Source organism: Cohnella nanjingensis (assembly GCF_014212125.1).
GTDB lineage: Bacteria > Bacillota > Bacilli > Paenibacillales > Paenibacillaceae > Cohnella > Cohnella nanjingensis.
In genome coordinates this window covers 55,938-111,310 of the sequence record NZ_JACJVP010000042.1, presented here as the reverse complement: position 1 = coordinate 111,310, position 55,373 = coordinate 55,938, and the positions used below count along the sequence as shown (strand labels likewise).

At 62.5% G+C, this 55,373-nt stretch carries 58 protein-coding genes and 1 pseudogene (1 of these 59 only partly in view); 15 read left to right on the top strand and 44 right to left on the bottom strand.

What is annotated here, in order from left to right:
• Nucleotides 1–99 precede the first annotated feature (99 nt).
• Nucleotides 100–2,322, top strand: coding sequence for an MMPL family transporter (locus H7C19_RS24975; protein ID WP_185671790.1), 2,223 nt, complete (start codon nt 100–102; stop codon nt 2,320–2,322).
• Between the two features lie 116 nt (nt 2,323–2,438).
• Here H7C19_RS24975 and H7C19_RS24970 read toward each other — a convergent pair whose 3' ends face one another.
• The 6 genes from H7C19_RS24970 to yhbY are packed head-to-tail and all read right to left on the bottom strand — an operon-like array spanning nt 2,439 to nt 6,005.
• On the bottom strand, nt 2,439–3,233 hold the full coding sequence (locus tag H7C19_RS24970) for a class I SAM-dependent DNA methyltransferase (RefSeq protein WP_185671789.1): 795 nt from the start codon (nt 3,231–3,233) through the stop codon (nt 2,439–2,441).
• A gap of 10 nt (nt 3,234–3,243) precedes the next feature.
• On the bottom strand, nt 3,244–4,182 hold the full coding sequence (locus H7C19_RS24965; protein ID WP_185671788.1) for a CvfB family protein: 939 nt from the start codon (nt 4,180–4,182) through the stop codon (nt 3,244–3,246).
• Entirely contained in the window at nt 4,179–4,520 is a 342-nt protein-coding gene (gene rsfS / locus H7C19_RS24960) for a ribosome silencing factor (RefSeq protein ID WP_185671787.1), read from the bottom strand. The genes H7C19_RS24965 and rsfS overlap by 4 nt, the downstream gene beginning before the upstream one ends.
• A gap of 12 nt (nt 4,521–4,532) precedes the next feature.
• The gene (gene yqeK, locus H7C19_RS24955) at nt 4,533–5,120 is read right to left on the bottom strand and encodes a bis(5'-nucleosyl)-tetraphosphatase (symmetrical) YqeK (protein ID WP_185671786.1); all 588 of its coding nucleotides are present in this window, start codon (nt 5,118–5,120) and stop codon (nt 4,533–4,535) included.
• On the bottom strand, nt 5,110–5,697 hold the full coding sequence (gene nadD, locus H7C19_RS24950; RefSeq protein WP_185671838.1) for a nicotinate-nucleotide adenylyltransferase: 588 nt from the start codon (nt 5,695–5,697) through the stop codon (nt 5,110–5,112). The genes yqeK and nadD overlap by 11 nt, the downstream gene beginning before the upstream one ends.
• A 17-nt stretch (nt 5,698–5,714) precedes the next feature.
• Nucleotides 5,715–6,005 carry a ribosome assembly RNA-binding protein YhbY gene (gene yhbY, locus H7C19_RS24945; RefSeq protein ID WP_185671785.1) on the bottom strand — a complete coding sequence of 97 codons (291 nt, stop codon included), beginning with the start codon at nt 6,003–6,005 and terminating at the stop codon, nt 5,715–5,717.
• On the opposite strand from yhbY, the gene H7C19_RS24940 reads away from it, so the two are divergent.
• Nucleotides 6,004–6,372: a hypothetical protein gene (locus H7C19_RS24940; RefSeq protein ID WP_221469463.1), complete on the top strand. Its 369-nt coding sequence runs from the start codon at nt 6,004–6,006 to the stop codon at nt 6,370–6,372. The genes yhbY and H7C19_RS24940 overlap by 2 nt on opposite strands.
• 77 nt (nt 6,373–6,449) lie before the next feature.
• Here the strand turns inward: H7C19_RS24940 and H7C19_RS24935 are convergent, their stop codons facing one another.
• The 13 genes from H7C19_RS24935 to H7C19_RS24875 all read right to left on the bottom strand — a co-directional run bounded on the left by H7C19_RS24935 (nt 6,450) and on the right by H7C19_RS24875 (nt 18,558).
• On the bottom strand, nt 6,450–7,307 hold the full coding sequence (locus H7C19_RS24935) for a shikimate dehydrogenase (protein WP_185671837.1): 858 nt from the start codon (nt 7,305–7,307) through the stop codon (nt 6,450–6,452).
• 17 nt (nt 7,308–7,324) lie between these two features.
• Nucleotides 7,325–8,431, bottom strand: a complete 1,107-nt coding sequence (yqeH, locus tag H7C19_RS24930; RefSeq protein ID WP_185671836.1) for a ribosome biogenesis GTPase YqeH — start codon at nt 8,429–8,431, stop codon at nt 7,325–7,327.
• A gap of 17 nt (nt 8,432–8,448) precedes the next feature.
• Nucleotides 8,449–8,973, bottom strand: a complete 525-nt coding sequence (locus H7C19_RS24925) for a YqeG family HAD IIIA-type phosphatase (protein ID WP_185671783.1) — start codon at nt 8,971–8,973, stop codon at nt 8,449–8,451.
• A 105-nt stretch (nt 8,974–9,078) separates the two neighbouring features.
• Nucleotides 9,079–11,328, bottom strand: a complete 2,250-nt coding sequence (locus H7C19_RS24920) for a transglutaminase TgpA family protein (RefSeq protein WP_185671782.1) — start codon at nt 11,326–11,328, stop codon at nt 9,079–9,081.
• Nucleotides 11,325–12,566 (bottom strand): DUF58 domain-containing protein, encoded by a 1,242-nt coding sequence (locus tag H7C19_RS24915; protein WP_185671781.1) that lies wholly within the window; start codon nt 12,564–12,566, stop codon nt 11,325–11,327. The genes H7C19_RS24920 and H7C19_RS24915 overlap by 4 nt, the downstream gene beginning before the upstream one ends.
• 2 nt (nt 12,567–12,568) lie before the next feature.
• Entirely contained in the window at nt 12,569–13,522 is a 954-nt protein-coding gene (locus H7C19_RS24910) for an AAA family ATPase (protein ID WP_185671780.1), read from the bottom strand.
• 229 nt (nt 13,523–13,751) lie between these two features.
• A complete protein-coding gene (gene spoVAE, locus H7C19_RS24905; RefSeq protein WP_185671779.1) occupies nt 13,752–14,102 on the bottom strand; it encodes a stage V sporulation protein AE in 351 nt (116 codons plus the stop codon).
• 25 nt (nt 14,103–14,127) lie between these two features.
• Nucleotides 14,128–15,132, bottom strand: coding sequence for a stage V sporulation protein AD (gene spoVAD / locus H7C19_RS24900; RefSeq protein ID WP_185671835.1), 1,005 nt, complete (start codon nt 15,130–15,132; stop codon nt 14,128–14,130).
• 2 nt (nt 15,133–15,134) lie between these two features.
• Nucleotides 15,135–15,632 (bottom strand): stage V sporulation protein AC, encoded by a 498-nt coding sequence (gene spoVAC, locus H7C19_RS24895; RefSeq protein ID WP_185671778.1) that lies wholly within the window; start codon nt 15,630–15,632, stop codon nt 15,135–15,137.
• A 90-nt stretch (nt 15,633–15,722) separates the two neighbouring features.
• Nucleotides 15,723–16,778: a HAMP domain-containing sensor histidine kinase gene (locus H7C19_RS24890; protein WP_185671777.1), complete on the bottom strand. Its 1,056-nt coding sequence runs from the start codon at nt 16,776–16,778 to the stop codon at nt 15,723–15,725.
• On the bottom strand, nt 16,771–17,463 hold the full coding sequence (locus tag H7C19_RS24885) for a response regulator transcription factor (RefSeq protein ID WP_185671776.1): 693 nt from the start codon (nt 17,461–17,463) through the stop codon (nt 16,771–16,773). The genes H7C19_RS24890 and H7C19_RS24885 overlap by 8 nt, the downstream gene beginning before the upstream one ends.
• 35 nt (nt 17,464–17,498) lie before the next feature.
• The gene (locus H7C19_RS24880; protein ID WP_185671775.1) at nt 17,499–18,071 is read right to left on the bottom strand and encodes a class I SAM-dependent methyltransferase; all 573 of its coding nucleotides are present in this window, start codon (nt 18,069–18,071) and stop codon (nt 17,499–17,501) included.
• 16 nt (nt 18,072–18,087) lie between these two features.
• Complete coding sequence (locus H7C19_RS24875) at nt 18,088–18,558, bottom strand: DedA family protein (protein WP_185671774.1); 471 nt, start codon at nt 18,556–18,558, stop codon at nt 18,088–18,090.
• A 246-nt stretch (nt 18,559–18,804) separates the two neighbouring features.
• On the opposite strand from H7C19_RS24875, the gene sigK reads away from it, so the two are divergent.
• Together sigK and H7C19_RS24865 are read left to right on the top strand one after the other, a co-directional pair.
• Nucleotides 18,805–19,506, top strand: a complete 702-nt coding sequence (sigK, locus tag H7C19_RS24870; RefSeq protein ID WP_185671773.1) for an RNA polymerase sporulation sigma factor SigK — start codon at nt 18,805–18,807, stop codon at nt 19,504–19,506.
• A gap of 576 nt (nt 19,507–20,082) precedes the next feature.
• Nucleotides 20,083–20,213: pseudogene (locus tag H7C19_RS24865) on the top strand (RNA polymerase subunit sigma-70); the annotation flags it as partial.
• A 78-nt stretch (nt 20,214–20,291) separates the two neighbouring features.
• Here H7C19_RS24865 and H7C19_RS34990 read toward each other — a convergent pair.
• Nucleotides 20,292–20,663, bottom strand: coding sequence for a hypothetical protein (locus H7C19_RS34990; RefSeq protein ID WP_246469772.1), 372 nt, complete (start codon nt 20,661–20,663; stop codon nt 20,292–20,294).
• Between the two features lie 42 nt (nt 20,664–20,705).
• On the opposite strand from H7C19_RS34990, the gene H7C19_RS24860 reads away from it, so the two are divergent.
• The 3 genes from H7C19_RS24860 (at nt 20,706) to H7C19_RS24855 (ending at nt 22,954) form a co-directional block, all read left to right on the top strand.
• Nucleotides 20,706–22,079 carry a hypothetical protein gene (locus tag H7C19_RS24860; RefSeq protein ID WP_446681763.1) on the top strand — a complete coding sequence of 458 codons (1,374 nt, stop codon included), beginning with the start codon at nt 20,706–20,708 and terminating at the stop codon, nt 22,077–22,079.
• Nucleotides 22,076–22,207, top strand: coding sequence for a hypothetical protein (locus H7C19_RS35335; RefSeq protein WP_281384952.1), 132 nt, complete (start codon nt 22,076–22,078; stop codon nt 22,205–22,207). Before H7C19_RS24860 ends, H7C19_RS35335 begins: the two co-directional genes overlap by 4 nt.
• Nucleotides 22,208–22,276: 69 nt before the next feature.
• On the top strand, nt 22,277–22,954 hold the full coding sequence (locus H7C19_RS24855) for a 3'-5' exonuclease (RefSeq protein ID WP_313732001.1): 678 nt from the start codon (nt 22,277–22,279) through the stop codon (nt 22,952–22,954).
• 77 nt (nt 22,955–23,031) lie between these two features.
• Here the strand turns inward: H7C19_RS24855 and H7C19_RS24850 are convergent, their stop codons facing one another.
• From H7C19_RS24850 to H7C19_RS24825, 6 genes are all read right to left on the bottom strand, one after another.
• The gene (locus H7C19_RS24850) at nt 23,032–23,988 is read right to left on the bottom strand and encodes an urease accessory protein UreD (protein WP_185671770.1); all 957 of its coding nucleotides are present in this window, start codon (nt 23,986–23,988) and stop codon (nt 23,032–23,034) included.
• Entirely contained in the window at nt 23,972–24,712 is a 741-nt protein-coding gene (gene ureG, locus H7C19_RS24845) for an urease accessory protein UreG (RefSeq protein ID WP_185671769.1), read from the bottom strand. The genes H7C19_RS24850 and ureG overlap by 17 nt, the downstream gene beginning before the upstream one ends.
• A 105-nt stretch (nt 24,713–24,817) precedes the next feature.
• On the bottom strand, nt 24,818–25,537 hold the full coding sequence (locus H7C19_RS24840) for an urease accessory protein UreF (protein ID WP_313732000.1): 720 nt from the start codon (nt 25,535–25,537) through the stop codon (nt 24,818–24,820).
• A 14-nt stretch (nt 25,538–25,551) separates the two neighbouring features.
• Nucleotides 25,552–27,267, bottom strand: a complete 1,716-nt coding sequence (gene ureC, locus H7C19_RS24835) for an urease subunit alpha (protein ID WP_281384960.1) — start codon at nt 27,265–27,267, stop codon at nt 25,552–25,554.
• Entirely contained in the window at nt 27,264–27,638 is a 375-nt protein-coding gene (locus H7C19_RS24830; RefSeq protein WP_185671768.1) for an urease subunit beta, read from the bottom strand. The genes ureC and H7C19_RS24830 overlap by 4 nt, the downstream gene beginning before the upstream one ends.
• 20 nt (nt 27,639–27,658) lie before the next feature.
• Nucleotides 27,659–27,961, bottom strand: a complete 303-nt coding sequence (locus H7C19_RS24825) for an urease subunit gamma (protein WP_185671767.1) — start codon at nt 27,959–27,961, stop codon at nt 27,659–27,661.
• Nucleotides 27,962–28,236: 275 nt separating this feature from the next.
• Here H7C19_RS24825 and H7C19_RS24820 point away from each other — a divergent pair, with 275 nt between their 5' ends.
• Both H7C19_RS24820 and ilvD read left to right on the top strand, forming a co-directional pair.
• Entirely contained in the window at nt 28,237–29,436 is a 1,200-nt protein-coding gene (locus H7C19_RS24820) for a polysaccharide deacetylase family protein (protein WP_185671766.1), read from the top strand.
• Between the two features lie 271 nt (nt 29,437–29,707).
• Nucleotides 29,708–31,390 carry a dihydroxy-acid dehydratase gene (ilvD, locus tag H7C19_RS24815; RefSeq protein WP_185671765.1) on the top strand — a complete coding sequence of 561 codons (1,683 nt, stop codon included), beginning with the start codon at nt 29,708–29,710 and terminating at the stop codon, nt 31,388–31,390.
• A 411-nt stretch (nt 31,391–31,801) separates the two neighbouring features.
• On the opposite strand, the gene H7C19_RS24810 is transcribed toward ilvD, so the two are convergent.
• The gene (locus H7C19_RS24810; protein ID WP_185671764.1) at nt 31,802–33,274 is read right to left on the bottom strand and encodes a polysaccharide deacetylase family protein; all 1,473 of its coding nucleotides are present in this window, start codon (nt 33,272–33,274) and stop codon (nt 31,802–31,804) included.
• A 165-nt stretch (nt 33,275–33,439) separates the two neighbouring features.
• Here H7C19_RS24810 and H7C19_RS24805 point away from each other — a divergent pair, with 165 nt between their 5' ends.
• Nucleotides 33,440–34,606: an AI-2E family transporter gene (locus H7C19_RS24805; protein WP_185671763.1), complete on the top strand. Its 1,167-nt coding sequence runs from the start codon at nt 33,440–33,442 to the stop codon at nt 34,604–34,606.
• On the opposite strand, the gene H7C19_RS24800 is transcribed toward H7C19_RS24805, so the two are convergent.
• The 10 genes from H7C19_RS24800 to alaS form a co-directional block, all read right to left on the bottom strand.
• Complete coding sequence (locus H7C19_RS24800) at nt 34,589–36,442, bottom strand: peptidoglycan D,D-transpeptidase FtsI family protein (RefSeq protein ID WP_185671762.1); 1,854 nt, start codon at nt 36,440–36,442, stop codon at nt 34,589–34,591. The two genes, H7C19_RS24805 and H7C19_RS24800, sit on opposite strands and share 18 nt — an antisense overlap.
• A gap of 257 nt (nt 36,443–36,699) precedes the next feature.
• On the bottom strand, nt 36,700–38,829 hold the full coding sequence (locus tag H7C19_RS24795) for a methyl-accepting chemotaxis protein (protein ID WP_246469754.1): 2,130 nt from the start codon (nt 38,827–38,829) through the stop codon (nt 36,700–36,702).
• A gap of 207 nt (nt 38,830–39,036) precedes the next feature.
• Nucleotides 39,037–40,302: a peptidase U32 family protein gene (locus H7C19_RS24790; RefSeq protein ID WP_185671761.1), complete on the bottom strand. Its 1,266-nt coding sequence runs from the start codon at nt 40,300–40,302 to the stop codon at nt 39,037–39,039.
• A 22-nt stretch (nt 40,303–40,324) separates the two neighbouring features.
• The gene (locus tag H7C19_RS24785) at nt 40,325–41,251 is read right to left on the bottom strand and encodes a peptidase U32 family protein (RefSeq protein ID WP_185671760.1); all 927 of its coding nucleotides are present in this window, start codon (nt 41,249–41,251) and stop codon (nt 40,325–40,327) included.
• A gap of 123 nt (nt 41,252–41,374) precedes the next feature.
• Nucleotides 41,375–42,748 carry an endolytic transglycosylase MltG gene (gene mltG / locus H7C19_RS24780; protein WP_313731999.1) on the bottom strand — a complete coding sequence of 458 codons (1,374 nt, stop codon included), beginning with the start codon at nt 42,746–42,748 and terminating at the stop codon, nt 41,375–41,377.
• Between the two features lie 182 nt (nt 42,749–42,930).
• A complete protein-coding gene (locus H7C19_RS24775; protein ID WP_246469752.1) occupies nt 42,931–43,251 on the bottom strand; it encodes a DUF1292 domain-containing protein in 321 nt (106 codons plus the stop codon).
• Nucleotides 43,235–43,552, bottom strand: a complete 318-nt coding sequence (locus tag H7C19_RS24770; protein WP_185671759.1) for a DUF1292 domain-containing protein — start codon at nt 43,550–43,552, stop codon at nt 43,235–43,237. Before H7C19_RS24770 ends, H7C19_RS24775 begins: the two co-directional genes overlap by 17 nt.
• Nucleotides 43,553–43,562: 10 nt before the next feature.
• Entirely contained in the window at nt 43,563–43,979 is a 417-nt protein-coding gene (gene ruvX / locus H7C19_RS24765) for a Holliday junction resolvase RuvX (RefSeq protein ID WP_185671758.1), read from the bottom strand.
• On the bottom strand, nt 43,979–44,254 hold the full coding sequence (locus tag H7C19_RS24760) for an IreB family regulatory phosphoprotein (RefSeq protein WP_185671757.1): 276 nt from the start codon (nt 44,252–44,254) through the stop codon (nt 43,979–43,981). The genes ruvX and H7C19_RS24760 overlap by 1 nt, the downstream gene beginning before the upstream one ends.
• 128 nt (nt 44,255–44,382) lie before the next feature.
• Complete coding sequence (gene alaS / locus H7C19_RS24755; protein WP_281384957.1) at nt 44,383–47,016, bottom strand: alanine--tRNA ligase; 2,634 nt, start codon at nt 47,014–47,016, stop codon at nt 44,383–44,385.
• Nucleotides 47,017–47,023: 7 nt separating this feature from the next.
• Here alaS and H7C19_RS24750 point away from each other — a divergent pair, with 7 nt between their 5' ends.
• The gene (locus H7C19_RS24750; RefSeq protein ID WP_221469462.1) at nt 47,024–47,428 is read left to right on the top strand and encodes a hypothetical protein; all 405 of its coding nucleotides are present in this window, start codon (nt 47,024–47,026) and stop codon (nt 47,426–47,428) included.
• A 351-nt stretch (nt 47,429–47,779) separates the two neighbouring features.
• Here H7C19_RS24750 and H7C19_RS24745 read toward each other — a convergent pair whose 3' ends face one another.
• From H7C19_RS24745 to cymR, 5 genes are all read right to left on the bottom strand, one after another.
• On the bottom strand, nt 47,780–48,850 hold the full coding sequence (locus tag H7C19_RS24745) for an AI-2E family transporter (protein ID WP_185671754.1): 1,071 nt from the start codon (nt 48,848–48,850) through the stop codon (nt 47,780–47,782).
• 165 nt (nt 48,851–49,015) lie between these two features.
• A complete protein-coding gene (locus tag H7C19_RS24740) occupies nt 49,016–49,219 on the bottom strand; it encodes a YrzR-like zinc ribbon domain (RefSeq protein ID WP_185671753.1) in 204 nt (67 codons plus the stop codon).
• Between the two features lie 6 nt (nt 49,220–49,225).
• Entirely contained in the window at nt 49,226–49,759 is a 534-nt protein-coding gene (locus H7C19_RS24735; protein ID WP_185671752.1) for a PRC-barrel domain-containing protein, read from the bottom strand.
• A gap of 32 nt (nt 49,760–49,791) precedes the next feature.
• Nucleotides 49,792–50,955, bottom strand: a complete 1,164-nt coding sequence (locus H7C19_RS24730) for a cysteine desulfurase family protein (protein ID WP_185671751.1) — start codon at nt 50,953–50,955, stop codon at nt 49,792–49,794.
• 12 nt (nt 50,956–50,967) lie between these two features.
• On the bottom strand, nt 50,968–51,387 hold the full coding sequence (gene cymR, locus H7C19_RS24725) for a cysteine metabolism transcriptional regulator CymR (protein WP_185671750.1): 420 nt from the start codon (nt 51,385–51,387) through the stop codon (nt 50,968–50,970).
• 303 nt (nt 51,388–51,690) lie between these two features.
• Between cymR and mnmA the strand changes: the two genes are divergently transcribed.
• Nucleotides 51,691–52,821: a tRNA 2-thiouridine(34) synthase MnmA gene (mnmA, locus tag H7C19_RS24720; protein WP_185671749.1), complete on the top strand. Its 1,131-nt coding sequence runs from the start codon at nt 51,691–51,693 to the stop codon at nt 52,819–52,821.
• Nucleotides 52,822–53,050: 229 nt separating this feature from the next.
• Here the strand turns inward: mnmA and H7C19_RS24715 are convergent, their stop codons facing one another.
• Nucleotides 53,051–53,248 (bottom strand): cold shock domain-containing protein, encoded by a 198-nt coding sequence (locus H7C19_RS24715; RefSeq protein ID WP_027091239.1) that lies wholly within the window; start codon nt 53,246–53,248, stop codon nt 53,051–53,053.
• Nucleotides 53,249–53,353: 105 nt separating this feature from the next.
• Nucleotides 53,354–54,061, bottom strand: a complete 708-nt coding sequence (locus H7C19_RS24710) for a class I SAM-dependent methyltransferase (protein ID WP_185671748.1) — start codon at nt 54,059–54,061, stop codon at nt 53,354–53,356.
• A 253-nt stretch (nt 54,062–54,314) separates the two neighbouring features.
• Here H7C19_RS24710 and H7C19_RS24705 point away from each other — a divergent pair, with 253 nt between their 5' ends.
• From H7C19_RS24705 to pepF, 3 genes are all read left to right on the top strand, one after another.
• On the top strand, nt 54,315–54,548 hold the full coding sequence (locus H7C19_RS24705) for a hypothetical protein (RefSeq protein ID WP_185671747.1): 234 nt from the start codon (nt 54,315–54,317) through the stop codon (nt 54,546–54,548).
• A 35-nt stretch (nt 54,549–54,583) separates the two neighbouring features.
• Nucleotides 54,584–54,763, top strand: coding sequence for a hypothetical protein (locus H7C19_RS24700; RefSeq protein WP_185671746.1), 180 nt, complete (start codon nt 54,584–54,586; stop codon nt 54,761–54,763).
• A 255-nt stretch (nt 54,764–55,018) separates the two neighbouring features.
• A protein-coding gene (gene pepF, locus H7C19_RS24695; protein WP_185671829.1) for an oligoendopeptidase F crosses the window boundary here: on the top strand, nt 55,019–55,373 show its beginning. 1,442 nt of this gene lie beyond the right edge of the window; only the first 355 of its 1,797 coding nucleotides appear in the window; it begins with the start codon at nt 55,019–55,021; its stop codon lies beyond the right edge, outside the window.

The following is a 55,373-nucleotide window of genomic DNA, read 5'->3' as shown; positions in this document are numbered from 1 at the left end:
TTCCGGTATATATAATAATATTCGAGCTGATAACCTCAATTATATCCCAAATGCCGGATGGAATCACCGGGAAGCGCAAGACGCGAGGAGGAATTAGCCATGAACGAACGACCCGGGCTCGGCCGATGGGTGGCTGGCCCCATGGGCAAGTGGGCGACCTTGCTCGTCTGGATCCTGGCCGCGGCGCTGCTCAGCATGCTGCTGCCGTCCGTGAACAAAGAGGAAGCGAACAACGCGCCCGACTTGTCGGACGCGAAGCCGTCCGTCCAAGCCGACGCCGTCGCGGAACGGGAGTTCCCGAGCGGCTCCGACATCCCGGCGCTGCTCGTCTGGCACCGCGCCGGCGGCCTCCAGGACGCGGATCTCGCGAACGTGCAGAAGCTGGCGCGGCAGCTGACGGAAGCGCCGGCGCCGAACATGACGTCCGTGCCCCCGCTGCATCAAATGCCGCTGCAGGCGCTGAAGGCCCAGTTGTCCGAAGACGGCAGCACGCTCGTCACGCCGGTCTTCTTCGGGAAGCAGGCCGATGCCGATCAACTGAAGGAAGGCGTCGAAAAGCTAAAGGAAGAGGCGAACGCCGTCTTCGGCGGAAAGCCGTTCGATGCCGCCGTCGACTCGACGAGCGAACTCAGCGCGCGCGTAACGGGGCCGGTCGGCATCCAGATCGACGCGACGGGCCTGTTCAAGAACGCCGACTTCGCCCTGCTCATGGCGACGGTGCTTCTCGTGCTCGTCCTGCTGCTCCTGATCTACCGGTCTCCGATCCTGGCGTTCATCCCGCTGATCGCGGTCGGCTTCGCCTACGGCGTCATCGGTCCGATCCTCGGCTGGATGGCCCGCGAAGGATGGATCGCCGTCGACGCCCAAGGCATCTCGATCATGACGGTGCTGCTGTTCGGCGCCGGTACCGACTACTGCCTGTTCCTGATCTCCCGCTTCCGCCAGCTGTTGAAGACCGATGCGGACAAAGGCAAGGCGCTGCGCCGCGCGCTGTCCGGCTCGGCCGGCGCGATCGCGATGAGCGGCTTCACCGTCGTGCTGTCGCTGCTCGCCCTGCTCGTGGCTCAGTACGGCTCGTATCATCGGTTCGCCATCCCGTTCAGCATCGCCATCTTCATTATGGGATTGGCCAGCTTGACGCTGGTACCCGCCCTGCTCGCCATCATCGGCCGCGCCTCCTTCTGGCCGTTCGTGCCGCGCACAGCCGAGATGCAAGCGGCGCGCGCCCGGCGCCAAGGCAAGCCCGCACCGGCGCCCGAAGCGGCGCCCCGCTACCGGACCGGCTCTCTCGTCGTGCGCCGTCCTTGGCTGATCGTCGCGGTCTCCGTTATCGCGCTGGGCGGCCTGGCCGCCTTTGCCTCGCAGATCAAATTCACCTACGACATCATGTCCTCGTTCCCGAAGGACATGGCTTCGCGCGAAGGCTACGCGGTCATCGGCGAGCAGTTCTCCCCCGGGGAGCTCGCGCCGGCGAAGGTCATGGCGGATACCCAGGGCCGCGCGGTGCAGCTGAAAGAAGCGCTCTCGTCCCTGCCGTATGTGAGCCGGGTGTCCGAGCCGGAGACCGGGCGGTCCAATCCGCAGATCGTCGGTCTCGACGTCGAGCTGAATCTCAATCCTTACGCCATGGAGGCGATGGACCGCATCCCCGAGCTTCGCGATTCGGTGGAGCAGACGCTGCAAGCCGCAGGCGTCTCGCAGCCGTCCGAACGCGTATGGATCGGCGGGCAGACCGCGGAGCAGTATGATACGAAAGCGACGGGAGAACGCGATACGCGAATGATCATTCCGATCGTCATCGGGCTCATCACTCTTCTCCTGCTGGCGTATCTGCGCTCCGTGACGGCGACGATCTACCTGGTGCTGACCGTCATCCTCTCGTATTTCTCGGCGCTCGGGCTCGGCTGGCTCGTCGTCCATCATCTGTTCGGCGCGGACGCGATCTCGGGCTCCATCCCGCTGTACGCCTTCGTCTTCCTCGTCGCGCTGGGCGAAGATTACAACATCTTCATGATCTCGAACATCTGGCGCAAAAGCGAACGCATGCCGCTGAAGCAAGCGATCCGCGAAGGCGTCGGGGAGACGGGCGCCGTCATCACGTCCGCGGGGCTCATCCTCGCGGGAACGTTCGCGGTGCTCGCCACGCTGCCCATCCAGGTGCTCGTACAATTCGGCGTCATTACCGCGATCGGCGTGCTGCTGGATACGTTCGTCGTGCGTCCGTTCCTCGTGCCCGCGATCACGCTGCTGCTCGGCCGCTGGGCGTTCTGGCCGAGCCGGCGCGGCGCTTCGGCGGCTCAGACCGAAACCGAATCCGCATAGGCGCGCAGCCATCCGATTGGGTCCACACGCACCAGATTCGTCGTTCACGCTTCAAACCGCAAAGCAAAAGCCCCATTGCCGCCGAACGCGCGGTAATGGGGCTTTTGTCATCGATGTTAAGCCGGCTTCCGGGCGACGAAGAACAACCGCTCCGACGACGCGTCGGGTTCGTCCCACTCGAAGTCGGCGCAGCGGTGCAGCAGTTCGAATCCGGCCGCCCGCAGCTGTTCCGCCAGCCAAGCCGGATCGTAGGCGCGCTGAACGTGCGACTCTTCGAATCGGCGGTACAGCGGAGACCCGGCGCCGGCGCTGTCCTCCCGGACGAAGAACGTCAGGTCGTGCTCGACTTCCTGCCGGACGGCATCGTATTCGCACGTCCACAGATAAGCGACGTCCCGCTCGTCCAGCACGAACGGCTGCTCTTCTCCATAGCGCGCGAGCTGCTCCGGCGCGTGGACGTCGAACAGGAACAACCCGCCGTTCGCCAGACCCGCATAGGTCTGCCTGAGCGTCGCTACGATATCCTCGGGCTCGGTCAGATAGTTCAGACTGTCGCAGAAGCTGATCACGCAGTCCGCCGGCTCGGGCAGCTCCCAATCGCGCATGTCCTGCTGCAGCCAGCGAATCGAACCGTCCTCGTCCCGGGCGCGGATCGCGCCGCGCTGGGGCGTAGCTTCCCACTTGCTCCGCGCGACGGACAGCATGTCCGCGGACAGGTCGATGCCGAATACGCGAAAGCCCGATTTGGCCATCGGGATCGCGATGTTGCCGGTTCCGCATCCCAGGTCTACCACCGTCCGAGGGGTACCGTACCGCTCCCAGCAGCGCCGGGCGAAGCTCATCCATTCCGCATACGGCATTTCTTCCATCAACCGATCGTATACAGCCGCGAATTCCCGGTAAGAACGCATCTTCATCTCCCTATGTGGATGTCGTGGATTCGTTGTCCGATGAAGGGCGATCGCCGCCCGCTTCGACCAGTTTGGTCCAGTTGCCGTCCTGTACGATGAGACGGTCCTTCATAAGCTTGCCCAGCGCGCGCTTGAACGCAGACTTACTGAGTCCGAACCGCTTCTGGATGACGTCGGCGGGCGAGGTGTCCGAGTAGGGCATCGCGCCGCCGGGCCGGCTTTTCAGGAAATCGAGAATCCGGTCCGAATCCTCGAGACGGCCCGCTTCCTTGGAAGGCCGCATCGACAAGGTGACGCGCCCGTCGTCCCGCACCTGGGTCACGCGGGCCGTGACCTTCTCGCCTAGACGCAGCGGATGCGTCATCGAAGCGGTCGGGATGTAGCCGAGCGCGCCGTAGCCGAGCACCCCGCCGTCCGCCAGCACGAACACGCCGTCGCGGAACGTATCGGTAACCCAGCAGTCGCGCTGCTCATGGTGCCAGGATGCCGGCGCGCGGAACACCACGCGCTCGTAATCTTCGATCTTGGCCAGGCGCGCGAGCATGCGCCCTTCCTTGTCCTGCTTCATGACGACATGGAGCTCGTCCCCCTCGCGGGGCCAACGTTCCTTGTCGTCCGGAAGCTCCTTGATCGGCAGCAGCAGCTGCCTACCGATGCCCAGCTCCAGGAAGCAGCCGAATCGCGGATGAAAATCGGCCATGACGAGCCGCCCCATCTGTCCCAGCTGCAGCAGCGGCTTGCGCAAGGTAGCGGTAATTCTTCCCTTGTCGTCGTGGAACAGGAAGACGTCCGTGCCGTCCCCGACGTGCGGGCGTCCGGAGACCGCCTCGCCGTACGGGAGCAGCACTTCCGGGCTGTCCGCCTCGTCGGACTCGCCCAGGAACCATCCGTAGGGCGGTACTTCACGCCGCACGAGGAGCGTTGCGGTCGTTCCGGCGAGAAGCGTCATGCGAATTCAACGGCCTTCGCGTCGGACCAGAGCCGCTCCAGGGAATAGTACTCGCGCTCATCCCGGTGGAAGACATGCGCCACCACGTCGCCCATGTCGATCAGTACCCAGCGGGCCGTATCCATGCCTTCCAGCCGTACGCGCGCGCCCAGCTGCTCCGCGCGCTTGCGGATCTCGGTCGCGATCGCGAGCACCTGCGTGTCCGAATTCCCGTGACAGATCAGGAAGTAATCCGCCACCAGGGAGATCCCCTGCAGGTTCAAGGCCACGATCTCGTGCGCTTTCTTCTCTTCGGCCGCATCTACGACCGCATGCAGCAATTTATCCGACACTCCCATGCCTCAGCCTCCTTAAATGTTCGAGCGTTTACCGTTTCGTTCGATCTTGCGTAGCAGATCATTGCGGGCCAATACCGTCAAGGGAAAGATGCATCTACCTTTATCGACCAGGTGCGAGATCGTCGAATCGAATCCAGCGACCAGCGCTTCTTCCAATTTATGCTCCGCGAGTTTGCGGATCTTATTCACGCCCGGGAAGTCCCTGCCCGGCTCCATGTAGTCCGCCAGACAGACGATGACGTCGAGCTGGGTCATCTCTTCGCGGCCGGACGTATGATAGCGGATCGCATCCAATACCGCTTCGTCCGCAATGCCCAGCTCCGTCTGCACCGCCCAGGCGCCCACGTGCGCGTGCCACAGCTCTTTGTCGTGGACGAGCAGATCGCCGGGAAGCCCTTCTTCGCGGATGATTCGCTCCATCCGGTCGGTCGGCCACGCCTTGGCGTAATCGTGCAGCAGCGCCGCGAGCCAGGCGCGTTCCGCGTCGCCGCCGAATCGTTCCGCCAGCGCGACGGCCGTCTCGACGACGCCCATCACGTGCTTGAACCGCTTCTCCGGCATTTGCCGCTTCGTCGCTTCGATCAACGCTTCACGATTCATATAGGCCCTTCCTCTCGATATATTCGCGGACCGCCTCCGGGACCATGAAGCGGATGGAGCGTCCCTCCCGCCGCCGCCCCCGGATGTCGGTCGAAGAGATGCCGATCGGCGGCATGGCGGCGCGCAGCAGTTTGGGCTGCAGGAACGCGGGCAGAACGGCCGCGTCGTCCGGCTCGCCGGGCCGCTCGAGGCAGATGAACGACACCCGCCGCGCAAGCTCCTCGATCCGCCGCCACGTCGGCAGGCTGTTGCGCATGTCCGCCCCGACGATCCAATAGAATTCGCGGTCCGGATGGGCGTTCTGCAGCTCCGTGACGGTATCGATCGTGTACGAGACGCCCTCGCGGTTCAGCTCGGACGTCTCGACGCGGAAGTACGGGATGCCTCGGATCGCCGTCTCCACCATCTCGCGCCGTTCGGCGCCGCTCGCGCCGGGCTGCGGCTTGTGCGCCGGCACGGAGGTCGGGACGAACCAGACTTCCGCCAGGTTCGCCGCTTCCCGGGCCGCGTCCGCCGCCAGCAGATGGCCGAGATGAATGGGGTCGAACGTTCCGCCCATGAGTCCAGTCCGACGCATCGTCATCGTCCTCCCTCCTAGGGAAGCTTGATCTGCTTGTTGTTGCGGGACTCTTTGTACAGCACGATCGTCTTGCCGATGACTTGAACGAGCTCCGCGCCGGAGCGCTCCGCCAGCTCGCTCGCGATCTCGTGGCGGTCGTCGTCGTTGTTGTTGAGGATCGAGACCTTGATCAGTTCGCGAACCTCCAGCGCCTCTTCGATATGGCGGATCAAGTGATCGTTGGTGCCGCCTTTGCCCACCTGGAAGATCGGGGTCAGGTGGTGCGCTTCGGAACGGAGAAATCTTTTTTGTTTGCCGGTCAGCATGGTCAAAACCTGCGCTTTCTTGGTTAACTATTTTGTATTTACAAACCTCGATTTGTGCTCCACGCGAGCATTTAAGCCGGTTTTTCCGCCTTATTTCCGTCATTCGTGCGCCGTGCAGGCATTTAAGGCGGGTTTTCCGCCTTATTTCCGCCGTTCGTGTGCGTCGTGCGAGCATTTAAGCCGGTTTTTCCGCCTTATTTCCGCCATTCGTGTGCCGCGCGAGCATTTAAGCCGGTTTTTCCGCCTTTTTTCCGTCATTCGTGCGCCGTGCAGGCATTTAAGGCGGGTTTTCCGCCTTTTTTCCGCCGTTCGTGTACCGCGCGGACATTTAAGCCGGTTTTTCCGCCTTATTTCCGCCGTCGCTTGAGGCGAGCGTACCTTCCTCCGCCCTTCCCCTCCCCCTACGGAAATACCCCGGCCTCGCCGGACCCTAAACTAGGGATGTCAAGCAGACGTCGCCGCAGCTTCGAAGGAGGCCAGCACCGCTTCGCGCATCGCGTCTGTCGGCGCCGGCCGGCCGGTCCAGTATTCGAAGGCGTACGCGCCTTGGTAGATGAACATGCCCAGACCGCCGTGAATGCGGCAGCCGCGCTCGGCGGCGCCGCGAAGGAATGCGGTCGTGAGCGGATTGTAGATCAGATCGCTGGCGACGGCGCCGGGTCTCAGCCACGTCGGATCGACCGGCACGGCGTCGACGTTCGGCGACATGCCGACCGAAGTCGTATTGATGACCACGTCGGCATCCGCGCACGCTTCGCGCAGCGACGCCCACGGGATCGCGACGACCTGATCCTCCGGCGCGAAGCCTTCGGCGAGCGCCTGCGCCCGCTCGGCGGTGCGGTTGGCCAGCCGGATCGCGGCCGGCTTCTCCCGGGCCAGCGCCCAGACGATGCCGCGAGCGGCCCCGCCGGTGCCGACGACGACGATCTTCTTGCCGCGCAGATCCGGCTCGGATTCTTCCTTCAGGGAGCGAACGTAGCCGATGCCGTCCGTATTGTAGCCTACGAGCCTGCCGGCTTCGTTCACGATCGTGTTGACCGCGCCGACGGCGCGGGCGCCCTCGTCGATCTCGTCGAGGTGCGCCATCACCTCGATCTTGTGCGGGATCGTGACGTTCAAGCCCCTATAACCGAGCGCCCGGATGCCCCGGATCGCGTCGCCGAGGCGCTCCGGCGTCACGTGAAAGGCGCCGTAGGCGCCATTGATGCCGGCTTCGCGGAACGCCCGGTTCAGCATGACGGGCGACTTGGAATGGCGGATCGGATCTCCGATGACGCCGTAGAGCACCGTATGACTGTCCATCCCCCACGTTCCTTTCGTCACAGGATCGATTCCCGCAGCATGACTTTGACGCCCTTGGGCGCATAGACGTCCACGACCGCTCCGGTCTTGCCGTTGGCGGTAATCCAGCCGAGCCCGGAGATGAAGATGTCCTGAGGCTCGCCGGGCGGGATTCGCAGCGTATGCCGCGAGAGGGGCGGCATCTCGTCCAAGCCTTCCTTCGAAGGCGGCGACAGCATGACCCCGCGATGATTCGCGTACAGCTCGTCGGCCCGCTCCTGCTTCGTGCGGTGAACCGGGATGCCCGCGGACACGTAGGCGGTGAAGGACTGCCGCTCGCCCTCGACGAAGTCGAAGCGCGCGAGCGCGCCGAAGAACAGCGTCTGCCGCTCGTAGAATTGGTACGTGAGCGGCTTCAGCGGCTTGTCGGGCAGGAGCGCCTGAAGCGCTTCGCGCGGGATGACTTCGCTGAGACGGGATTTGTAGACGATGCCGGGCGTATCGATGATCGCATGCCCGTCATCGAGCGGAATATGAACGGCGTCGAGCGTCGTTCCCGGGTAGCGGGACACGGTCAGCTCGCGCTCTAGATCGCTGTAGTCGGAGATCAGCCGGTTGACGAGCGTGCTCTTGCCGACATTTGTGGCGCCGACGACATAGACGTCCCGTTCGCCGCGCAGCTCGGCGACCGCTTCGACGACGCGGTCGAAGCCGATGTTGCGGCGCGCGCTGCACAGCACGATGTCCGCGACCTTGAGGCCGTTCGCCTTCGCCTGCCGCTGCACCCAATTGCGCAGCCGGTTCCAGTTCGTCACCCGGGGCAGCAGATCGATCTTGTTCACGACGAGCAGCACCGGATTGTTCCCGACGAACCGCTGCAGGCCGGAGATCATGCTCCCCTCGAAATCGAACAGATCGACGATGTGGACGACCAGGCTATCGGTCGAAGCGATCCCGCCGAGCAAACGCAAAAAATCGTCCTGGTCCACGGCGACCGACGAGGCGTCGTTGTAATGTTTGATTCGGAAGCAGCGTTGGCAGATGACCGGCTCGCGGTCCCGCGCGGCCTCCGGTACGAAACCCGGACGGCCTGCGTCCTCGATCTGCAGCGCGACGCCGCAACCGGCGCATTTCTTGGCGTTCATGAATGTATCAGGCAAATCTAGCGTTCCTCCTTGTCCGGCCACAGGCCCTGCCTGCGGAGACGGGCTAAAGCGATTTTCTCGATGCGGCGGTTGATGCGGGTGCCCCACCCTTCCTCCCCGATCTCGATCGGCGTGACGAGGATCGTATGCAGACCCATCCGCCGGCCGCCGAACACGTCGGTCATCATCTGGTCGCCGACGACGACGGCTTGCTCCGGCCTCAGGCCGAGTCGCTGAAGCGCCAGCCGGAACGACTTGACGAAAGGCTTGCGCGCGGCCGGGATGAACGGAATGCCGAGCGGCTCCGCAAACTTCGCGACCCGGGCGCTGTTGTTGTTCGACAAGACGACGACTTGGAAGCCGTCCTGTTTGACCTTGTCCAGCCAAGCGACCAGCTCGGGCGTCGCGCGGGGCGTCCTCGCGCTGACCAGCGTATTATCCAGGTCGGTAATGATGCCGCGTACGCCGCGTTCGCGAAGCGACTGCAGGTCGATATCGAATACGGTTTTGACGATCTGATCGGGCAACAGGCGTTGGAACATCCTTCAGAAGCTCCCGTCTCTATCATGATTGATCAAAATATACCACACCCCGCCCAACCTTGCAAAAACGGGAAAGCTCGCGCAGGCGCGATGCTTTCCCGTTCGTTAGAGCGATTTGCGGATCTTCGCCGCGAGCTGCGAGAAGTGCTGGAAGTCGGATTCGCGTCCGCTCCCCCCGCCGTAGCGGGCCGCTTCGAACTGCTGCAGCACCCCTTCGAGGTCCGGCCGCAGCGAGGCGAACTTGGCGCCCCAGCGCGAGAACGACTCGCGCAGCGTGTCGTGCGCCTGCCTTTTCAGTCCTCGGCGATTCAGGAAGGACAACAGCCGCTCCATCTCCCGCACGATCCGTTGGTTCGGCGTCGAGCCGCGGTAGCGAACCTGCTGCCAGACGGCGTTCCAGGACTTGCGGCGGAGCAGCGTCCAGGCCGCGACGGAGAGCGCCAGAAGCGCTCCGACGACGGACGAGGCGATCCAGATCCACCGGCTGCCGCCGCCGGACGAAGCCGACGCGGCATCCGTCCCGTCGTCCGCGGAAGGAACGACCGGATCGTAGGTCGGCAGTTCGTCCTCGTGAATCGGCTGCGGCACGCTGAAGCCCGCGGTCGGCTCGAACGGCACCCACCCGATGCCCTCGAAGTAGATCTCGGCCCACGAATGCGCGTCCGAGTTGCGCACCGTGTACGTACCGGCGCCGCTCGGATCGGGGATGTAGCCGCCGCCCATCCGCAGATTCTCCGACTCCTGCGGATTCGAGCCCGACGTGTACCCCTTGACCCAGCGCGCCGGGAATCCGAGCGTGCGGGCCATGACGACGAAGGCGGTCGAATAATAGTCGCAGTAGCCTTCCTTGATCTCGAAGAGGAAGGCGTCCACGACGTCCTCGCTCTTCTGCCGGCTGACGTCCGGCGTATTCGTATACGGATACGTCAGCTGCAGATAGCGTTCGAGCCGCTTGGCGCGATCATAGTCGTTCGCGGCGTCGCCGGTCGCCTCCTTCGCGAGATCGGCGATCCGCTTCGGCAGGGCGTCCGGCAGCTGCAGGTACGGGGTCAGGTCGACCGAGCCGTCGTCGGCTCCGGCCTTCGTCTCGCGGAGCTTCTTGGCGTCCAGCACCAGCACCTCGGAGGTGACGGCGTAGGATTCGGGTTGTACCGGCCGCTGGAACTTCAGCTCCCACTCCTCCGGACTCCAGCTCAGCTTCGCGCTGCCGCCCACGCCTTGCAGTTCGTTAACGGTGCGCGCCGGACCGGCCGCGAACAGCACCGGGATCCGGTCTTTGCGCAGCATGGTGAACGTCTGCGATACCTTCTTGGTCTCCGCGCCTTCCGGACGGGCCGGATCCAGCGGCAGCGTCTCTTCGCCCGGCGTGACGGGCACCGTCGGCAGTCCCTTGCGGTCCGACCAGCCCTTTCCGGTGTAGATCGCTTTGGTCTCTCCGCGCCAGTAGGCCTTCTGGTCGGTAGTGACCTGCATGATCGGCGAGTAATCGAACTGGAAGCCGCCGCCGATCTTCGAGTCGTTCCGTCCGTAGCCGGACTTCGACGAGCCGGAGGAGCCGCCGGATACGCTGCTGCCGTTGCTCAGGTACCCGCCCTCTCCGGCAAAGGAAGGCACTTCTTTGTTCTGGGATTCCATCCAGATCGTATACGGGTCCTCCAGCAGGACCGGGGCCCGCGGCACCGCGATGCCCGCCAGCATGAGCAAACCGATGACGAGCACGGCCGGGACGGCGAGTTCGAACGGCCTCTCGGCCAAGGCGTCCCAGCTGTCGTAATGGCGTTCCCGCAGCTGACGCAGATGCAGGACGACAAGCCAGCCCAAGCCGGCCAGCACCGTCCACGCGATGTTCTTCCACAGCTCGAACGGGAGGAACGAATCTACCCCGGCCAAGACGAAGATCGCCGTCAGGATGAGCAGGATCGCCCGCGCGCGGGTCGTGCCCCAGACGGACAAATAATGAACGGCCAGCACGACGCCGGCGGCGAGCTCGACGTAAGGATGGAATTGGTCGACGTGGTAGGTCAGGAAGCGCCGGACTTCGTCCCACGCCCGCCAGTTCTCCGGCCATCCGTACCACTTGAACGGCGCGAAGGCGACCGTCGCGAGCAGCACCGTCAGCATCTGCATGCCGAGACGGGCAAAGTAAGCGCGGCTGATCAGCAATTCGCTGACGACAACGACGCCGAGCGTCGCATAGATGACCGCGTAGGTCTCTTCCCACCAGTAGCTCTGGAAGCACTGGATGAGCTGAAGCACAATCACGATGGCGAACAGCCGGTGAAGACGCTCGAGCACGAGGCGCCGCCAGAATCGGGTTTCGAGGGGACGGCTTTGCTTCATCATCATCGTATTCATGCCGATCCCGCCTCCATCGCCCGCGGCAGATCCTCAAGCCGAGCAACGGTACAGACCTCCCAATGCTTCGCCTGGAACAGTCGGCTCCAATGTCCGAGGCGTCTCGAGTCTTCCGAAGTGGGCGCCCGCTCGGCGATGTGGACGTGGCTCGGCGCGATCCTGCGGCTGTCCAGCGCGTCCAGAGCGACTGCGGTCGAATCGTCGGTCGACGGGCTGATCAGCACGAGATTGGCGCCGGTCTCGAACCGTTCGGCGGCCTCGTGCAGCACCTCGCCCAGTTCCCCTTGGCCGTCGGCTTCGATGTCGATCAAGTGATCCATGATCTGCTCCCGGGTGACGGGCGCGCGGCCGGCGCCGAACCAGGCCCGCTTCGCCCCCGCCGACACGAATCCGACCGGCATGCCGCGGCGCAGCGCGAGCTCGAGCAGCGAGGCCGCGACGGATACCGCGAGCTCGAAGCCGTCCGCCGTCCGGTAGGCGGCCTGGCGGCAATCCAGCACGAGCACGAACCGTGGCAGCGCTTCGCGTTCATACTCCTTGGACTTCCATTGGCCCGTCCGCGCCGTCGCGTTCCAGTGGACGCGGGACATCCGGTCCCCGTGGATATACTCGCGCACGCCGTCGATCTGGGTCGTCTCTCTCGCCCACAACGACGTGACCTTCTGCTGGAACGCCCCCGTCCGGGACCGCTTCATATGCCGCCATTCGAGCAGATCGATCGTACGGGGCATGACCCGCAGCGCCAACGGCTCCGAGAAGGAGCCTTTGTGCTCGAACAGCCCGAAGATGTCGCGCGTCGAACAATGCGTGGCGAGAAACTGGTAGCGCCCGCGGCGCAGCGGCGCCGTCTCGTAGCCGATCGCGCCGCGCCTGCGGTAATCCGGCACGAAGCTGAGTTCGTACTCCTGCGTCTCGCTGCCGGTCGCGCGCGCGAGCTTCTCGCGGACGATGATGTACGGCAGCGGCCAGAAGCCGGGGATTTGCATCTGCAGGCGCACGCGAATGCGGGAGCCGGCGGAGAGCATGCCGGACGCGCCGGCCGTCCCGTCCAGCGATCGCGCGCCCCTAACCCCGCCGATGCCGCTCCAGCGGCCGAGGAGCAGGTAGGCGCCCAGCGCGTTGATCATGACGAACAGCATCAGGGACGTCTTGCCGCCCTGAAAGACGACGAACATCAGAGATACCACGTACAGGACGGCGCAAACCCACCCGAACCGTGGAATCGGCAGCCGCATCATCGTCAGCGCTCCATCGCGACCGGCACCGGCAGCTGCCGCAGCACGTCCTGCAGCACGCTGGCCGTCGTCGCCCCCTGCATCCGCGCTTCCGAGCGCAGGTGCAGCCTATGGCCCAAAACGAGCGGCGCGGTCGCCTTGATGTCGTCGGGAAGCACGTACCCCCGATGGTTCACGAACGCGTACGCTTTGGCGCACGATGCCAGCGCCACCGAAGCCCGCGGGCTGGCGCCGAGCAGGACGGCCGGGTGGCGGCGGGTGCCGCGGATCAAGCCGACGAGATAGTCGACGACGCTGCCTTCGAGATGCACGTTCTCCGCCAGCTGCTGAATGGCGACGATATCCGCCGCCTCCGCGGCGGGCGTCAGCTGATCCGCCGCGCGCGTCGTGCCCGGCTCGAGGACGAGCCGCTTCTCCGAGGCCTCGTCCGGATAGCCCAGCGAGATCTTCATGAGGAACCGGTCCAGCTGCGCCTCGGGCAAGCTGTACGTGCCTTCGAACTCGATCGGATTCTGCGTCGCGAACAACACGAACGGCTGCGGAAGCGGATAGGTGACGCCGTCTACCGAGACGTGCCGCTCTTCCATCGCTTCGAGCAGCGCCGACTGCGTCTTGGTCGTCGCGCGGTTGATCTCGTCGGCGAGCAGCAGGTTCGCCATGACGGGGCCGGGGCGGAACACGAATTCCTCTTGCTTGGGATGATATATGGATACGCCGGTGATGTCCGTGGGGAGCAGGTCGGGATTGCATTGGATCCGGTGGAACGTGCCGCCGATCGAGCGGGCGAGCGCCTTCACGAGCTGCGTCTTGCCGGTGCCGGGCACGTCTTCGATCAGGACGTGGCCGCCCGCGACAAGCGCCGTCAACAACCAAGCGATTTCATCTTTTTTTCCAAATATACAAGATTCCATGTTATGTCTGATATGATCCAGCAATTGCATCGCTTTTTGTTGTTCCATTGCGGTCCCTCCTACGGAATCCTGCCTGGGTCATGTCGAAACTCCCTTTGATTATACCTGAAATAGGAGAGTTTCTACAATTTAGTATTCCTACAAATAAACATAGAAAAATAACCAACTCGCGCGTCGGCGGGTTGGTTAAGGGAGCGGAACCAGATTCATGGAAAGGCCTTTATTCCGTGTGGAGGAACGTCCGTTGATGTCGATTTTTCCCGGCCGAACGGTCGGGTCAGCCCTTCGGCTTGACGACCAGCGCCGCCAGGAACGAGAACACGATCGCGGCGGAGATGCCGGCGCTCGTCATCTTGAAGATGCCGGTGATGATGCCGATCCACCCGTCCCGCTGCATATCGGTCAGCGAGCCATGGACCAGCGCGTTGCCGAAGCTGGTGATCGGAACGGTCGCACCGGCCCCGGCAAAGTCGATCAGCGGGTCGTACCAGCCGAGGCCGTCGATGACGGCCCCGGCCACGACGAGCACGGCCATCGTGTGCGCCGGCGTCAGCTTGACCCAGTCGAAGAGCAGCTGCCCGATTAGACAAATGGCGCCGCCGATCAAGAATGCCCACAAATACTGCATGTTTGCCTGCCTCCTATTCGATGGTTTAGGCTTCGATCGAGACGGCGTGCGCGATGCACGGGATCGTCTCGCCTTGCTGGTAAGACAAAGGGCTCAGCAGCGCCCCGGTCGCCACGACCAGGATGCGCTTCAGCTCGCCCTTCGCGATGCGCTTCAGCAGGTGCCCGTAGGTTACGGCCGCCGAGCAGGCGCATCCGCTCCCGCCCGCCTGCACCTTCTGTTTGGCGACGTCGTAGATCATGAGCCCGCAGTCGAGGAACCGCGTCTGTTCGATCGGCACGCCGTTCCGTCGAAGCATCTCGTCGGCGATCGGGTGGCCGACGCCGGCCAGATCTCCCGTTACGATCAGATCGTAATAGCCCGGCTGGCGGCCGGTCTCCTCGAGATGGCCTTGAATCGTGTCCACCGCCGCGGGCGCCATCGCCGCTCCCATGTTGAAAGGATCCTTAATGCCCAGGTCGACGATCTTCCCGAGCGTGGCCGAGGTGATCTTGGGGCCCTGTCCCGTCTTGCCGATCACCGCCGCGCCAGCGCCCGTCACCGTATACTGCGCCGTCGGGGGCTTCTGGGAGCCGTACTCGGTCGGATAGCGGAACTGCTTCTCGGCCGTGCAGTTGTGGCTGCTCGTGCCCGCTAGCGCGTACTCGCCGGCGCCGGAGGAGACGATAAGCGACGCGAGCGCCAACGACTCCATCGAAGTTGAGCAAGCGCCGAATACGCCAAGGTACGGCGCGCCGAGCGTCCGCGCCGCGAACGTGCTGCTGATGATCTGGTTGATCAGATCGCCGCCTACATAGAAGTTGATCTTGTCCTTCGACAGCTTGGCGGTCGAGACGGCGATGTCGGAGGCTTGCTCCAAGAGCGCCCGCTCCGCCTTCTCCCAGCTCGGCTGCTGGATCTCCATATCGGGATGCACCAGATCGAAGTCGGCGGCGAGCGGCCCCGCCCCTTCGTCCGGTCCGACCACCGTTCCCGTCGCGAGGATCACCGGCGGCGTCTCGAATATCCAGGTTCGTCTGCCGTGCAGCAGCATTACCGCCACACCTCGATCAGCCAGTGGATAATGCTGACGAAGAACGCCGCTACCGTCCCGAAGACGATGACCGAACCTGCCAGCTTGAACATGTTGGCGCCGACGCCCAGCACCAACCCTTCGCTGCGGTGCTCGATGGCGGCCGACGCCATCGAGTTGGCGAATCCCGTGACCGGCACGGCGGTACCGGCTCCGGCCCATTGGGCGATCTTGTCATACACGCCCAAGCAGGTCAGGATGACGGAGATGAGGATCATCGTCGCGACGGTCGGATTGCTCGCCTCCCTCTCCGACATGTGGAACGCGGTCATGAAAAATTGCTGAACCCCTTCGCCGATCAGGCAGATCGCCCCTCCGATCAGGAACGCCCTCACGCAATTCATCCCGACGGAACGGGAAGGCTCCCGCTTCTTCGCGAACTGCTTATACTCCTTGGGGGTCATCGAGACCGGCTTGTAAGCGGGCGCATTGCCTTGGTTCACGTCTTTGGTGGTCATCTAGCGCAGGTCCCCCCTTCCAGTTAAACATGTCGTCTCACTCATTATTTGTCAGGAGAGGGGGGAGTTATGAGGGGAAAAAAATGGGGATCAGCCGTGCAGCGGGAGCCGCAAGGCAAACAAGAAGCTGCCGTTCTCGTGCGCGAATCGGATACTGCCGCCGTGCAGCTCCGCGATCTGGCGGGCGATCGTCAGCCCGAGCCCGAAGCCGGGCTGGATCCGGTCGGCGGACCGGGACGCATCCGCTTTGTAGAACCGTTCGAACAGCTGCCGTTCCTGCTCCGCCGTGACGGGATCGCCAAGGTTGCGGACGGCGATCTCGGCGCAGGCATCCGCCACCGCGACCGTCATCCGGATCTCGCCCGGCTTGACGCTGAACTTCAGGGCATTCATGAGCAGGTTGTCGAGCGCCCGCCGGATGCGATCGGGATCCGCGGCGACGTTCGCCGGCAGCCGGTCCGCATGCGTGAACCGCAAGGACGCGCCGTGCTCTGCGGCGATCGGTTCGAACTCCACGGCCATCTGCGCCGCCAAAGCCCGAACGTCGAAGATCAGGACGCGCAGCTCGGACGCGCCGTCCGTCAGCCGCGTGTATTCGAATAGGTCTTCAATGAGCTTTTTTAATTGAAGCGCCTTGTTCTCCGCGTTCTCGACGATCCGGTCGCGCTCCGCCTCGTCCCGGTAAGTCTGGTTTTTCAACAGCCCCAGATAGCCGACGATGCTCGTGAGCGGCGTCCGCAGATCGTGGGACAACCCGGTGATCAGATCCATCTTCGACTTCTCGGCGAGGCGTTCCTTTTCGATCTGCGACTCGAGCCGTTCGGCCATCGCGTTCAGGTTCGCGGCGACGTCGGTCAGCTCGTCCTGGCGCAGGACGGGCACGCGATGCTGCAGCTTGCCCTCGGCGAGCACGTTCAGGCCGTCGGCCAGCGTCCTCAGGTATTGTACGAAGGGCCGGGTAAGCAGGAAGTAGGTGAAGAAAAACGCGATGAAAAACGTCGCCAATGGCGTAAGTTGAAAAAGAAACCAGTACTTGCTGGCAGGGAAGACCGGGGTGAGCGTGGATACGGTAAAGCCCGCGATCAAGCTTAGCGTGATCGAGCCAAGCCACTTGCCGCGAATGCCCAGCCTTCGGCGCTTATTCAATTTTGTATCCGACCCCCCATACGGTCTTGATGTATTGCGGTTCCTTCGGATTCGGTTCGATCTTCTCCCGGATGTTGCGGATATGGACCATGACCGTATTGTCCGTATAGCCGAAAGGCTCCCGCCAAACGGCTTCGTAGATCTTCTCGGCGCCGAACACCTGTCCCCGCCGGCTGGCCAGCAGCGCGAGGATCGCGAACTCCAGCGGCGTCAGCGCGACGGGGCGGCCGTTCGCCGTCACCGCGTGCTTGGCTTTGTCGACGATCAGATCGCCGATCGCGATGATGTCGTCCGCCGCCTGCTCCTGGGCGGAATAGTTCTGCCTGCGGAGCTGCGCCTTGACTCTGGCCATCAGCTCCAGCGGATTGAACGGCTTCGACACGTAGTCGTCCGCGCCCGTCGTAAGGCCGGTGATCTTGTCCATGTCCGTCTCTCTGGCGGACAGCATGATGATCGGGACTTGGGAGATCTCCCGCATCTTCATGCAGGTGAGGAAGCCGTCCATCTTCGGCATCATAATATCGAGGATGACCAGACGGACGGAAGGGTCGGACCGGAGCAGCCGCAGCGCCTGCTCCCCGTCCGCCGCTTCGAGGGCGTTATAGCCTTCGTTGCGCAGATACATATGGATGACATCCCGAATCTCCGGCTCGTCGTCGACGACCAGGACGGTCTCTTTGCTCATCGGTGCCCTCCGCGGATTGTGACTTCGGCATACTCTCAATATTCCATTCGATTCGGATTTCTCCTGCACACGTAGACGAATGCGGGCGGGAAGTTGATCGGCACGAAACGCAGCGCCTGCACGTCGAAATGACGGGCGAACTGCTTGCGCATCTGCAAGGAATACTGGAACGCGACGAACTGTCCGTCCGGGGCGAGCGACTGTCGGACTTGCGACAGCAGTTGGTCGCGAAGACGCTGCTCGAAGTTGAAAAACGGCAGGCCGCTGAAGATGCAATCGAAGGCCGGCACCCCCTCCCGCCGCAGGAGCTCGGACATCTCCAGCGCGTCCGCATGACACCGGAAGTGCGGATACGCCTCCGCCAGGCGGCGCCGCATCGCCGGATTTTTCTCGAATAGATACCCGGCGGTATCGTCGTAGCGCATCTTGTCGAGACAGCGGGTGATCGCTCCCGTCCCGGCGCCCAGCTCGGCAAAAGCGCGCACTTCATTCCATTGGACCGCCCCGGCCATGCTCCGCGCCAGATAGACGGAGCTTGGGGTTAAGCTGCCGACCTGCTTCGGGTTCTCCAAAAATTTCTTCATAAACAGCCAACGCTCTTTGATCATGTTCCGCTTCTCCCCTTCATCCGATCATCCCGATCCCAAAGAACAGCAAAGTCCAAACGAGCATGCCGGCGTAGGCGTATAAGGCGAAAGTCCGGTAGCGCAGCCCGCCCGCGCCAGCGAGCAGCGGCATGACGTAGCGTACGACGGGGATGAAGAAGGCCAGCAGCAGCGCGATCGAGCCGAATCGGTCCAACAGCCGGCTGCCGCGTTCCGCATAGCGGCGCAGCCTCGCCTGCCGGATGCGGGCGATCAGGCCGGCGCCGAACAGCCGTCCCAGCGCGTATCCCGCGTTGACCGCGACGAACAGACCCGACGCGATGACCCCGTAGACCGACCAAGGGTCGAGCAGCCCGGCGTTCGCGAGCCCGCTGGCGGTGAGGATCGTAATCTCGTTCGGCACCGGAATGCCGAAGGGCCCCAAACAGAAGGCCAGAAACAAAAAAACGTAGCCCCAGCTATCGAGCATGGCGTGAATCGTCTCCGTCATCGATCGCTGCCTCCTTCATGTCCCGTTCGCTTCTCTCTGCCGATATCGCGGCTCCTCTTGAAGCCGATGGACTCAGCGTACACGGCAAATCTGAGGAACCGTCCGGGGAAAAAATGAAGGATTTCTGAAGACTCCCGCTTTTTTCTGACACCGTTCGTCCGTACAGGCACGCGTAGGCGATGACCCACATAGAATGGTAATGCTTCGTTTCGCCCGTTCGACCATTCTGCCGGAGGTGACCGATCCGTGCCCGGATTTATCACGACGCTCGCGCTATTCCTGAAGCAGCTGTCGCTGCTCGTCTCGTATGTGAAAAACAACGCGTTTCCCCAGCCTCTGACCGACGAAGAAGAAGCGCTGCATTTGTCGCGGCTGGCGGAAGGCAGCCCGCACTCGCGCAACCTGCTGATCGAACACAATCTGCGGCTCGTGGCGCACATCGTCAAGAAATTCGACAATACCGGCGAAGATCTGGAGGATCTCATCTCCATCGGGACGATCGGCCTGATCAAAGCGATCGAGAGCTTCCAAGTCGGCAAAGGCACGAAGCTCGCGACGTTCGCGGCCCGTTGCATCGAGAACGAAATTCTGATGCACCTGCGCTCGCTCAAAAAAACGCGCAAGGACGTCTCGCTCCACGACCCCATCGGAACGGACAAGGAAGGCAACGAGATCACGCTGCAAGATATTCTAGGGACCGAACCTGACGAAGTCGTCGAAAAGGTTCAGCTCAAGATCGAGAAGAGCAAAATTTATCAGAACCTGGACATTCTCGACGACCGCGAGCAGGAGGTCATTCGGGGGCGCTTCGGCCTGGACGGCGGAGGGGATGAGCGGACGCAGCGCGAGATCGCGCGGGAGCTCGGCATCTCCCGCTCGTACGTATCGCGGATCGAGAAGCGCGCCCTGATGAAGCTGTATCACGAGTTCTACAAGGCGAAGCGGTAACATCGCGCCGGTCCCCGATCCCCAAGGCAGGACGGCGCGTAGGCGACGTCGTCCGCCGGCACCCGCGATGCACGTCCGTTCCATGAAGGAAACGCAAAGCGTCCCTTATCGAGATCGATAAGGGACGCTTGTTTGGGATGCATTTCTGTCGTCTGAAGGAACGAACAGATGCAGACCCATACATCAGTGAATTTCTTCATATTATCAGAACGCACATGAACCCAAGACTTTTTTGCGCCGCGCAAAACCGCCTATTTTCATTCTGGAGGTGTCGCAAACTATAAGGCTGTTTGTCCGCCTTTCGCACCTCAGCACGGCTTTCTCGCAAATTGTCTATTTTTTTGGGCTATAGCCCTTTAACCAGCGCCGGGCGGTATTTGTAACCCGATTTTTTCGGGTTACAGCACGCTAACACACGCTCCGGCTGCATGTAACCCGATATTTTCGGGTTACAGCCTGCTATCCTACGTTCCGGCGGCATGTAACCCGATATTTTCGGGTTACAGCCTGCTATCCTACGCTCCGGCGGCACGTAACCCGATTTTTTCGGGTTACAGCCTGCTATCCCACGCTCCGGCGGCCCGTTGTATCGAATACGAAATTCTGATGCGCCTGCGCTTGCTCAAAAAAAACGCAAGGACGTCTCGCTCCACGACCCCATCGGTACGGACAAAGAAGGCAACGAGATCACGCTCCAAGATATTATACATTTGCAGTCTTCTTTTCGCTGGCCTCAAGACACGCGCTAGGCCATTCAAGGCAAATAAACGCAAAGCGTCCCTTGTCTAAATGCGACAAGGGACGCTTGATTGACAGGATGCTCCGACCGCCGTTCGGCTCTCTTTTCCAGCCCGGCTCAGTAACCGAGGGTGCTTTTCGTTTGGGCGAAAATATCGTTCGCCATCTTTGCATAGCGATCGCTGGTGATCGCTGTACATCATGGAGTAAGTGACCGGCTCGTTGGCATGAAAGGTCGTCCCCTCACCGAACGCGTAATCCTGGGCGGCTTCCAATCCGCTCGGCCCTGCGGCGGCGCTGCCCGACGGCGGCGCGCCGGTCGTCTCCTTCTCCTTGCCGCCGCCGCTCTGGCACGCTGCCAATCCAGCCGCCATCGTTGCCGCCAATACGATTCCCGCTGCTTTGCCCCATCTCTTCATACTCGTACCTCCCGTGTCGCGAACGCGAACAACCGCGTTCGCGTGACTGTCGAAGGTCCGGGCCGTCTGGTCGGCCCGGATAACGGAGACAGTACCGATTACGATTCGTACAAAGGCGAGAGCCGCAGGCTGTTCAGCGGCAAACCGTTGGCCGTCGTCGCCTCCGCCGCGGAGGCCGGCGACGTCGTCGTGCGGGCGGTGTCGCCGGGACTCCGGTCGGGCGAGCTCGGCTTGACGTCCGTTCCGCCGTTGCCGGCAAACGGCGGAGACGACGAAATTACGCTCTACGGGATCGGCTCCGCCGCCCCATTGGAAACGGGACCGAATACGATGGAGGTGCAAGCCGCCGATATTCCGGTTCGCAAGCTGGAGATTCTCTGTCCGGAGGGCAACCGGCCCCACCCAGACCAACGGAGCATCCCGATCCGGGTTCGCCTCCATCCCGCCGACGCCGCGTACCCGGACGTCCAATGGCGGATCACCAACGCGGCCGGCGTCGACGCCAACATCGCCACCCTGCAGACGAACGGCCACGAAGCCGTCGTCACGGCCTTGGGCGACGGGAATGTCTATATTCGCTGCGCCACGAACAACGGTTCCGACAAGATCAAACTGTACGCGCAAATGGAGCTGCAGATCGCAGGCCTGGGCCAGGCGCACTTGAATCCGTACGAATTCGTGTCCGCGGGCTATCATAGCGAAGCCAGCCGGAACCTGACCAACGGCAACGAACGGGGCGTCGCGACGGCGAGAGACGAGGAGAGCCGGATCGTCTTCGAGAAAGTCGACTTCGGAAGCTACGGCGCCGACGAGATCGCGCTCCCCGTCTTCTCCCTGGACGGCGAGGCGTTTCCCATCGAGATCTGGGAAGGCATCCCCGGCGAACAAGGCGCCGAACGGCTGTCCACGGTCACCTATCAGAAGCCGTCGAGATGGAATGTCTATCAGGAAGCGACTTACCGTCTGCCTCGACGATTGCAGGGCATAACTTCCCTTAGCTTCGTGCTGCGCCGGAAAATCCACCTGAAGGGATTTCAGTTCAACATGGCGGAGAAGGCTTACGCGCGTCTGAGCGCCCTAGAGAACGACCGCATTTACGGAGATTCCTTCACGCTCGCGGACGAGGCCGTCGAAAATATCGGGAACAACGTCTCCCTCGTCTTTGAGGACATGGACTTCGGAGAGAGAGGCAGCGCGAAGCTCGTCCTCTGCGGACACTCCCCTTCGGCCAACAATACCCTCCATCTCCTGTTCAGCGGACCCGAAGGCGAGAGCAAGCAGATCGTGGAGTTCGCGTATTCGGACGGTTACCGCGAACGTGAATTCGACCTGGAACGGATCGCCGGCGCCCAGACGGTCACCTTCGTGTTTTTACCGGGCAGTCATTTTCATCTGAAGTGGTTTCAATTCCGATGACCGGCCTTTCCGAGTCGGACACCGTCAAAGGTCTCGTCCGCGCGGACGGCTGGATGGATCTCGCCTCGTTTCTCGGGGTGATCCTGTTCTTCTTCGCGGAGGGGCCGCAGCGTCGGATCGGATCATGACAAACGAATGCAGGAAGTCTATAATAACAAGGTATGGTTTGCCGCTCTATATTCATTGATTCACTTGAGGTGTTGCAATTGACTTATATCGTCTACGATCTGGAGATGACGGTCCGGCGCAAAAAAGGACAGATCGCGGAAATCATCGAGATCGGCGCCGCGAAGGTGCAAGCGGTCGAAGGCGTCCTGGGCATCGCCGGCACGTTCCAATCGTTCGTCAAACCGGTCGTTGCGCCGCAGCTGACCGCGGACACCACCTCGTTCACGGGCATTACGCAGGATGACGTGAACGCGGCGGGCACGCTGGCGGACGTCGTCCGCGACTTCGCCGCCTGGATCGGATCCGAAGATTACTATCTCTGCGCCTGGGGCCCGGACGATCAGCGCCAGCTGGTCCAGGAATGCAGACAACATCATATCCCGACCGATTGGGTCGTCAATCACAACAATCTCCAGAAGATGCTCTCCAAGATCTTCAAGCTGGAGAAGCATCAGCAGATGGGGCTGAAGCCGGCGCTGGAGATGCTGGAGATCCCTTTCTCCGGCTCCCACCACCGGGCGCTGGACGACGCGCTCAATACGGCGCAGATCCTCGTCAAGCTGTTCGACCGCCTGCAATTCCGGCGCAACAAGCTGACGGAAGAGACGAAGCTCGAGTCGGAGGTCGTCTACAAGACGGACTACTTCGAGAACTTGCCGTTCGCCGGACTGGCCCGGCTCATTCCCGACGATCCCAACCCGACCTGAACTGAGAAGGGGGATATTCCGCATGACCGGCTTGACCCGGCTGCGCGGAATATCCCCCTTCTCTTGCTTAGGCGCTGCTATTCGTTCATCCATGCTTCCTTCAACAGCCTGCGCGGCGCCGCTCCCCACAAGATCAGACGCAGGGCATCCCAAGCCGCCAAGAGGAGGCGTTGAAGCTCCCAGCCCCGCCGGCCCGCCGCCATGACGACCAGTCCGAACCGGGCCGTCGCAGCGACGCTCCAGACGACGTTCGTCTCGCCCGGCATCGCCGCCTCGAGCGCGTCGTGCACGGCATCGGCCGTCTTCTGGCCGATCCGGTCGCCGAACGCCCCCAACGTTCCGACATGCGTATAATCTCCGAAGCAGCCCGGCGACGTCAGCGGCATGAATTCGGGCTGCCACCGCTGCCGCTGGTAATGGACCAACTCTCCTTCGTACGTCACGCGCATGCGGGTATCGTACGAAGCGAAGTCGAAGCACTCGCCGCGCGAGATCCGTCCGGGACAGAACACTTCGGAGACGATGCAGACGGCGTTCCGCGCCAGCTCGATCTCGGTGTCGCAAATGTAATTCGCGTCCCGGTACAGCATGACCGGCTCGGGCATCCACTCCAGGACGGCATCCGCCCCGAGCCGAAAACGCTGCTCGACCGTCGCCGCCGCATCGGGACACGGATGTACGCGCGTATACGCTTGGTTGGTCGCATAGACCCGGGCGCCCGGGTCGAGACGCCAATCGAACCGGTAGCGGTCGCCGTCCAGCAGCCCCGGCGACACGTCCATCTGCACGACCCCGAGCGCCGGCACCGGCGTATCGTCCAAGTCGAACGTCTTGGCGATCTTGAGCGGCGCCGTATGGTACCGCTCCGCAAGCGCCGGACGGCCGCCGCTCATCGTTGCCGCGGCCCGCAGCTCGGCCAAGACCGCAGAGCCGGACGGCGGCGGCTTCGTTGCGGCGGCTGCCGCGGTCGGACCGTTATCGGGTCGGGCGAAGATTGGCGATGCGGTCCCGTCGCGGTCAGACCGCGGCCGCATGCCGGCCCGCCTCCGTCTCCAGCCAGCTCACCACTTCATCCAAGCCTTGCCCGCTGAACAGGTTCGTGAACACGAACGGCTTCTCCCCCCTCATATGGCGGGAATCGTGCGCCATGACTTCCAGGCTGGCGCCGACGTGCGGCGCGAGGTCGATCTTGTTGATGATCAGCATGTCGGAACGGCTGATGCCGGGCCCGCCCTTGCGCGGAATCTTCTCGCCTTGCGCCACGTCGATAATGTAGATGAACCGGTCGACCAGCTCCGGGCTGAACGCCGCCGCCAGATTGTCGCCGCCGCTCTCGATCAAGATCAGCTCCAGGTTCGGGAAGCGGCTCTCGAGCTCCTCCACGGCTTCGAAGTTCATCGACGCGTCCTCTCGAATCGCCGTATGCGGGCACCCGCCCGTCTCGACGCCGATGATGCGCGCAGGCGGCAGGCAGCCGGAATCGGACAGGATGCGCGCGTCTTCCTTCGTATAGATATCGTTGGTGATGACGGCCAGATCCAGCTTCTCCTTCAGCGCGAGCGACAGCACCTCGACCAGCTTCGTCTTGCCCGATCCGACCGGGCCGCCGATGCCGATCCGCAGCGGGCGTCCGCCCACCAGCGCGGGCGTCTCCCATTCCGGATGCTCGTGATCGTGGTCCAAACGGTGGAAACGCAAGCGATCCCGCTCCAATCGGGTCTCGCGGCGGTGCAGGTGTTCATAGCCTCGGTTTATCATCGGAATCCCTCCAAGTTCGTGTAAATTATCTCGGGACGCGAAGCATCCCTCGCGGAGAAACGGCGAGATCGTCGAATCGTCTTCCGCCGGACGAACGAAAAGCGTTCAAGACATGAACAGGCGGGAGTACAGCCGCTCGTGGCGGATCATGGCCAGCTCGGCCAACGGCATCGCCGCATAGGCGTCGGCGGGGTCCATCTCCTTCACGGCCCGCCAGCACGCGGCCATCTCCGGGAACAGCGAGGCGAGCACCCGCTGGGCTTCCGTCTGGCCCATGGACATGAGCCGCAGGGCGGCGTTGACGCCGGTCGACGCGCATGCGTACAAGTAGCCTTCCGCAGCCCGGCCGAGCGGTACGCCGAGTCCCCGGCAGAGCACGCCGAAGGCGATCGGGTGGGTGCCGTAGCATCGCCCGGCCTGCACCGCTTCCGCGAGCGGGGCGACCGGGACGTCCGGGAACAAAGCCGGCGCGAGCTTCAACAGCCGTTTGCCCGTCTTCTCCATCCCTTCCCGGGTCTCCCGGCCGAGCCGCTGCAGGTGCGCGAGCCGCTCGATCTCATACGCGTACGAAGGATCGTCGCGCTCGGCCGAGACGTAGACCGCCTTGACGACCATCAAGTCGGACGTCGCCCAGGCGTGCCGCAGCATTCCCATCAGATAACGCCTCAGCGTGGCGGCATCCCGCACGGCCCCGTCCTGCACGAGCGATTCGAGGCCGTAGGAGTGGGCGAAGCTGCCGATCGGCAGCGCGGAATCGAGCAGCAGCTGCAGAGAGAGCCAAGAATAGCGTTCATCGTTGTCGTTCGCGTTCGCCGCTTCGCTCACGCCTTGCTCTCCCGTCAGAACAGAAAGTAACGCTGCGCCATCGGCACGACGGTCGCCGGCTCGCACGTCGCTAGCTCTCCGTCTACCGTCACCCGGTAAGTCTCCGGATCGACTTCGATGGCGGGCGTCGCGTCGTTATGGATCATGTCCTTCTTGCCGATATGCCGGCAGCCGCGGACCGGCTCCACCCGCTTCTGCAGCCCAAGCCGTTCGGCGATTCCGCCGTCGAACGCCGCTTGCGAGACGAAGGTGATCGAACTCAGCGTCAGCGACTTGCCATAGGCGGCGAACATGGGGCGTCCGAACACCGGCTGCGGCGTCGGGATCGAAGCGTTCGGATCCCCCATCTGGGCGAACGCGATGCTGCCGCCCTTCAGGACGAGATCCGGCTTGACGCCGAAGAACGCGGGCGTCCAGATGACGAGATCCGCCCACTTGCCCGTCTCCACCGAACCGACCAGATGGGAGATGCCGTGCGCGATCGCCGGATTGATCGTGAACTTGGCCACGTAGCGTTTGATCCGGTTGTTGTCGCCGTGCGCGTCGTCGCCTTCCAGCGGGCCGCGCTGCTGCTTCATCTTGTCGGCGGTCTGCCAAGTCCGCAGGATGACTTCCCCGACCCGGCCCATCGCCTGAGAGTCCGAGCTGATGATGCTGAACGCCCCGAGGTCGTGCAGAATGTCCTCCGCCGCGATCGTCTCCGGGCGAATGCGCGAGTCGGCGAACGCGACGTCTTCGGGAATGCGGCTATCGAGGTGATGGCACACCATGAGCATGTCGAGATGCTCCTCGATCGTATTGACCGTGAACGGACGGGTCGGATTCGTCGACGACGGGATGACGTTCGGCTCGGCCGCCGCCCGGATAATATCCGGCGCGTGGCCGCCGCCGGCGCCCTCGGTATGATAAGTATGGATGGTGCGTCCGCCGATCGCCCGCAGCGTATCCTCGACGAAGCCCGCCTCGTTCAGCGTATCGGTATGAATCGCCACCTGCACGTCGTACCGGTCTGCGGCCGTCAGGCAGGCGTCGATCGCGGCGGGCGTCGTGCCCCAATCCTCATGCAGCTTAAGCCCGATCGCGCCCGCTTCGATCTGTTCGATCAGCGGTGGCAGCGAAGAAGCGTTGCCTTTGCCCAGGAAACCGAGATTCATCGGGAACGCCTCGGCCGCCTCCAGCATGCGCCGCAGATGCCAAGCGCCCGGGGTGCAGGTCGTGGCGTTCGTGCCGGTCGCGGGGCCCGTGCCCCCGCCGATCATCGTCGTGACGCCGGAAGACAGCGCGGTCTCGATCTGCTGCGGGCAGATATAGTGGATATGCGTATCGATGCCGCCCGCCGTGACGATCTTGCCCTCGCCCGCGATCACTTCCGTGCTCGCCCCGACGACCATATGAGGCTCGACGCCGTCCATGATATCCGGGTTGCCCGCCTTGCCGATGCCGACGATCGCCCCGTCGCGCAAGCCGATATCGGCTTTGTAGATCCCCGAATGATCGATGACGACGGCGTTGGTGATCAGCGTATCGAGGACGCCGTCCCCGCGAACCGCCCGGCTGGACTGGCCCATGCCGTCGCGGACGACCTTCCCGCCGCCGAATTTGTTCTCGTCTCCGTAGACGGTGAAGTCCTTCTCGATGACCGCCCACAGCCCCGTATCCGCAAGGCGCACGGCGTCGCCCGTCGTCGGTCCGAACATGCCCGCATAGCTCGCCCGGTCCATCCGCATCAGCCGTTCCCTCCTCCAAGCGCTTGCCAGATCTTCAGCCGTTCGGCGACCGCCGTTGGTATCTCGCCTTCGGCTGCGCCCTCCGTCAATCGGTTTAAACCGTACGCGCGCTTCGCGCCGCCCAGCGCCGTCAAGACGACGGGCTTCTCCTCGCCCGGCTCGAACCGGACGGCCGTTCCGGCCGGAATGTTCAGACGCATCCCGAAGGCGGCGGTGCGGTCGAACGACAAGGCGCGATTCACTTCAAAAAAATGATAGTGCGATCCGACTTGAACCGGCCGATCGCCGGTGTTCGACACGACGACGCGGACGGTCGGGCGTCCGGGATTCAGCGCGATCTCTCCCGCCGCCGCCCTGATCTCTCCTGGAATCATAGTCGCTGCGTCCTCCTTCGTCAGGAAATCGGGCGGTGCACGGTCACGAGCTTCGTCCCGTCCGGGAACGTCGCTTCGGCCTGCACCTCGTGAATCATCTCGGACACGCCTTCCATCACTTGGTCCCGCGTCAGCAGGGTCGTGCCGTAAGCCATCAATTCGGCGACCGTCATCCCGTCGCGCGCCCCCTCCAGAATGGCGGAAGTGAGGATGGCGATGCATTCCGGGTAGTTGAGCTTGACGCCGCGGGCCAGTCTGCGATGGGCCAGGTCCGCCGCGACCGTAATGAGCAACTTTTCTTTTTCTCTTTCTGTCAGGTACATGTCACATCTCCTTCCCCGACTTTCTTTCATTATAGGCAGCTCCAGTCCGAAAGTAAATCATTTATGTTATGTTTTATTACATTATAAATTAAAATTTGGTTATTTTCGCTCATTACAATTCTTATTCGTCGAAATGTGACATGGTTTTCTTTTTCTCGCCGTCGCCTCTTCCGTATTTTCGACAGCCGCCGCCCTTTGCTCGTCCAGCCCTATGAACTCCACATCGATCCTCCTCGTCTAATGGGTATCAGATCATTTAGGAGGCATCCATCTGCATGAGACCACGCCGCATGGGTCTTCTGGCACTGCTGCTCGCCGGGATGGCGATCGGTTCGATCGGCTGCGAAGCCGGAGGAGCGGCCGCTCCCACCGGCGCTTCGTCCGCCGGCGAAGCTTCGTCCCCCGCAGCATCTCCGAGCGCTTCACCCGATCCGGCCGCTTCCCCTTCCGCCCCGCCCGCCGAACCGGCAACCCCCGAGCCGTCTCCCTCGCCTTCGCCCCAGGCGGAGACGGCCATCTACCGCGGTCCGGTCGAGCACTTGTTCTTCCATCCGCTCGTAGCCTTCCCGGAGCTGGCGTTCGACGGCGACCGCATCTCCAAAGGCTACGACGATTGGTTCGTCACCGTCCCTGAATTCCAAGCGATGCTGGCCGCGCTCTACGAACGGAATTATGCGCTCATCGACATTCGCAAGCTGTACGTCCCCGGCCAAGACCAAGACGGCTTGCCCACCGCCTCCGCGGCCTCCTTCTCCTTCCCCAAGGGCAAGAAGCCGCTGGTCCTGTCGGTCGACGACATCAACTACTACGACTACATGCGGCAGAACGGGAACGCCTGGAAGCTCGTGCCGGATACGGACGGACGGATCACGGCCTGGGCGAAGACGCCCGAAGGCGAAGAGAAGACTTCTCGCGCCTGGGAACTGGTACCGATCCTGGACGACTTCGTGCGGGAGCACCCCGACTTCTCCTGGCAGGGGGCCAAAGGCGTGCTCGCGCTGACCGGTTACGAAGGCGTACTCGGCTATCGGACCAACGAGCCGGACAGTCCGACTTACGCGGAGGACAAGAAAGACGCCGAAGACGTCATCCGCCGGCTGAAGGAGAGCGGCTGGACGTTCGCTTCGCACAGCTGGGGACACGTGGACGTGAACAAGGTGTCGCTGGACCGGCTCAAACAGGATGCCGCGAAGTGGAAAAACGAAGTCGAGCCGCTCGTCGGCCCGACCGACGTGTTCGTCTATCCGTACGGCAGCAGCGTCAAAGCAGACGATCCGAAGATCGCCTATCTCCGCTCGCAGGGCTTCGCCGTCTTCTGCTCGGTCGGACCGGCGCCGTACAAAGCGTTCAAGAACGGCATCTTCATGATGGACCGCCGCCATATCGACGGCATGGCGCTGCGGACGCAGCGCGCGCGGCTGGAGCCGCTGTTCGGCGACGCCCCGCCGCTCGACCCGGCCCGGGACGCCCATTGATCCGTGCCTCCGTCCGGCCTGGACCAGGAAGACCGTCGATCCGCGCCGCCGTCCGACCCGGCCTAGGAAGACCGTTGATCCTTGCCGCCATCCGACCCGGCCTAGGAAGACCGTTGATCCTTGCCGCCATCCGACCCGGACCGGGAGCCTGTAGATGCTTGCCGCCGGGGAGCCGATCCCCCAGCATCTTTTATAGCGAAAATCCTCCTTTTTGTGATAAACTCTTAAATTATATGGACTCGCTACACTACCGATTGGGGGACCTCTCATCATGGCTAAGAAAATGCGTTCCGATATGATCACAAAAGGCTTCGACCGCGCGCCTCACCGCAGCTTGCTGCGCGCCGCGGGCGTGAAGGAAGAGGACTTCGGCAAACCGTTCATCGCGGTCTGCAACTCCTACCTCGACATCGTTCCCGGACATGTCCATCTCCAGGAATTCGGCAAGATCGTGAAGGAAGCGATCCGCGAAGCGGGCGGCGTGCCGTTCGAATTCAACACGATCGGCGTCGACGACGGCATCGCCATGGGACACATCGGCATGCGCTATTCGCTCGCCAGCCGCGAGATCATCGCGGACTCGGTCGAGACGATGGTGAATGCGCACTGGTTCGACGGCATGGTCTGCATCCCGAACTGCGACAAGATCACCCCCGGCATGATGATGGCCGCCCTGCGGGTCAACATCCCGACCGTCTTCGTGAGCGGCGGACCGATGAAGGCCGGCCGCACGAGCGACGGCCGCGCGATCTCGCTGACCTCCGTCTTCGAAGGCGTAGGCGCGTATATGACGGGCAAGATCGACGAGAAGAGCCTCACCGAGCTCGAGCAATACGGCTGTCCGACCTGCGGTTCCTGCTCCGGCATGTTCACCGCCAACTCGATGAACTGCCTCGCCGAAGTGCTCGGCCTCGCGCTGCCGGGCAACGGCACGATCCTGGCCGTCGCGCCGGAACGGAGAGACTTCGTTCGCAAGTCGGCGAAGCAGCTGATGGAGCTGATCGAGAAGGACATCAAGCCGCGCGACATCGTGACGCTGGACTCGATCGACAACGCCTTCGCGCTCGACATGGCGATGGGCGGCTCCACGAACACCGTCCTGCACACGCTCGCTTTGGCGCATGAAGCCGGCATCGAGTATCCGATCGAGCGCATCAACGAAGTCGCCAAGCGCGTTCCGTACCTGTCCAAGCTCGCGCCGGCTTCCGACCACCACATCGAAGACCTGCACAACGCGGGCGGCGTCAGCGCCATCATCAACGAGCTGTTCAAGAAAGAAGGCGCGTTGACCGGCGACGTCCTCACGGTGTCCGCGAAGACGCTCCGCGAGAACGTGGAAGGCGCCGAGATTCTCGATCATGCGGTCATCCGTCCGATCGACGATCCGCATTCCAAGGAAGGCGGCCTGTCCGTCCTGTTCGGCAATCTGGCGCCGGGCGGCTCCATCATCAAAGTCGGCGCGGTAGACAAATCGGTCGGCGGCTACCACCGCGGCCCGGCGATCTGCTTCGACTCCCAGGATGAAGTGCTGCAAGGCCTTGCCGAAGGCAAAGTCAAAGAAGGCCACGTCGTCGTCATCCGCTACGAAGGACCGAAGGGCGGCCCCGGCATGCCGGAGATGCTCGCGCCTACGTCACAGATCGTCGGCATGGGTCTCGGCACCAAGGTCGGCCTGATCACCGACGGTCGATTCTCGGGCGCATCCCGCGGCATCGCCATCGGCCATATCTCCCCCGAAGCGGCTGAAGGCGGTCCGATCGCCTTCGTCGAAGACGGCGACATGATCGAGCTGGACATGAACAACCGCACGATCACCCTCGAAGTCAGCGACGAAGAGCTGGAGCGCCGTCGCGCCGACTGGAAGGGCTTCGAGCCGAAGATCAAACGCGGCTACCTGGCGCGTTACTCCGCCCTCGTCACGAACGCGAGCCGCGGCGGCGTCATGAAGATGTAAAACGGCTCGGCCAACCAAAAGGCTATCCCGATAGGTCAACACCGACCTTCGGGATAGCCTTTTTGCTTCGCTCGCCGCCGCGGGTCCCCAGAGACGTCCCCCCCTACGTCTCTGGGCTCGCGACGAAGCAAGGCCCTTTTTCGCCGGAACGCCGTTCGGAATGATCGAATAGACGCATGGTCGCATGGGTCCCATTTCCCGGGAAAAGCCTGTAAAGAGCCGGCGACAAGTCCTGTCCGGCCTGCAAGAAGCAAGATTCTGAGCATAACTTCCGCTTCCGCACGCGGCTTCCGCGCGCCTTCGAGGCGAAGAACGATCGCGCGAGACGTGATGCGCCCACGCGGGCGCAGCCAAACCAAAAAAGGCCGTTCCGCTTGGCCCAAGCCAGCGGAACAGCCTTTTGCTTCCTTGTTACACCGTATCGCCTACGGGTTCTTCTTCGCTAAAGTCCATACGTTCTTCGTACGCGGACGTCTTGGTCGCGACCTTCGCCTGCTGCGGCCGGCGTTCGGAACGCGGCTCGGATTGCGCCTTGGCGCCCCACTCCACCAGCACGTCCCTGCGCATGATCAGCGCGCGGGGCATGAGGCGTTCGCCGTGTTTCTTGACCCTCGTTCGGCCTTCCGGATGGATGATGGCGGTCAGCAAACGCAAATACCAATTCGTCATGAGCGAGAACAGCCCCTTCGGCAGATCGAACGTCTCGAAGCCGAGGCCTTCGGACCCGCGATTGATCATCGACACGCCGTACAGCGCTTTGATCTCGCTGCCGTGCGGCGCGTCCGCGAGCTCCTGCGCCATCTCGGGGAGCGATTGCTTGACCTTCTGGATGACCCGGATGGCCGTATGCACCTCCGAACGGGACGTCATGCCGAGCTCGTACATCATCTTGTTGACGAAATGGATCTCCATGACGTAATCGCCGCGCCGCAGAACTTCGCCTTCCTTCAGCAGCAGCTCCGGACCGCCGTACTTGACGACGCGATAGTGGAACGCGGATCCGTCTCCGACCGAACGCAGCCGGAACAGCCATTGGAATACGCGTTCCCACTTCATCCATAGCGCCACGACGACCCGTTTGAACCAACTCGGCCGGTGCACGGCCGGCGAGGACGCCGATTCGGCCGGACCTGCGGCGACTGCGTCTCCCCGTCTGGCTGCCGTCCGATTCGCGCGAGCCTGCGCCGTCGTTTCGATCATCTGATCGACGCTGACGAACCGCAGTCCCATCTCCCGCCCGTCGTTCAGGATACGCTCCAGCGCGGCGATCGTATTGGCGGGCGCATCGTGATCCGCGCCGAACGTATCGCCGCAGTCGTGCAGCAGGAGCACTTGGCCGGGCTGCAGCTTGCGCCGCATCTTCTGGTACAGCCGCTCCGCGCCGACGCGCTGCTTCCAGTCGCCGAACATGGACGTCCACAGCACGATCTGAAGGCTGCCTTTGTTCGCGAAATCGAAAATATTCACGATGCCCCAGGGCGGACGGTAGTACTTCGGACGCTCGCCCGTGATGCTCTTCACGATATCGCTCGTGCGATGAACTTGACGTTTGACCGTCTTCGGACGCATGATCCAGTTGCTGCGATGAACATAATTATGAATGCCGATGACGTGCCCTTCGTCGTGTATCCGCTTGATCAGTTCCGGATGCTTTTCCGCGTGGGAGCCGACCACGAAGAAGGTCGCTTTCGCGCCGTGCCGCTTGAGGAGATCCAACAATTTCGGCGTGTACACCGGGTCCGGGCCGTCGTCGAACGTCAAGGCGACTTCCCGGTCCGTGATCCCTCTGGAAAAGACGCGAAATCCGAAAATCCGACTAAAAATGCCCGGCAAAAAGGCGTAGAACGTCAAAAAATAAAATCCCCACCAAAGGATTTTGTCCATGCCTTCTCCACCAACTTGCTTACTGTATTTTGTAGAGCCGCAGTTTGAGCTTTATTCTATTTTATCATACGTCTCCGAAAAATAGGCATGTTTGTGGGCATCTTTTTTGGAATCGTGTAAAATAAGGCTGATTCGTCCAATCGGAGATAAAGGTGGAAAAGGTTCATGTTCTCGCTTTACCAGAAATACTGGCGCACCGCTTTCGATATCGGGGTCATCGTCCTAACCGTGTGGCTAGTCATGTTCGTGTTCAGCTATCTCTACAAGATCGCCACGCCCGTGTTTTTGTCGTTCCTGGTGTTCCTGTGCATCGAGCCGCTCGCGAAGCGTCTGCACAAGCTGGGCATGCGCAAAGCGATTGCCTCCGGCATCAGCGTACTGCTCTTCACGCTGATCGTATTGGGCGTTTTCGCCGGCCTGGGATTCATCTTCTACTCCCAGACGGCCGAACTGGTGAAGCGTCTGCCGCAATATCAGGAGCAGATCAAGGACCAGGTTCCGCTGCTCATGGAGCGGCTGTACGCTCAGATGGACAAGCTGCCGGACGGCGTCGAAGAGAAGCTGCGGAACGCCGTCGACTTCGTCGCGGGACTCGGGACCCGATGGGCGACGTCGTTGTTCAATTGGCTGATCGGATTTTTAAGCTCGCTGTCGTCCTTTATCGTGAGCTTCTCCATCGCGATCATCCTGGCTTATTTTCTCAGCGTGGAGATCGACATGTGGCGGCGCCTCGCGAGCGACCGCTCGCCCAAGACGTTCAAGGCGGCGTTTGCTTTTCTCCGCGAGAACGTCTTCCGGGGAATCGGCGCCTACTTCAAAGCCCAAGCGAAGCTGGTCAGCGTCACGTTCCTCGTCATCTTCATCGCCTTGCTCGCGCTCCAGGTGAACAACGCCTTCGCCATCGCGCTCCTCGCCGGTTTCTTCGACGTCCTGCCGCTGCTCGGGGTCAGCACCGTGTTCATCCCTTGGATCCTCTATCTCTTCATCGTGGGGCAGACGGGCCTCGCCCTCTGGCTGACGGCGCTGCTCGTAGCGGTAACCTTGACCCGCCAGTTTCTCGAACCGCGGATTACGGGTCAGACCGTCGGCGTATCCGCCTTTACGATGCTGGCGTTCATGATGATCTCGTTGTCCTTCTTCGGCGTCGCCGGCCTGATCCTTGCGCCTATCCTCATGATTCTGCTCAAGGCGCTGTACGATCAAGGCTACTTTCATCGTTGGATCCGGTGGCCGGCGAGCGAATTCACCGTCTCTCCGCTCGCGCCCCAGCAAGCGGAAGGCGCGGTGCCTGTCGGCGACGAATCCCCCGACCGATCACCGGACGGGCGCTGATTCGCGCTTCGCACTCCGCGGAGCAGCCTTCGGGTCCAGCTGCCGCAACGCCTCCATCACCTCGCCGAACACGGCCGAAGCCCGGTTGCGGACGCCCGCCGGCTGGTTCTCCAGCAGGATGGACACCGCGTACCGGGCTTTGCCGTCCGCTGGACCATAGCCGACGAACCAATGATCGTTGCGGGCCGGTTTCCCGTCGCCCAGCTCCGCGGTGCCGGACTTGCCGGCCAGCGCCCACTTCGCGTCCTTGAGCGCATGCTCAGCCGTGCCCTCCGTGACGACCGCGCGCATCCCTTGGAGGATCGCCGCGGCCGTCTGCGGCCGGATGCTCCCGTAGGCGGACGGCGCCGTCTGCGCGGGCAGGGCGGCGAACAGGCCGCCGTCCGCATAGCGGATCTCGCTCGCGAGCCTTGGCGACAGCACGCGCCCCCCGTTCAGCAGCGTGACCGCCAGGTTCGCCGCCTGCAGCGGCGTGATCCGCACGTCGCGCTGCCCGATGCCGGTCCCCGTGCGCACGCCGCCGTCCCGGCCGGCCTCTACGCTCGCGAAGATGCTGCCGGCCTGCTCCTCCTCGAGCAAGCGCAGCGGCTTGCCGTCCACGAAGGCGGACGCATGCCAGCCGATCTGCCTGCCGAGGCCCATCTTGTCCGCCGTCTCCTGCAGCTGCCGCGGGTCAAGCCGCTCGGCGAGCGCCGCGAAGACGACGTTGCACGACTCCGCGAACGCCTGCTCCACCGTCGAGATGCCGTGTCCTCCCTCCCGCCAGCAATGCAGGCCGTACCTCCCGTAGTCCCCGTCGCAGCGAAACCGCTCCTGAAGCGTCGTCACGCCCGCTTCGAGCGCCGCCGCCAGCGTAACCGTCTTGAACACGGAGCCGGGCGGCACCGCGATGAGCGCATGGTTGGTCTCGTCGGTCCGGGGCGCCCCGATGCGCGTCGGATCGAAGGCGGGCAGCGAGACCATGGCGAGGACGTCCGCGTTCCGGGCGTCCAGAACGACGGCCGCCCCTTCCTTGATCCCGTGCTTGCGCAGCACGCCTTCGACCGCCTGCTGGATCGACAGATCGATCGTCGTCTTCACCTGCAGCGGATAGTGCGGGTTGGTCGGCGTATAGACGCGCAGGCCTAAGCCTGCCAGCGGCCGTCTCGCCGCATCGGTCATCTCGATCGCCTTCGTCTCCCCCACGCCTTGAATGAGACGGTCGAGAGACAGCTCCAGTCCGGCTCCGCCCGTCAGATCGGTCTCCTTCATCCGGCGTTTGGCGAGCTGTTCGCCATAGAGCCGCTTCAGTCGGTCGGGATACTGCGAGACGTACCCGATCGCCTGCAGCGGCGACCATCCCGCTCCCGACGGATACCGGTCGCGGTAGGGGATCGCCGTGACGCCCGTCAAGTCCATTCCCGCGATCGCCTCCGCCTGCGACGTCGTCAGCGCCAGCACCCGCTTCGAGCCGTTTTCCCGCCAGACGTCCGGCGTCCTTATTCCGTTCAGCCAGCCGGTCAGCGTATCCGCGTCGGCGCCGAGCAGCTCGGCCAGGCGCGCGACCTGCCCCGCCGTCCCGCGCGGCATGCCGCCCGTCGGGAACGCGGCGAGCGCCCTCACGGTCTCCCCGGTCATCGGACGCCCGTTCCGGTCGTAGAATTGCCCTCTCCCGCTATCGAGGGTCAACTCGTCGGAGCGCTGCAGGAACGCTTGGCGGTCCAGTCCGGCGTCGGCCCTTTCGACCCGCCCCATGCCCCCTAGCTGCACCCAAGCCAGTCGGGCTTCCATTATGCCGAATGCCGCCGCGAGCAGCAGCATCACTTTGAACAGTCTTAACGGTATGAGTCGATTCACCCGTCGATCCCTTCCCCCTCTTTGCGATATGACTATTATTCCCAGGTTTGTTTCCCTTCAAAAGCGGCGCGACTTCGGGACCACCCCCTGATCCCCGGGCAATCATCCGAATGAATATAAGGAAGCGATAAGGATTCGACCGGCTGTCCCCCATCTCCGTCTCCTCTGCGTCGGATCTTCTCGACCGAGTCGAACGGACATGCAAAAAAAGCCCCGGCCGAGAGGCCGGGGGCGCGAAGCTTGCTGGAAAGATGCGATTAAGCGACCGTGAACTTGGACAGCGACTCGCGCAGTTGCACGGATACCGCTTCGAGACGGTTGGACAATTGAACGAGCCCTTCGCTGATATTGAGCTGCTCGTTGCTGAGCGAGGCGACTTCTTCGGAGGTGGCGGAAGATTGCTGCGCCACCGCGCTGACGTTGGTCATCGCCATCGACAGCGTCGATTGGGCTTCCTCCAGATGTCCGACCGACTCGGTCGCCGATTGCAGGCGGTGATTGAACCCGTTCATGTGAAGCTGAACGTTGTGGAAGATCTGGTTCGCGTCGCGGACCGATTCGATCTGCGCCTGGAACAGCGGGTACGCGTCCGACAACACTTGTACCGTCTCGTCGATCTCCCGCTGGATCTTCTCGACGATCTCGCCCACGACGCCGATCGATTGCCGCGATTGATCCGCCAGCTTGCGGATCTCGTCGGCGACGACCATGAAGCCTTTGCCGGCCGCGCCGGCGCGCGCCGCTTCGATCGTCGCGTTCAAGGAGAGAATGTTGGTCTGCTTCGTCATGTTGCCGAGCACGTCGAGGATCTTGCGGATCGAGCGCGTGCTGTCCTTCAGCTTGTCCACCTTCTCGACCATCGAGCGGGTCATCTCTTCGGTCTGACCGGTCTTCTCGATCAGCCCGGCCATATATTCGGTCCCCTTGCGGCCGGCCTCTTCGACTTCCATGGCAGACTGCTCCATCTCGGTGTTCGATTCGATGACCGATTGCACTTTGTCGCCGATCTGTCCCGTGATCTCGCTGCCGCGTTCGGACTCGGATGCCAGGTTGGTCGCGCCGCTCGCGATCTCTTCGGTCGCAACGGCGATCTCCTTGGCGGCTTCGGCCGTCTTGCGCGAAGCGTCCGTCAGCGTGCTCGCCGTCGCGAGCACCTCCTGCGCGGAGCCGTTCGTCTGCCGGACGAGATCGGTGATCCGCTCCATCATCCTGTTGAAGCTGCTCGCCACCTGGCCGATCTCGTCTTTCTTCCGGAGCGTCGAGCGCACGGTCAGGTTGCCCTGCTCGCCTTCGTTCATCAAGTTCCGTAGCTGGCCGAGCGGACGGCCGACGCTCATCATGATGAACACGCCGATGACGGCTGCGATGAGGACGGACAGGAGCGAGATCAGGACCGTCAGATTGCGGATGGCGCCGGCGTCCTTCACGAGCTCGGACACCGGTATGTTCCCGATCACCTGCCAGCCGCCCGACTGGGTCGCGGAGCCTACGGACAGCGCCCGCTGGCCGTCGATCTTGATCGTCGAAGATCCGCTCTCGTCCGGCATGTCATAGGCGTACTTCTGGCCTAGTTCTTCCCGGTTCTTCGAGTAGACGACGGTGCCGTCCGGCGCGACGATGTAGGTGTCGCTCTTGTCCCCGAAGCTGGCCGTGCTCAGCATCGTCTCCAACGCTCTGTAGTTCAGCTCGATGACGAGCAGATACGGCTTCGCGCTGTTGACGTTCATCATCGCCCGTCCGACCGCGAAGGTCGGCTCGGTGCCCTTGCCGGAGATGCCCTTCTGCATCGTAGGGATCCAGACCACCTTGCCCGCCGCGTCGAGCATCTGCTGGAAGAACGCAGGCTGTCCCTTGGAGAGGTCCGGCATTCCGCCCGAGGTAGCCGTCCCGATCGGATCGTGCTCCGAATCGGTCGGGAACAGATACATCCCCGAGATCGCGTTGTCGGAGATGATGCTCGTCGACATCTTCGTGTTGATCGTTCGCTGGCTGTCGAACCGCTCGAAGTCGTCCTTCGAGTTGATGGCCGTCCCCAACAGGGAGATGAAGTCCGAGTCCGACAGGAACTCCATCGTCTTGCGCTCGTAGCTGCCGAGCATCAGATCGGTCCGGCCCGAGATCTGCTTCGCCGTCTGCAGGCTGGATTCCGACACCTTATTCTCAATGACCGAACGGGATTTATCGTACGAGAACCACCCCAGCGTCAGGACGCAAGCCAGAATCCCGCAAAAAATAAGCAGGAACAGCTTCATCCCGACGGAACGGACGGGATTCTCCATCTTCGTCTCTTTGACCTGCTGTCCGACGCGCTTCGCGTAGCTTCCAAACTTCTCCGACCCTTTTTTCCACTCTACCGCCTTCACACGGTCGCGCCACGTTTGTTTCATTCTGTTGACACACCCTCCGACTCATAGTGACGATATTCGACAGCAACAAAAAAGACTTGCCGGGCTACCCCTGATATAGCCAATTGCGAGCCATCATTTGGCAACAATTAACTTTATCAGAGATAATTCGACAAGTCGATGAATAATCCTTTTGAAACGCTTTCTTTTTTCGATTTTGGTACTTTATGCTTAGAGTATAGGAAAAATTTACAGCATCTTTTTGCGCATGATATCCAGGGGGAACACAGGCCGTTCGGTACGGATCCGGATCGTCTGCAGCGGGTGGCGGGCCACCTCGAGCGACTCGCCGTGTTCGTCCGTCATCTCGCCGACCGACTGGTTGAAGCTGCGTCCGCCCGGTCCGATGAACTCGACTTCCATGCCGGGGCGGAACGGGCTGCGCTGCTGGAGCGTCGCGATGCCGGCGGCGGCGTCATAGTCGGTCACGACGGCCGCAAAGTCGTACGGCGCCGGTTTTTCCTCCGGCTCGTAGATATGTTCTCCCGCGCCCGGCGTGCTGTAGAAGAAGCCCGTATTCAGCGGACGGTTCGCCGCCTTGCCGATCTCGCCGACCCATTCCGGCCGCAGCGTATACCCCTCGGGATCGGCCATATAGGCGTCGATCGCTTGCCGGTAGGCATTGACGACCGAAGCGACGTAGTGGATGCTCTTCATCCGGCCTTCGATCTTGAAGCTGTCTACGCCCGCGTCGATCAGGTCCGGGATATGCTGGATCATGCAGAGATCCTTGCTCCCCATGGTGAACGGATTGTCCCCCGCGCCAGCGGCCGAAGCCGCGTCTACATGGAGATCGTACTTCCAGCGGCACGACTGGCAGCAGCCGCCGCGATTGGAGTCCCGGTCGGTAAAGTGGTTCGACAGGACGCAGCGTCCGGATACCGAGGAGCACATCGCGCCGTGGATGAACACCTCCAGCTCGATATCGACGCGCGACTTCATCTCGCGAATCTCTTCCATCGACGTCTCGCGCGCGAGCACGACGCGAGGCAGTCCTTCTTCCTTCCAGAATTGGACCGCCTGCCAGTTCATCGTGGACTGCTGCGTGCTGAGATGCACTTCCAGTCCGGGCGCTTCCCGCATCGCGATCTCCACGATGGCGGGGTCGGCGGCGATGATCGCCGCGATGCCGACGGACTCCAGCTGCTTCAGATACTCCGCGATCCCCGCCAGGTCCTCCTGGTGAGCGTAGATGTTCGTCGCGACGAACACCTTCGCTCCGTAACGCGCGGCGAACGCCACGCCTTCCCGCATCTCGTCGAAGCTGAAGTTGTCCGCGTTCGAACGCAGGCCGTACTTTTGTCCGCCGATATAGACGGCGTCCGCCCCGTAATGGACGGCGAACTTCAATTTTTCCAGACTGCCGGCCGGAGCCAGCAGCTCCGGCCGGTCCAGGCGATGGCGCCGCAGAGGCTTCCCCGCCTTCTCGGCCGTCTCGATCAATGCGCTGCTCATGCGCAGCACCTCCTTTATCAGTTCAATACACTTGTTCTTTGTACAAGAAGCCGAAGCCGAGCTCCCGGCGCGGATCCTGCAGCGCCCGGATCGCCTCCAGCCAGGCTTCGTCGAACTCGTAGCCATCGGGATCGGCGGTCCAAGCGTCGATCGCTTGACGATAGCTGCGCAACACGGTCTCGTTGTAGGCTTCCGTCTTCAGGAGCGGCTCTACGTATAAGCTGTCGACCCCGGCGCCCAGCAGATCCGGGATCGCTTCGAGCAGGCAGATGTCGTCCGCGCTCATGACGTGCGTGCCGTTCACGTCTTCGTAGACCGGCAGCCGTTCGTCCGGACGCTCCTCCTCGACCAGGAACAGCCCTTCGTCCGCGCCCAGGTCGAGCAGCCGCGCCTCGCGGCCGATGTGCTCCATATAGCTCTGCAGCAGGTTGCGCTGCGAGTGGTAGATGTTGGTCATGCCGTGCGCCTGCACCTGCACTTCCATCTGCGCCTGCGCTTTGAAGTCCGCGATCTCCTCTTCGTTCAGCTCCCGCGCCAATACGGCCCGGACGGCCCCCTTGCGCGCCCAATACGATGCCGCGGCGGAGTTCGTGCCCGTCATCTCCGCGTTCCAATGCAGCGTCAAGCCTGGCGACGCCTCTCTCGCATTCAGGAGAACGGCGGGATCGCCGAATACGATCGCGTCGGCGCCAGCCTCCGCTGCCGCGCGCAAGTAGCCCGGCAGCGCGGGGAGCTCCTCATTGCGCAGCAGCTTGTTGGCGGCCACGTACGCCTTGGCCCCCAGCGCATGGGCGCGGGATACGGCTTCCTTCAGCCGGTCTTCGGGGATGGCGCCGGGCAGCCTGGCGCCGAATCGCGGTTCGCCGATCAGCACGGCGTCGGCGCCTGCCGCAATGTACCGCTCCAGCTGCTCGATCGTGCCGGCCGCTATCATCAACTCTGTCTTCATGATCCTCACCTCGCGGAAACGTGCGGCCCGGCGTCAAGCCGGCTCCTTCGGCCCCCCGCAGGACGGCCGCCGAAGCCCGCTGGCGCCGGGCCGGTTCGGTTCGCGGCGCCAGTCCGCGACCTTTTATTTTTTGGCGTTTTTCTCGTTTTTCTCGCTGGTCTGGATATTCTTCAAATGCTGCTTGTAAGTCTCGGCGAAGAGGTGGGTATTGCTGCCGTCCTTCTTCGTCACGTAATACAGATAATCGGTCTCCGTCGGGAACAGCACGGCCTCGATCGACTTCAAGCTCGGGCTCGCGATCGGTCCCGGCGGCAATCCCGCGTTTTTGTACGTATTGTACGGACTCTTGACCTCCAGATCGGCGGTCGTGAGCTTTTCCTTCTGCTTGTCGAGGAGATACTGGATCGTCGCGTCGATCTGCAGCGGCATCTTTTTCTTCAGACGGTTCACGATGACGCTCGCCACGATCGGCCGCTCTTCGTCCTTCACGACCTCGCGCTCGACGAGCGACGCGGCCGTCAGCAGCTCGTGCGGCGTCCATCCCCGCTCCTGCATCGCCGACTGCCAGTCCTCGGGGAGCTGATTCAGCTTGCGGTCCAGCTCGCTCAGCATCCGGTTCACGAGATCCTCCTCGGTGCTGCCCTTCTTCATCTCGTACGTCTCCGGGAACAGATAGCCTTCGAGCGGGTATCTCAGCTCCGCCTTCGCCGGGATCTGCTTCACCCAGGCGGATCCGTTGAATCGGCTAGGATCGTGCAGCGCCTGCAGGAACTTATCCTTGTCGACGAAGCCGGCCTTGGAGAGCCGATCCGCGATCTGAACGACGGTGAAGCCTTCCGGGATCGTGAACTTGATGGTGTCTCCGGCGATCGTCTGGCCGTTGTTCAGCTTGGCGACGATCTCTCCGTTCGTCATGCCCGGCGTGAGCGCGTACTCTCCCGCCTGGAACCGGGAGCCTTCGTTCTTGAGCTTCAGCCACATGCTGAACAGGAACGCGTTCCGGATCACTCCGCTCTTCTCCAGCGTCTCTCCGACGCTCTTCGCGCGCATGCCCTTGGCGATCGTGACGCGGACCGGGCTGTCCGAAGCGCCCGGCGGACGCAAGCCGTTCCATACGTAGAACAAGACCGATGAGGCCATAATGATAACTAAGCCTAAAGCGATGAAAAAAGACCAAAGCGCCGGATGGCCTTTTTTCCTCCGGTAGGTAACGCGTTCCTCGGACTTGTCCGGTTTGTCCGGCTTGTCCGGTTTGTCCGCTTGCGCGGTCCCGCGGCTGGCGCGGGGAGGCGGAGATTCCGGCCATTCCTCCGGGCCGCCGGCCGGAGGCTCGGCCGCGCGAGGCGTCCGCTCGGGGTACGGATCTCCGCCCGCGGCTTCGCGGGCGGCCCGCATCGGCCGCGTGTCGGCTTCCGAATCCCGGTCCGGTTCCGGGTCGTTCAGCTTTTCGTCGGCGTAGACCGACTTCCAGCCTTTGGTTTCGTCTTCTCTATCCACCCATGTCCCTCCTGAAGCGCCCACATCTGGCGAAAAAGAGCGGTTGCCCGCTCTTTTTCGAGGATTCAGAAAGCATAAGCAAACCTATCCTTGTCTGAATCTACTTCATCGCGCGCGCACGTCCGCACGCCCGCTCTTCAAGGCCGGCGCGGCCGCTTGCTTGATGCCGTCGTTAACCGATACTACGGCTGATCGTCCGAGCCGAACTGAAGGTCGTCGTATGCTTCCGCGACGGCCTCCCATTCGTCATCGTCCTCCACGGTCTCGAGATGCGGCTCTCCCGCGTCGTCCATGGCGACCCGGAACACCTCGATGTCGCCTTCCGACCGCATCCGTTCACTCTGGAGCAGGGCGTACGAATTGCCTTCTACGGACAGTTCGGCCACGATGCGGAAGGCTTCGCTGCCGCCGCCTTCGCCCGTCAGCGTCACTTCGTCGCCGTACCGTTCGCGCAGCGCGGACATCGCCCCGCCGCCGGCCGATCCGTCAGCGCGCCCCTTCATCGCTTTCACCGTCGCCGAATTCGGCCACGAGCGTGTTGAAAGTCTCTTCGACCATATCCCATTCTTCCTGCTCTTCGATCGGATACAGCTTGATCTCGTCGTCCTCTTCCTCGTAGCGGAAGGCGAACACTTCCTGCTCTTCTTCGACGTCGTCCGCCGGCACGACCATCATGTACTTGCGGTCGCTGCCGTCGTCCAGCTCGAAGCGCATGATCACTTCAAACGCTTCGTCGTTGCCTTCTTCGTCGGGGATATAGATAATCTCCGCTTCTTCTTCTTGGCGATTGTTCTCTTCGGTCATGGTCCATCCCTCATCTTCCTCGGGAATCTAAATAGCTCTGCAGCAGAATCGCCGCAGCCATCTTATCGATCACTTGCTTGCGCTTGCGGCGGCTCACGTCGGCCTCCAGCAGCGTACGTTCGGCGGCTACCGTCGTCAGCCTCTCATCCCAGAGATGTACAGGCATGGATAGTTTCTGCCGCAGCGCTTCCGCGAATGCCATGCAAATTTCCCCACGCGGGCCGATAGTGCCGTTCATGTTCTTCGGAAGGCCGACCACTATCGCTTCCGCTTCCTGCTCCCGCGCGAGTTCTTCGACGCGGCGGATGCAAGCCGCTTCGGTCTTGTGTTCGATGACTTCCAGGCCTTGCGCCGTCCAACCGAACAAGTCGCTCACGGCCACGCCGGTGCGCTTGTCCCCGTAGTCCAATGCCATGATGCGCGGCATTAACGGTGTTGTTGAAGATAAAACCGGACCATCTCTTCGATGAGTTCGTCGCGTTCTTTCTTCCGGATCAGACTTCTTGCGTTGTTGTGGCGCGGAATGTAAGCCGGATCCCCGGACAAGAGGTACCCGACGATCTGGTTGATGGGGTGGTATTCTTTCTCCACCAAAGCATCGTGCACCGCAAGCAGGATATCCCTGGACGATACTTCTTCGGGATCGGGCACGACCGCGAACTTGACCGTCTTGTCTAGATGGTTTTTGTCAGACGAGCTCATCTTAGGCACCTCGCTTAGCAAACACTTGATGCCCTCATCATACCATATTCTCGCCCGGACAGGAAATGGAAGCCCGTTTTAATCTCGACAGTCGAACGAGCGGCCGCAGCCGCCCGTTCGCCTCTTCCTTATGCGCGATGCTGCGCGAGCACCAGGTCTTCGGCCGCGCGGAGCGCCTCGCCGAGCTTGGCCGGGTCTTTGCCGCCCGCTTGGGCGAGCTCCGGCTTGCCGCCGCCGCCGCCGCCGCAGATCGCGGCGATCTCCTTGATCAGCTTGCCCGCGTGGAGCCCCTTCTGGACGAGATCGGGCGCGACCGAGACGACCAGGCTGACCTTGTCGTCCGCCACGGCGCCCAGCACCAGCACGGCGGAGCCCAGCTTCGCCTTCAGCTCGTCGGCTACGCCGCGAAGCGCGTCCATGCCGCCCGCGTTCACTTGGGCCGCGAGCAGCGTCACGCCGCCGACCGTCTTCGCTTGGCCGATCAAGTCGGCCGCTTCGAGGCGGCTCAGCTTGCCTTGGAGCGACTCGTTGTCGCGCTGCGACTGACGAAGCTCCGCCTGCAGCGACTCGACGCGCTTCGGCACGTCGTTCACGCCCGTCTTCAGGAGCGAAGCCGCGCCGCGGAGCAACTGGAGCTGGTCGTCCATGAAGGCATACGCGTGGCGACCGGTGACGGCTTCGATCCGGCGGACGCCGGAGCCGATGCCGCTCTCGCTCACGAGGCGGAACAGGCCGATCTGCGCCGTGTTGCGCACGTGGCATCCGCCGCACAGCTCGAGGCTGTAGTCTCCGACGCGCACGACGCGGACGACGTCGCCGTATTTCTCGCCGAACAGCGCCATCGCGCCGAGCGCCTTGGCTTCCGCGATCGGCTTCAGGCTGATGTCCAGCTCCGTGCCGAGCCAGATCTGCGCGTTGACGCGGCGCTCGACGTCGGCGAGCTCTTCGGCCGTGATCGCGCCGAAGTGCGAGAAGTCGAACCGCAGACGCTCCGGCTCGACGAGGGAGCCGGCCTGATTGACGTGCTCGCCGAGCACTTCCTTCAGCGCCTTGTGCAACAGGTGAGTCGCGGTATGGTTGCGCACGATGTCGGCGCGGTCGGCGGCATTCACGGATGCCGTGACCGTATCGCCCGCTAGCAGCGTGCCCGACGTCACCGTCACCTGATGGACGGATTGGCCATGCGGCGCTTTGCTGAGGCCGTTGACGGCCGCGGTCGCGCCGCCGGCCGTCTGCAGCGTGCCGGTGTCGCTCACCTGGCCGCCGCTCTCGGCGTAGAACGGCGTCCGATCCAAGAGGACCAGGACGTTCTCGTCCGCGCCCGCCGCGTCGACGAAGCGGTCGCCCGACACGATCGCGATCACGCGGGCTTCGGCGACGAGGCTGTCGTAGCCGACGAATTCGCTCGGCTCGGTGAAGTCCGAGAGCGGTCCGCCTTGGACTTTCATGCTCTCGGTCTCCTGGCGTGCGGCCCGCGCGCGTTGGCGCTGCTCTTCCATCGCGGCGTCGAAGCCTTCGCGGTCGACCGTCATGCCCTGCTCGGCCGCATAGTCTTCGGTCAGATCGAACGGGAAGCCGTACGTGTCGTACAGCTTGAAGGCGTCCGGACCGCTGATGCGCGTCTGCCCGTCGTCCCGCGCTTTGGCGCACAGGTCCGCCAGGATGGCCAGCCCGTCGCTCAGCGTCTCGTGGAACCGCTCTTCCTCCGTGCGGATGACGCGCTCGATAAATTCGCGCTTCTCGACCACTTCCGGGTAGAATTCGCCCATGATCTCGCCGACCGTCGGGAGCAGCTCCCACAGGAACGGACGGTCGATGCCGATGACTTTGCCGTAGCGGACCGCGCGGCGAAGCAGGCGGCGGATAATGTAGCCGCGTCCTTCATTGGAAGGCATGACGCCGTCGCCGACGGCGAAGGCCACGGTACGGACGTGGTCGGCGATGACCTTCAGCGCGACGTCGTGTTCGAGGTTCGCCTTGTACGTCACGCCGGCGATGCGTCCCACATGCGCGATGATCGGCAGGAACAGGTCCGTGTCGAAGTTGGAGTCGGCGTCCTGCACGATCGAAGCGAACCGCTCGAGGCCCGCGCCGGTATCGATGTTCTTGTTCGGCAGCGGCGTATAGCTGCCGTCCTTGTTGTGGTTGAATTGGGAGAAGACGAGGTTCCACACTTCGAGGAAACGCTCGTTCTCGCCGCCCGGCGTGCAGTCCGGGTCGGACAGATCCCCGTACTTTTCCCCGCGGTCGTAGAAGATCTCGGTGCAAGGGCCGCAAGGGCCTTCGCCGATATCCCAGAAGTTGTCCTCCAGCTTGACGATGCGCTCGGCCGGGATGCCGATCTTCTCGTTCCAGTAGCGGAACGCTTCCTCGTCCTCCGGATGGATCGTCACCGACAGGCGCTCCGGATCGAAGCCGATCCATTCGGGACCGGTCAGGAACTCCCACGCCCAGGTGATCGCTTCATCCTTGAAGTAGTCGCCGATCGAGAAGTTGCCGAGCATCTCGAAGAACGTATGGTGGCGGCGCGTCTTGCCGACGTTCTCGATGTCGTTGGTCCGGATGCACTTCTGGGAATTGGCGATGCGCGGATTCTCCGGCTTCACGCGGCCGTCGAAGTAGGCCTTCAGGGGCGCCATGCCGGCGTTGATCCAGAGCAACGAAGGGTCGTTGTGCGGAACCAGCGATGCGCTGGGCTCCACTTGATGTCCTTTGCTGGCGAAGAAGGCCAGCCATTTGGCGCGGATTTCCGCGGCTTTCATCGGTTGCATGTCGGTGATCCTCCTCGATTGGAGACGGCGTATCGCCGCCTTGGTTGTTGTGTTGGCTACTGGCCCGCAGCCGCGACGTTTCTTGGAAATTAAGCCGCAAAATACGGCTTATTTCCTTGCGGGCGCGCCGTTTCCCGGATTTAAGCCGCAATATGCGGCTTATTTCCTTGCGGGCGCGCCGTTTCCCGGATTTAAGCCGCAATATGCGGCATATTACCCCGCAGCAACGTCATTTCCGGGATTTAAGCCGCAAAATGCCGCTTATTTCCCTAAACCGCGCCGCACTCGGGTGCAAGCCGCAAAACGCGTCTTCATCCCCGCAGCCGCGCCGCTTGTCCGCGCTCCGCCTGCTGCCGCCGAGCCCTGCCCTACGGCCGCCCGCAGCCCCCGCCGGGACAAATAAAAATCGCCCCTGAACAGTCAGGGACGATGAGATCGCGGTACCACCCTGGTTATCGGCCGGACAACGGCAAACGGATTTGCCGGCGTCTCAGACGATCGCCTTGTGCGGGCGTTAACGGGCCCTCCCGTCGCGCATTACGTCGAACTCGGCAGCCGGCTTCCCCCGCCCTTCGCAACGAAGATTCTCTCAGCCGCGTTTTTTCCCGGCGACAGCTGCGCCTCCTGAACGGACAAAGGGACAAAACGCCGAACCTTCTCTCTGATCCTGCGGGCTTCGGGGTACTCTTGCTTCCTCAAAGTTTTGTTGCTATGGAACAATTGATATCATTATAGACAACCGCTTTCCGCGCTGTCAAACGGTTTTTCGCCTAATGTAATGGGCGAACATGTGCTGCACGATCACTTTGAGCGCGGCGTAGACCGGAACCGCCAGCAGCAGCCCGACGATTCCCGCGAGCTCCCCCCCGACGAGCAGCACGAAGATGATCGTGAGCGGGTGCATCTTCATCGTTCGGCCGACCACCTGCGGACTGAAGACGTTGCTCTCCAGCGTTTGGCAGAGCGTGTTGACGATGACGACGAAGAGCGCCATTTTCCAGGAGATCGTACACGCCATGATCAGCGCGGGCAGCGCGCCGAGGAACGGCCCGAGGTACGGAATGATGTCGAACAGCGCAACGAATCCCGCCATCAAGAGCGGATACGGCATCCCGATGACCAAGTACCCGATGTAGGCGGTAATCCCGATGCAGATCGAGACGATGAACTGTCCGCGGATGTAGCTGCCGAGCGCCGCGTCGATCTCCTTCAGCAGGCGGACGGTCCCTTGGCGGCGGCTGCGCGGCACGTACTTGAAGACGGCGCGTTCGATCACGTCCATGTCCTTCAGAATGTAGAACGCGAGGAACGGCACGATCATGAGCAGGAAAAAGACGTTGACGACGGCTCGGATATTATTCGCGAAGTCCGAGATTCGAACGGCGATCTGCCGCTCCAGGCCTGCAATGGCGCGGTTGATCCCGCTGCGCACGCTGTCCGGCAGCGTCTCGTTGTTGTTGAAATGGTCCATGAAGCTCTGGGCGCGCATCGTCAGCTCCGGCATATGCTCGTTCAGCTCCTGCACCTGGCCGACGAACATCGGCGTGACGTTCACCAGGATGACGACGCAGCAGCAGATGAACACCGCGTAGATGAGCAGCACCGCCGCCGTCCGCGGCATTCGCCGCTCGTGCAGCAAGCCAACGATCGGATTCAGCACGTAAGCGATGATCATGGCGACCAGGAAGGGCGCGGAGACCGCCTTGATGAAGTTGTAGATGGACATCAGCATCGGCCGCACGAGCGTGAGCAGGTACAGCGCCAGCAGTCCGAGGATGACATAGACCAATACGGCAAACAGACGGCTTTGGGCAAACCGATTCATGTCTCCACCCCCGGTTCGGCTCTTGTCCCTAGGCGCTATGTTCCAGTATATGTACTTGTCTCCTTCTCTAAACCCGTCGCGCAACAACAAACGCCCCGCATCCTCCGATAGCGGAGGCGCGAGGCGTCAGGCGGGCTTGTATGGCCGTAGAAACGCAAATTGGCGTTAGTTGACGTGCACTTGGGGCGCAATGGGATGATCTTCGAAGAACAGATCGTCCAGCGAGCTGAGCGTACCGTCTTCTTCCACTTGATAGACCGACATCTTGTCGCCGTTCACCGTGAGCTCGATAAAGCAGCTCCAACAATAAAATTGATGCGATCCGATCTTACCGATATCCTTCGAGTTGCAGTTCGGGCATCTCATCATCGTTTATCACCTGTCACTTTCCGCATTAGGTTCTCTCTCCAATATCCGATCGTACGATGCGGGCACGAGGATGGCATCCTCGCCGAGCGTAACGCCTTCGGGACCGTTCGGCAGATAGAGCCGTCGCCGCCCTTCGAACACGTCCGCGAGAAAACCGTCCGTCAATTCATATCCTGCTATCTGTGTACCCTCAGTCTTGCGAAAATAAACATCGGAAACCCTGCCGAGTTCTTGTCCATCGATCGTGAATACGGGAAGCTCCTTCAATTGAATGAGACCCGTATGAAAAGTGCGCTGCAAGTCTTTGCGATGGACCGTCGCGATCGCTTCGGGACCCGCGATGACGAGGGCGTCTTCGCCTTCCGTCGTCACGCTCTCCCACTTTACGATGCGTACGGATTTGCGGAACCAAACTTTCGTATCGAGCACGATGCAGGTTCGTTGCCAGAACTCATCGAAGCCGACGTCCAGAACGCGTCCGACTTGCTTGCCGCTCTCGAGCAGCACGGGCAAGCCGATCATCTGTTGCAAGGTTCGCATATCTCCCGGCCCCTCCGATTGCGAAGCGCCTGTTATCTATTACGCAAACGCGACGTAATGGTTGCAATGATTTTTGCGGTTTTTTCCGCTTCTGCCGTAGTATTGCCCAATCCGAAGCTAAATCTTACCGCATTCCGGCAAAAATGAGGCGCAAGACCCATCGCCGCAAGCACATGGGAGGGCTGAAGCGAGCCGGACGTGCAGGCCGATCCGCCGGATGCGGCTACCCCGGCCAAGTCCAAATTCATCAGCAGCGTCTCGTTGGAGACGCCATGGAAGCTCACGTTCAGGATATGGGGCAGGCTGCCTTCCGGACGCGGATCGCCGTTCACGGCGAAGGCGTCCGGGCCGAGCTCTGCGGCCAGCGCGCGGAGCAGCGCGCCGCGCACGTCCGCCGCATGGGCGCGGCGCGCTTCGCGCTCGTCCGCGGCGAGCTTGGCGGCCGCGGCGAACGCGGCGATGCCCGCCACGTTCTCCGTGCCCGCGCGGCGCTTGCGCTCCTGCGAACCGCCGAACAGCAGCGGCTGCCAAGGCGTGCCGGCGCGCACGTACAGCGCGCCGACGCCTTGGGGGCCGCCCGCCTTGTGCGCAGACAGGCTCAGCAGATCGACCGGCAGCGCGGTCAGATCGATCGGCTCGTAGCCGAACGCCTGCACCGCGTCCACGTGCATAACCGCGCCTTGGGCGCGGGCCAGCGCGCCGATCTCGGCGTACGGCTGCAGCGTGCCGACCTCGTTGTTCCCCGCCATCACGCTGACGACGGCCGTCGTCGGGCCGATCGCCGCGGCCGCGGCTTCCGCCGAGACGCGGCCGGTCTCGTCCACCGGCAGCACGGTCAGCGCGAAGCCTTCGGCTTCCAGCTGATCGCACGCGTGGAGGACGGCGTGATGCTCGATCGCCGTCGTCACGATGCCGGTCCGGCGCTCGTCGCGCGCGCGCATGGCGCGCGCGGCGCCGAACAGCGCCGCGTTGTCGCTCTCCGTGCCGCCGCCGGTGAAGACGAGTTCGTCCGGCCGGCAGCGGAGCAGGCCGGCGATCGCGTCCCGCGCGGCGGTTACCCGCGAACGGGCCGCGCGCCCGAACGCATGCAAGCTGGACGGATTCCCCGGTCCAGCGCCAGCAGCCGCTACGTAAGCCTGCACCGCTTCGGGGTGCATCGGCGACGTTGCGGCATGGTCGAAATAGATCGCGTTCATGGGTTCACCCGCTTAGATGTAGAACATGTAGCTGTCGGGTTTGCCTTCGTCCTTGAAGTTGACCAGGTCGTGAAGCGTCGTCGAGTCCAGCACGCTCGCGATGCCGTCGCGGATGCGCAGCCACAGGTCGCGCTTCGCGGGATCGTCTTCCTCGGTGAAGTCCACGGGACTGATCGGTCCCTCGAGAATCCGAATGACGTCGCCCGCGGTGATGCCTTCGGGATCCTTGGACAGGATGTAGCCGCCGTAGGCGCCGCGGATGCTCTTCACGAATCCGGCGTTGCGCAAAGGCGCGATCAACTGCTCCAGATAATGCTCGGAAAGCCCGTTCTTCTCCGCGATACTTTTCAGGGAAATCGGACCTTCGCCGAATTTGGCCGCAAGCTCCATCATGATCGTCAAGCCGTAACGGCCTTTCGTCGAAATCTTCAACGGTTCGCACCTCAATTCATGCGGATTGCACGATAGTCTATTTTATGCCGAGTCTCATCAGGCAAGGTTAAAGCGGATTCGCCTGTCTTCATGACATAGGCGAAAAAAGGGAGTATCCCCATATCACATCTATGTTATCACATCATCTACATTTGTGGTCAAAAATTACGTGACATATTCATGTTATTTTACATTTCGGCCGCGGCGGCAACAAGTGAGAAAGCGCCGGCTTTATGCTACAATAGACCAAGTCCGGTTGCGGACGAAAGGGCAATGCCACGTTTGGAAATGGAGTGATGAGCAATGAGCGACATTCGGTTTGCCGATCCGGCCTCCACGCGGGTCGTCGTGGGCATGTCCGGCGGCGTCGACTCTTCCGTGACCGCGCTGCTCCTCAAGCGGCAAGGGTTCGACGTCATCGGCGTATTTATGAAGAACTGGGACGATACCGACGAGAACGGCGTCTGCACGGCGGAAGTCGATGCCGAGGACGTTCGCCGCGTCTGCGATCAGATCGGAATCCCTTACTATACCGTCAACTTCGAAGAAGAGTACCAGGACAAGGTGTTCGCCTACTTCCTGGACGAGTATCGCCGGGGACGCACCCCGAACCCGGACGTCATGTGCAACCGGGAGATCAAGTTCGGCGAATTCCTGCAAAAAGCGCTCGATCTCGGCGCGGACGTCATCGCGACCGGCCATTACGCGCGCGTGGAGCTTCAAGACGGCGAATACCGGCTGCTGCGCGGCGTCGACGGCAACAAAGACCAGAGCTACTTCTTGCACGCGCTCAATCAATCGCAGCTGTCGCGGGCGATGTTCCCGATCGGCCATCTGCCGAAGCCGGAGGTGCGCCGCATCGCCGAAGAAGCCGGCCTCGCCACGGCCAAGAAAAAGGACAGCACCGGCGTCTGCTTCATCGGCGAGCGGAACTTCAAGGAGTTCCTAAGCCAGTACTTGCCGGCCAAGCCGGGCGACATGGTCGATATCGTCAGCAGCGAGACCAAAGGCCGCCACGACGGGCTCATGTACTATACGCTCGGCCAGCGCCAAGGCCTCGGCATCGGCGGCTCCGGCACCGGCGAACCTTGGTTCGTCGCCGACAAGGACCTGGAGAAGAACGTCCTCTACGTCGTCCAGGGCGAACGGCACGAGAGCCTGTACTCGGTCGGCCTGACGGCGGGCGGCGTGAACTGGATCTCCCCGCGCGAGGCGGAAACGTCGTTCCGCTGCACCGCTAAGTTCCGCTACCGCCAGCCCGACCAAGGCGTCACGGTCTCCGCTCAGGCGGACGGCAGCTGGCGCGTAGACTTCGACGTCCCGCAAAAAGCCGTCACGCCCGGCCAAGCGGTCGTCTTCTACGACGGGGATACTTGCCTGGGCGGCGGCACGATCGAACGCGTCCTGAAGGCCGCTTCTTCCCTCACCCCGTGAAACTTATACATGCTGTATGACGAACCGGCAGCCGCGATCGCGGCGGGCGCCAGCCCGCAGGATCGCGGTTTTTTTGGGGGCTTGCGCGCCGTTCGGACGGACGCCGTCGCGGGCTCGCCACCGCGGGTTCGCCGCCGCGGCGCGCATAAAAAACCCCCGGCAAGAGCCGAGGGTTGCGGTTATTGTGCGCTCTTTCGTGATATGCGATAAGTCTTCGCGATAGCGAGACTTACAGTTTCACCACGTTGGATGCTTGCGGTCCGCGGTTGCCTTGCGTAATTTCGAATTCGACCGCTTGACCCTCTTCCAAGGTCTTGAAGCCTTCGCCTTGGATGGCAGAGAAGTGAACAAATACGTCGTTGCCGTTCTCTACGGAGATGAAGCCATAGCCTTTCTCTGCATTAAACCACTTAACTGTTCCTCTCAAATGAAAAACCTCCTAAAATCTCGCCGTAGATCGGCGAATGAGACCATTATACTCGATCCTTTGTCAAGACGCAATATGTGAAAGTTTTCGTTCAATTTGGAAAAGCTACCTGCGAACGAGCCGCAGCACGGGACTTTGAACCGGGACAAACGGCAGTCTGCCGGGCATCTCGGACGCCTCGGCCAACTCGCCGAGGGCCTCCAACAGCCCAGGCAAATGGGCATAAGGCTCCCACCGGAGGGAGATCAGCGGGTAGATCCGCACCTCTCCCCCCGGCTTCACGACGCGCAGCAGCTCGCGCAGCGCCGCTTCGTGGAATTCCGGTCCGAATTGATCCGCGTACAGGAACAGGAAGTGGCTGCAGAGCGCCAGCGAGAACGTCCCGTCCGCGTAGGGCAGATTCGGCAGCGCGGCAGCCGCATAGCGGCCGTTGCCCTCGTCGGATCGAAAGTGTCCGGCAAAGCGCGCGCACGAAGCTTCGCGCAGCGCGCGATGGCGCTCGGGCGATCCGTAATAGCTCCAATCGTAGAAAGCCCGATTCGCTTCGAGCTTGGCGGAAGAAACGCCGATCTCCGCCTCCGCCGCAGAGATGACGGCTTCGCGGTCGCCGCCGTAGAACGGATCCGCCGCCCGGGCGTCCAGCCCGAGCGCGCACAGCGCCGCGGTGAACGACGAAGCGCCTCCGGCCGCGTCCAGCACCGGTCCCTCGCGCAAACGTTCCTCCGTCAGATTGAACATCTGCAAGTACTCGTCGTACGAACGGCACGTCGAGGCGACGCCGCTCTGCGGGTAAGCCGGTATTTCCTTGTTCATTATCCTCTTCTCCTCTCGTCTTCGCTCTTCTCTTCTCGTCTCGTCGCTCCCCCGCCGCGCGCCTGCGAGCCGCGCTCCGGGTTCCTATTAAAATGCCACACGTTCCCAGCGATCGTCAAGCCTCGTTTTTCCGCGAAAAGAATGGCATCCGTTTCCATCCCGAACGTTGATTTCTGCGGGCATCTCTTCTATGATCATGTTAACGGCTTCGCCGTATCAACCGGCAGACGACTGCCTGACGGGAGACCAACCGATGTTCGCCAAACACGTCATCTACAAACATGACAACTACAACATGCTGACCGTCGAAGTGCAAGGCAAGACGCTCGTGGTCCGCCAGATCTCCGACCAATGGGGCGAGGAATGCCATCGCTTCCTCAGCCGCCCGGAGATGATGCACTGGGCCGAGAATCACTTCCTGCCGAGCGACTTCCCGGGCGGCGGGCAGCAGATGGACGAGGTGCTGAGCAATCTCCGCAACGTCTAGACGCGCCGAGATTTGGATAAGGAGGTTCTCTGATCTTGGACGCTGAGGCCACGCTCATCTATGCCATCGCCTCCTTCGGCCTGGCCGCCGTGCTGATCTGGCAGCGCGCATCCATCCCGGCGCAGCTGCGCCGCGGCATGGCGATCGTCTCGCTGCTGCTGGTCGCATTCGCATTCTTTCTGATCGTATACAGCTTCTTCTCGGCTGGTACGTAAGCCCACGGCGCCAAGTAAGTTTGGCGCTCGCAGGACATACTAGGAACGGATTGCCATTTCCCGACCGGAGGTCCGTTCATGATCAAGCATGTCCTGCCGTCCGCCGCGCTCGTGACGGCTTTTTCTCTCTTGTGCACGTCCGGGCTGCCGCCCGCGCCCGGCCCGCTTCGCGCCGCGGCGATGACCGCGCCGCAGCGGCCGCAGGCGACGGACGCCGTCCGTTATTCAATTAAGCCGAGGAGGTTATCCGAACCGATGAGCCAACTGCCGAAACGAAGCGAGACGTCTGCCGAACACTGCTGGAATCTCGAAGATCTGTACGCCGACCAAGCCGCTTGGGACGCGGAGTATGCCGAAGTCCGCAAGAAGGTCGGTGAAGTCTCCCGCTTCGAGGGCAAGCTGAAGGATGCCGCCGCGATCGCCGAATGCTTCGAGCTTGAAGACGCGCTGTCGCTCCTGACCGAACGGCTGTATGTCTACGCCAATATGCGCCATCACGAAGACATGGCGGAAGGGAAGTACCAGTCGCTCTCCGAGAAAGCGAAGAAGCTGAGCGTCGAAGTGAACGAGGCGCTGTCGTTCATCACGCCGGAGATTCTGAGCCTCTCCG

Bases quoted from the DNA above. Each gene is read 5' to 3' on its own strand.
- H7C19_RS24975 (WP_185671790.1), top strand. From the start codon at position 100: ATGAACGAACGACCCGGGCTCGGCCGATGGGTGGCTGGCCCCATGGGC.
- H7C19_RS24970 (WP_185671789.1), bottom strand. From the start codon at position 3,233: ATGCGTTCTTACCGGGAATTCGCGGCTGTATACGATCGGTTGATGGAA.
- H7C19_RS24965 (WP_185671788.1), bottom strand. From the start codon at position 4,182: ATGACGCTTCTCGCCGGAACGACCGCAACGCTCCTCGTGCGGCGTGAA.
- rsfS (WP_185671787.1), bottom strand. From the start codon at position 4,520: ATGGGAGTGTCGGATAAATTGCTGCATGCGGTCGTAGATGCGGCCGAA.
- yqeK (WP_185671786.1), bottom strand. From the start codon at position 5,120: ATGAATCGTGAAGCGTTGATCGAAGCGACGAAGCGGCAAATGCCGGAG.
- nadD (WP_185671838.1), bottom strand. From the start codon at position 5,697: ATGCGTCGGACTGGACTCATGGGCGGAACGTTCGACCCCATTCATCTC.
- H7C19_RS24940 (WP_221469463.1), top strand. From the start codon at position 6,004: ATGGTCAAAACCTGCGCTTTCTTGGTTAACTATTTTGTATTTACAAAC.
- yhbY (WP_185671785.1), bottom strand. From the start codon at position 6,005: ATGCTGACCGGCAAACAAAAAAGATTTCTCCGTTCCGAAGCGCACCAC.
- H7C19_RS24935 (WP_185671837.1), bottom strand. From the start codon at position 7,307: ATGGACAGTCATACGGTGCTCTACGGCGTCATCGGAGATCCGATCCGC.
- yqeH (WP_185671836.1), bottom strand. From the start codon at position 8,431: ATGAACGCCAAGAAATGCGCCGGTTGCGGCGTCGCGCTGCAGATCGAG.
- H7C19_RS24925 (WP_185671783.1), bottom strand. From the start codon at position 8,973: ATGTTCCAACGCCTGTTGCCCGATCAGATCGTCAAAACCGTATTCGAT.
- H7C19_RS24920 (WP_185671782.1), bottom strand. From the start codon at position 11,328: ATGAATACGATGATGATGAAGCAAAGCCGTCCCCTCGAAACCCGATTC.
- H7C19_RS24915 (WP_185671781.1), bottom strand. From the start codon at position 12,566: ATGATGCGGCTGCCGATTCCACGGTTCGGGTGGGTTTGCGCCGTCCTG.
- H7C19_RS24910 (WP_185671780.1), bottom strand. From the start codon at position 13,522: ATGGAACAACAAAAAGCGATGCAATTGCTGGATCATATCAGACATAAC.
- spoVAE (WP_185671779.1), bottom strand. From the start codon at position 14,102: ATGCAGTATTTGTGGGCATTCTTGATCGGCGGCGCCATTTGTCTAATC.
- spoVAC (WP_185671778.1), bottom strand. From the start codon at position 15,632: ATGACCACCAAAGACGTGAACCAAGGCAATGCGCCCGCTTACAAGCCG.
- H7C19_RS24885 (WP_185671776.1), bottom strand. From the start codon at position 17,463: ATGAGCAAAGAGACCGTCCTGGTCGTCGACGACGAGCCGGAGATTCGG.
- H7C19_RS24880 (WP_185671775.1), bottom strand. From the start codon at position 18,071: ATGATCAAAGAGCGTTGGCTGTTTATGAAGAAATTTTTGGAGAACCCG.
- H7C19_RS24875 (WP_185671774.1), bottom strand. From the start codon at position 18,558: ATGACGGAGACGATTCACGCCATGCTCGATAGCTGGGGCTACGTTTTT.
- H7C19_RS34990 (WP_246469772.1), bottom strand. From the start codon at position 20,663: ATGAAGAGATGGGGCAAAGCAGCGGGAATCGTATTGGCGGCAACGATG.
- H7C19_RS35335 (WP_281384952.1), top strand. From the start codon at position 22,076: ATGACCGGCCTTTCCGAGTCGGACACCGTCAAAGGTCTCGTCCGCGCG.
- H7C19_RS24850 (WP_185671770.1), bottom strand. From the start codon at position 23,988: ATGCGGCCGCGGTCTGACCGCGACGGGACCGCATCGCCAATCTTCGCC.
- ureG (WP_185671769.1), bottom strand. From the start codon at position 24,712: ATGATAAACCGAGGCTATGAACACCTGCACCGCCGCGAGACCCGATTG.
- H7C19_RS24830 (WP_185671768.1), bottom strand. From the start codon at position 27,638: ATGATTCCAGGAGAGATCAGGGCGGCGGCGGGAGAGATCGCGCTGAAT.
- H7C19_RS24825 (WP_185671767.1), bottom strand. From the start codon at position 27,961: ATGTACCTGACAGAAAGAGAAAAAGAAAAGTTGCTCATTACGGTCGCG.
- H7C19_RS24820 (WP_185671766.1), top strand. From the start codon at position 28,237: ATGAGACCACGCCGCATGGGTCTTCTGGCACTGCTGCTCGCCGGGATG.
- ilvD (WP_185671765.1), top strand. From the start codon at position 29,708: ATGGCTAAGAAAATGCGTTCCGATATGATCACAAAAGGCTTCGACCGC.
- H7C19_RS24810 (WP_185671764.1), bottom strand. From the start codon at position 33,274: ATGGACAAAATCCTTTGGTGGGGATTTTATTTTTTGACGTTCTACGCC.
- H7C19_RS24805 (WP_185671763.1), top strand. From the start codon at position 33,440: ATGTTCTCGCTTTACCAGAAATACTGGCGCACCGCTTTCGATATCGGG.
- H7C19_RS24795 (WP_246469754.1), bottom strand. From the start codon at position 38,829: ATGAAACAAACGTGGCGCGACCGTGTGAAGGCGGTAGAGTGGAAAAAA.
- H7C19_RS24790 (WP_185671761.1), bottom strand. From the start codon at position 40,302: ATGAGCAGCGCATTGATCGAGACGGCCGAGAAGGCGGGGAAGCCTCTG.
- H7C19_RS24785 (WP_185671760.1), bottom strand. From the start codon at position 41,251: ATGAAGACAGAGTTGATGATAGCGGCCGGCACGATCGAGCAGCTGGAG.
- H7C19_RS24775 (WP_246469752.1), bottom strand. From the start codon at position 43,251: ATGAAGGGGCGCGCTGACGGATCGGCCGGCGGCGGGGCGATGTCCGCG.
- H7C19_RS24770 (WP_185671759.1), bottom strand. From the start codon at position 43,552: ATGACCGAAGAGAACAATCGCCAAGAAGAAGAAGCGGAGATTATCTAT.
- ruvX (WP_185671758.1), bottom strand. From the start codon at position 43,979: ATGCCGCGCATCATGGCATTGGACTACGGGGACAAGCGCACCGGCGTG.
- H7C19_RS24760 (WP_185671757.1), bottom strand. From the start codon at position 44,254: ATGAGCTCGTCTGACAAAAACCATCTAGACAAGACGGTCAAGTTCGCG.
- alaS (WP_281384957.1), bottom strand. From the start codon at position 47,016: ATGAAAGCCGCGGAAATCCGCGCCAAATGGCTGGCCTTCTTCGCCAGC.
- H7C19_RS24750 (WP_221469462.1), top strand. From the start codon at position 47,024: ATGTCGGTGATCCTCCTCGATTGGAGACGGCGTATCGCCGCCTTGGTT.
- H7C19_RS24745 (WP_185671754.1), bottom strand. From the start codon at position 48,850: ATGAATCGGTTTGCCCAAAGCCGTCTGTTTGCCGTATTGGTCTATGTC.
- H7C19_RS24740 (WP_185671753.1), bottom strand. From the start codon at position 49,219: ATGATGAGATGCCCGAACTGCAACTCGAAGGATATCGGTAAGATCGGA.
- H7C19_RS24735 (WP_185671752.1), bottom strand. From the start codon at position 49,759: ATGCGAACCTTGCAACAGATGATCGGCTTGCCCGTGCTGCTCGAGAGC.
- H7C19_RS24730 (WP_185671751.1), bottom strand. From the start codon at position 50,955: ATGAACGCGATCTATTTCGACCATGCCGCAACGTCGCCGATGCACCCC.
- mnmA (WP_185671749.1), top strand. From the start codon at position 51,691: ATGAGCGACATTCGGTTTGCCGATCCGGCCTCCACGCGGGTCGTCGTG.
- H7C19_RS24710 (WP_185671748.1), bottom strand. From the start codon at position 54,061: ATGAACAAGGAAATACCGGCTTACCCGCAGAGCGGCGTCGCCTCGACG.
- H7C19_RS24705 (WP_185671747.1), top strand. From the start codon at position 54,315: ATGTTCGCCAAACACGTCATCTACAAACATGACAACTACAACATGCTG.